Genomic DNA, 57671 nt, shown 5'->3' with positions numbered 1-57671 from the left:
TAGTCGTTTCAATAATGCTGGGCTACTAATTAAGGTCGTATTTGGTTGCGCGTGAGCGATCACTTGTTCCGGGAATTCTAAGTTGTAAATTGCGAATGCTCGACCAGAGCATAGGGGCCATAATAGGCGAAATAGTAAGCCGTAGATGTGTTGATGCGAAACGGTACTTTCTATCTTTGAATCTTGCAGCACAGCGCCCCAGAGCTTTTCTAAAATAGCAATTTCAACGTCAAGTTGATGCAGTGTTTTAACGATGGCTTTCGGTATGCCACTGCTTCCAGACGTAAACAGCGTGATGCTATGTTGGGTTAGATCGAGTGCTGGGAATTCAATCAATGAGCTGGGATGTTGTGAATGCTCTAGAAGCAAACTGTCGGTTAAATGGGTGTGATGAATAGTTTCATCACACAGCAGAAGTTCAAAATAAGGGCTGAGTTCGGCTAAAGCCGCTGGTTGATAGTTTCCCGGTAAAACCAAAGATTTATTGGCATGACACACCGCAAAAAATCCAACAGCAAAGAGATAACTATTATTAGAGCATAATGCAATATAGTGAGTATTATGCTGACACAATCGATCTCGCAGTTGAGCTATGTCAAACAGAAATTGTGACCAACGGATGTGCTTTCCCCGATCAAAAGCAACGACATGATCACGGTCTTTTGGCGATGACAATAAAGTGGAAAGTGAATAAAAATCGTTGTTGTCGATATTCATAGTTTGCCTAGCTTTGACGAATTTTTTGTCTTACAAGCCATTCCCCAGCAAAGATAGCACCTGCAAGGAGGTAGCTGATGAGGCCGTTGTATAAGGTCCAGATTTCGATAGATTGAAAACAAGTAAATAGGGCAATAACGCCGTTGAACATAAAATAAACACACCACACTTTGGTTACTGTGCGTGTGTAGGCAATGCCACTTTGCGGGAGGTTTGGTTCTTGTAAGCGAGCGAGTCGTTCAATGATGGTCTGCTTTTGTTTAAGGCTTAACGCAAAAACACTCAGCATGCATACATTGACGACAACGGGATAAAATAGTAACCAACCATGCTGTTTAAAGACTATGCCTAATAGGGCTAAAGTCAGGCCAATCAGCCCACTTATCCACGCTAATTGCTTCAATTCCTGAATTTTGGCCTGCTGCCCTGCTACTATTCTTAAGCCGAAAATACAGGCTAGTAGAATTCCAACAGTCTGTAGACCAAATTCATTGATCCCTAAATAGACAGCGAAAGGATAGGCAAGCAGGACAATTGCAGACAAAATTGTCAGCAATTGGCGCATTAGTTTTCCTTCACAAGTTCAATTACCGCTTCTACAACGTCATTAACAGTGCGAACGGCTTTAAACTCTTCAGGTTTAATTTTCTTTCCTGTTACTTTTTGTAGATGGACGACAAGATCGACAGCATCGATACTGTCGAGATCTAAATCTTGATACAGATGTGCGTCAGGTTGAATTTCAGATTCATCAATTTCAAATAATTCAACGAGAGCTTCTTTAACTTGATCAAATACTTGTTGGTTTACTTCTGTCATAACGCTATCTGTTTATTTGTGGTTAGTTTGAGATGAAATATAACGTGCTAAATTTGCCACTGATGCAAAGTGTTGGCGAGTATGGGAATCATCCGCGTCAATAACGATATTGTACTTCTTTTTAATCGCCAAACCGAGCTCTAAAGCGTCAATAGAATCTAAGCCTAAGCCATCACCAAATAATGGTGCATCGGAGTCAATCTCTTCAACAGTGATATCTTCGAGGTTAAGAGCTTCAATGATCAGTTGTTTGATTTCTTTATGTAGTGTTTCCACGTAAACCTGCTTGTTTGTATGCAAATGGTTGCTAAAAATATTATCGTTTTTTAGTGAATACTAATGTTGTTTTGAGGGGAAAAGCTTATCTGCAAGATGGCGGTTTAAATGCCTAGCTGCAGTGGTTGCATTCACAGCTTGATCGATAAAGGACTGCGTCTCGATTTTACCTTTAATTTCCACATGGAAAAAGGGTTTAGTTTTGGGTACCTGATACCATTTGCTTTCTTTAGTAAGAAAGTGAGGAGAAACAGTAATATGGATAAGTCGCAAATCACGTTGGGTTCTTATCGCAATTTGTGCTGCGCCACGTTGTAGTTTTGACTTAATCCCTGGGGTGGTGCGAGTCCCTTCAGGGAAAATTAACAGTACATTGCCTTGATCAAAGCGCTTTTCACACAAATTCAATAAATCATCTGGAGTTTCATTAGGTATGTAGCCCGCCGCTTTAACAATATGTTTCATAAATGGGTTCGCCCAAATTGCAGATTTGACTAAGCAATCGCATTGTTTTAACTGCGAAGCAATTAAAACATAGTCAATTAAGCTTGGGTGATTAGCGACAATAAGACAGTTTTTATCTTGTTTTAAAATATCTGCACCATCAATTTTATAATCAATTGCTCCGGTGAGTTTCATTAATTTGCAAAATAAATTGAATGTGAATTGGATGTTTTTTTGTACTCGATATTCACGCTTGATGCTTTGGCGAGAAAACAATGAAATAAGCGGGATGGCAATAAAACTGAGAAACAGGCCACCAAGGCCGAATATAGCGAAACAAAAACCAGTGGCGAAAACTCGCCAATATTGATTGATCTTTAACATGTACGTTGCCATTGCCAAGCATGCGTTGAGCCTTCAATTATCCAGCTAGATTGATGGGATAAATAGTGCTTAAGAAAAGTTAACGCTTGAGGCATTGTGAGTTTTTCGTTAGTTGAAGGGCAAGATGATATCGTTAAATTTGAACCTTGAGAAATAACGAGACCTAAGGCGTAACCCTGGTAATGATGAGTTTCAAATTGTTGATATTCATCTGGCAAAGGTTCGTCGAAATCAACTAACAGTACTTTGTTGTTTGGATGTTCTGCGAGATACAGCCAAGCTTCTAGCAGAGCACTTTGGAAGGTATTTTGTGAAGCGGCGATAGAGGTTAATGGTATTGGTTGTTTAGTCGCTATGGTCGCTAACCCTGCAGATGTATTATGAACCGATTGTGAAAATGCCATTGGTGATGCTTCTTCACCTTGCAATATAGCCTTGACGATATCGACACTGCGGTGTAATTCGCCATGGCGGCAAGAAAAAACCATGTAGTCAATTTTTTGATCTTGAATTATTTCCAGTGCGGTTTGAACGGCGATCTTACTTAAAGTACTCATACGACGACGCATCATCGCAGGAATATTGGCAACATTTAATGTCGCATCTTCTGGCCATATTTGAGTACTTGCCCATTCTTGCCAATCTTGATAGTTACTTAGGCCAGCCGAATTTGCTTTCCAAGTATCAATATTTAGTGTGATTAATTGCTGTTGATTTGACATAAGATATTGAATTGTTTTCGCTGGGGTTAAATACTATGGCACATGATGAATCCTTACAACTATAACTGTTTGTATCATTGACTTAAATAATGTTTTTAATGAATTGAGCGGAAGTTGGATTAAGTGTTGGGATATTGTTCGAAAATTTTAAATTAGGTTGTTACGTGTTAAATCAAAAAATAGATCCTTACAACGCTTTAGAAGCGAAAACGGAAGCACAAAAGCTTTCTTTTGCTCCCATTGTTTTTCATACAGCTCGCACACTGCGTGATCTCGGTATTTTAGCGGTTTTAGATGAGGCAGGAGCGGAAGGATTAGATGCAGAAAAAATAGCGCAGTGTACTGGTGTGTCTGAATACGGTGTGAAAGTGCTACTAGATATGGCCATTAGCGCTCATATCGTTTTATGGGATAAGCCTAATTATTCACTCGCTAACCTTGGTATCTTTTTACTTCATGATGGGATGACGCAAGCGAATATGGATTTTACTGCTGACGTTTGCTACGCGGCGATGATGCATCTAACGGAATCCATTATTGAGGGCAAACCTGCGGGTTTAAAAGAGTTGGGGGATTGGGAAACTATTTACCAAGGTTTATCGCGATTACCACAGAAAGCCAAAGAGAGCTGGTTTAAGTTTGACCATTTTTATTCTGATCGCTCATTTCCCGTATTGTTAGCCGAGGTTTTTGCTAACAAACCTAAGCGCTTGGTGGATATTGGTGGCAATACGGGTAAATGGGCGTTGCAATGCTGTGGCTATGATGCTGATGTTGAAGTGACCATTGTTGATTTACCTCAGCAACTTGAGATGGCAATGCGCAATGCAGACCAACAAGGTTTTGTGGATCGTATTCATCCGTTTCCAGCCAATATGCTTGATAAATCACAACCACTTCCTGAAAAGGCAGATGTGTGGTGGATGAGTCAATTTTTAGATTGTTTCTCACCGATGGAAATATTGAGTATTTTAAAGCGAGTACGCGCTAACCTTACACCTGACTCCACAGTGTATATTCTTGAACTGTTTTGGGACGCACAGAAATATGATGCTGCGTCTTTTAGTCTCAATGCTACCTCTCTTTATTTCACTTGCTTAGCTAACGGGAACAGTCGTTTTTACCGTAGTGAGGATTTCTTAGAAATTGTGGCTGAAGCGGGGCTGGGAATTGTAAAAAGAACGGACAACATTGGTCTTGGCCATACTTTATTACAACTAAAAGCCCAAGATTAACTCCAGAAATATGAGTCCTATTATGAATAAAGAGAATACACCAGTCGTCATTATTGGTGCGGGTCCTTCAGGTTCGACGGCAGCTGCGTTGCTCCATGCTCAGCAGATTGACGTTATTGTTCTAGAAAAAGCTCAGTTTCCTCGTTTTTCTATTGGCGAAAGCTTACTTCCGGCTTGTATGGAAGTGATTGAAGAAGCAGGGATGCTGCAATCGGTTGTCAACGCTGGCTTTCAATATAAAGATGGTGCTGCTTTTCGCAAAAATGGCGTCTATACCCAATTTGACTTCACCGATAAATTTTCATCGGGCCCAGGAACGACCTTCCAAGTGCAGCGAAGTCACTTTGATAAAGTCCTTGCCGATTCTGCGGTTGAGCAGGGAGTTGAAATTCGCTATCAGCATGAATTACTTGATATCCAGTTCCAAGACGGTCAATCACTGTTGCTTGTTAAGGATTCAGAGGGTGTTGAATATCAGATTGAAGCAGAATATGTACTTGATGCGAGTGGATTTGGTCGTGTGTTGCCAAAGCTACTTGAATTGGAAGAACCTTCTTGTTTACCACCGCGTAAGGCTATTTTTACTCATATTGTTGATAATATCGATTCACCTCAAGAGCAATATGATAGGAATAAAATATTAATTTCGGTTCACCCGGTTCACCCAGATGTGTGGTATTGGCTTATCCCATTTTCAAATGGTGTCTGCTCATTAGGTGTTGTCGGAGAGCCTGACTTTTTCGCTCAGTATCCGAGTGAAAAAATTGATACCATTCAGCAATTAGTGAGTGAAGTTCCAGAGCTTGCTGCAATTCTAAATAACGCACAATTCCCTAATCCTGCAGGAGAGTTGGGCGGGTATTCGGCGAACGTAAAGCAATTAGCGACTCGTCATTATGCTTTGTTAGGTAATGCTGGTGAATTTTTAGACCCCGTATTCTCTTCTGGTGTCACCATCGCGATGAAGTCCGCGCAATTGGCTACATCGTGTGTCGTTAATCAGTTAAAAGGTCAACGGGTTGACTGGCATCAAGATTATTCACAACCATTAATGGTCGGCGTTGATGTGTTTAGAACCTATGTGGAAGGGTGGTATAACGGCACATTGCAAGATGTGATCTTTTATGAAAATCCGAACTCACGCATTAAACAAATGATTTGTTCAATCCTTGCGGGATATGCTTGGGATGTGAGTAACCCTTATGTATCAGAGCATCAACGCCGTTTAATCAACCTTGCTGAATTTATCCACTCTTCTTAGTCGCGTCTTTCATCTCTGAGTGTCATTCTCGCTATTTTATAAAGTAGTGAGAATGGCGTTATTCAATCCTCATTGTCGTTTTAATGCGACAACCGGGCCGTTTACAGTTAGCTCTATACCCTTCCTACTTGAAGTTGCAGCGGTGTTGGCTACATTCGCTCACCCCAATCACATAGTTTATCTATGCTCATGGGGATGAACTCACTTGCCGCCTACCTGCAACTTCAAGTTGTTTGGGTATATCATTTATTATTCATTAATTTGTAAATATTACTTTACAGGTTGTCGTGGTGTTATTTTTCTGAAAGGGTAACTTTCTTCACAGAACATGTAATTAGGAAAGTTAATCGTTAGTTAACGCTAGATCTACGATACCGCTAGTGCTAGATTTTTCAGCAAATCTCTAGCATAAGATGTTGTAAAATCGTGTTGTGGTAGATGATTTGGTACCGTGATCACAATCAAAATGTATTATTTGCTTTAATGAACTGACTTTTGGTTATTAGACATTTTTTTCCACTGATTTAAGTGTCTGGTCGGAGGATTATGCGACTTTTTACGACGTTTTTATGGCAAATTATTTCAATGATTGATAATGTGTGCCGCACTCCTTGTAAGGTTTTAGATTTTTCTGCTTAGTTTTTGCGCTAAATAAATCTAAATATCTAGCCGTTCTAGATACCTTGTGAGGAAGTCATGGATGCAAAATAAAAACTTGGAGTTTATGCATGTATAAAAATAAAATCACCCAAGCCCTTCTTCTAGGTGCTGGTTTGGCAGTGGCTGCCACTTCCACTATTACTCTTGCAGCTGACGTTCCAGCTGGTACTCAATTGGCAAAAGTTCAGGAACTCGTTCGTGGTAACGGTACTGAGGTTGCTTCTCTTGATCCACACAAAACTGAAGGTGTGCCAGAGTCAAACGTAATTCGTGACCTGCTGGAAGGTTTGGTCAACCAAGATGCCGACGGCAACACTATCCCAGGTGCCGCGGAAAGTTGGGAAACGACAGACAACAAAACGTTCATTTTCCATCTGCGTAAAAATGCAAAATGGTCAAATGGCGATCCTGTAACGGCTGAAGACTTTGTTTATAGCTTCAAGCGTTCAGTAGATCCAGTGACCGCATCTCCATACTCTTGGTACTTAGAAATGACTACCATGGAAAATGCGGCAGATATTATCGCAGGGAAAAAAGACAAAGAAACTCTAGGTGTGAAAGCATTGGATGCTAACACGCTTGAAATTAAACTAGAGTCAGCACTGCCATATTTCGTAAAAATGATGGGGCACACAACAGTGAAGCCTGTTCATCGTGCGACGGTTGAACAATATGGTGATAAATGGACTAAGCCAGAACATTTTGTTGGTAATGGTGCATACGTTCTTGAAAACTGGGTAGTGAACGAGCGTTTAGAGCTAAAGCGTAACCCTAATTACTGGGATAACGAACACACGGTTATTGATAAGGTTACTTACCTACCAATTGAAAACCAAGTGGCGGAAATGAACCGCTTCCTTTCTGGTGAAATTGACATCACCAACGAACTGCCTATTGAGCACTTCAAACGCTTGAAAAAAGAATACCCAGAGTCTGTTCAAGTTCAAGGTAACTTGTGTTCATACTACTACGGTTTCAACAACCAAAAAGCGCCGTTTGATGACGTTCGTATCCGTAAAGCACTATCGTACGCGATTGACCGTGACATCATCTCTGATGCTATTCTTGGCCAAGGCCAAAAACCTGCTTATTTCTTGACGCCTGAAATTACAGCTGGATTCAACCCTGAAATGCCGGCTTATGGTAAGTTGAACCAAAAAGAGCGCATTGCTGAAGCTAAAAAGCTACTAGCAGAAGCGGGTTACGATAAGTCGAATCCACTCTCTTTTACGCTTCTATACAACACATCTGAAAACCACAAGAAAATTGCTACAGCAATTCAATCTATGTGGAAATCATCACTGGGTGTGCAAGTTGCACTAGAAAACCAAGAGTGGAAAACGTACTTAGATACGCGTCGCCAAGGTAACTTTGATGTGACTCGCGCTGGTTGGTGTGGTGACTACAATGAAGCATCGGCATTCCTTTCTTTAATGCAATCGAACAACAGCTCGAACGATCCTAAGTATCATAGCGCTGAATACGATGCAGTGATGGATAAAGCCATGGCCGCAACGTCAGATGCAGAAACATCGGCATTGTATGTTGAAGCTGAGAAATTGCTAGCGCGCGATATGCCTATAGCACCGATTTATCAATACGTTAAATCTCGTCTAGTCTCTCCACAAGTTGGTGGCTATCCATCAAACAACGCGGAAGATAAGATCTACTCAAAAGATCTTTACATTAAAGCTAAGTAATTCAACTTAAGCTTATAAAAATATAATGACTACAGACACTGCATGTATTTATCAACTGATAAGAATGTACATGCAGCGTCTTTTTAATTTTAATTGTCACAGACTGAAAGAGTGAGTTAATGCTTAAATTCATCGCAAAAAGGATATTTGAAGCGATCCCAACCCTGTTGGTATTGATCACGGTATCTTTCTTTCTCATGCGTTTTGCTCCGGGTAGCCCGTTTTCAAGCGAACGTACATTGCCACCTGAAGTTGTCGCTAACATCAACGCAAAATATGGCTTAGATAAGCCAGTGTCAGAACAGTACCTCACTTACTTGACCAATATATTGCAAGGTGATTTTGGACCTTCTTTTAAATATAAAGATTTTACAGTAAATGAACTGGTTGCTGATGCACTTCCTGTGTCAGCCAAGGTCGGTTTTGCTGCGTTTGTTTTTACCGTCATTATGGGGGTGTCGGTCGGTACGATTGCTGCGTTGAAGCAAAATACCTGGCTTGACTATTCGATCATGGCGACCGCTATGCTCGGGGTGGTTATGCCTTCCTTTGTGCTGGCGCCAGTCCTTATCTACATATTTTCGATTAATCTAGGTTGGTTCCCTGCAGGGGGATGGAAGGATGGCTCCTTTGCCTATATGGCACTGCCCGTCATTGGTATGTCGATGTTATACGTTGCGACTTTTGCACGTATTACTCGTGGCTCGATGATTGAAACACTCAACAGTAACTTTATCCGTACCGCGCGCGCTAAAGGTCTGAGTTACGGCTATATCATCATCAAACACGCCTTAAAGCCAGCCATGTTACCTGTGGTTTCTTATATGGGTCCTGCATTTGTCGGCATCATTACCGGTTCTGTTGTTATCGAAACGATTTTTGGCTTGCCTGGTATCGGTAAGTTATTCGTTAATGCTGCATTTAACCGTGACTATTCATTGGTCATGGGTGTCACTATTCTCATTGGTTTCTTATTTATCATATTCAATGCGATTGTGGATATTTTGCTCGCTTATATCGATCCTAAAATTCGCTACTAACAGGGACGTATAGTTATGTTAACGAAAAAAGAAAATTTAGAAGCGATCGAGAAATTTTCAGCAAGCCTGGAAATTGAGGGTCGCAGTTTATGGCAAGATGCTCGTATCCGTTTTATGCGTAATAAAGCGGCGATGGTGAGTTTGTTCATCTTATTATTAATTACCTTGGCGGTATTCTTCCTGCCAATGTTCTCAGCTTATACCTATGAAGATACAGACTGGTATTCAATGCATGCAGCGCCTTCTATGGAGCACTTATTTGGTACAGATGCGCTCGGACGTGACTTGTATGTGCGTACTTTGGTTGGTGGACGTATTTCGTTACTAGTTGGGGTAATGGGCGCATTGGTTGCGGTACTGATTGGCACTTTATATGGCGCCGCTTCCGGTTTTATTGGTGGCCGTGTTGACCGTATCATGATGCGTATTCTTGAAATTCTGTACGCGATCCCGTTCATGTTCTTGGTGATTGTCTTAGTAACTTTCTTCGGGCGCAATATTGTCCTGATCTTCGTCGCTATTGGTGCCATCGCTTGGCTCGATATGGCGCGTATTGTGCGTGGTCAAACGTTGAGCTTACGTAGTAAAGAGTTCATTGAAGCGGCACATGTCTGTGGTGTGAGTAAATGGAAAATCATTACTCGTCATATAGTGCCAAACGTTTTGGGTATTGTTGCGGTTTATTCAACACTACTGGTTCCAAGTATGATTTTGACTGAATCATTCTTATCTTTCCTTGGTCTTGGTGTGCAAGAGCCAATGACTAGCTGGGGGGCGTTGCTACAAGAAGGCGCAAATACGATGGAGGTTGCAATTTGGCAACTGTCGTTTCCAGCAGCATTCATGGTGGTCACCCTGTTCTGCTTTAACTATGTTGGTGATGGTCTGCGCGATGCGCTGGATCCTAAAGACAGATAATTAAAAGTATTAAGGAAAGCAATATGAGCTTATTAGATGTCAAAGATCTGCGTGTCGAATTTACCACTCAAGATGGTATTGTTACCGCAGTAAACGACTTAAACTTCTCGCTGAATCAAGGTGAAACCTTAGGTATCGTAGGTGAGTCAGGTTCCGGTAAATCGCAAACGGTATTTGCTATTATGGGACTGCTGGCGAAGAACGGTATTATTAGCGGTAGTGCAAAATTTGAAGGAAATGAGATTCTTAATTTGCCAGAAAAAGCACTGAACAAAGTTCGTGCTCAGCAAATTGCGATGATTTTCCAAGACCCAATGACGTCACTGAACCCTTATATGAAGGTGAGTGACCAATTGATGGAAGTACTCATGCTGCATAAAGGTATGGGTAAAGCTGAAGCGTTTGAAGAATCGGTTCGCATGCTAGAAGCAGTGAAGATCCCTGAAGCTCGCAAGCGTATTACTATGTATCCACATGAATTTTCAGGTGGTATGCGCCAACGTGTGATGATTGCGATGGCGTTGTTATGTCGTCCAAAACTGCTGATTGCTGATGAGCCTACAACAGCATTGGATGTAACAGTTCAAGCACAGATCATGGATCTGTTGAACGAACTTAAGAGTGAATTCAATACTGCCATTATTATGATCACTCATGATTTAGGCGTTGTTGCTGGCTCTTGTGACAAAGTGTTGGTGATGTATGCAGGACGTACGATGGAGTACGGTTCTGTTGATGAAATATTCTATAACCCAAGCCACCCTTACGCTGAAGGCCTATTAAAAGCCATTCCTCGTTTGGATACGGAAGGTGAAATCTTACCAACTATTCCAGGTAACCCACCAAACCTACTGCGCTTACCACCAGGTTGCCCTTACCAAGAACGTTGCCACCGTGTAACGGACCGTTGTAAGCGTGAAGCACCCGTGTTGCTGCCATTTGCAGATGGCCGTCAACGTGCTTGTTTTTCTGATTGGGAGGCTTGGACAAAATGAGCGTACAAAAACCATTATTACTCGATGTAAAGAATCTCAAAGTTCACTTTAATATTGCCTCAAAATCGGCTTGGCCTTGGTCTAAACCGTCAAACTTAAAAGCGGTGGATGGTGTTAATGTCCGACTATACGAAGGCGAAACATTAGGCGTAGTTGGTGAGTCAGGCTGTGGTAAATCCACGTTTGCTCGTGCCATTATCGGTTTAGTTGAAGCGACAGAAGGCGAAGTCGTTTGGTTGGGTGATGACCTGACTAAAATGAAAGAAGTTGAACGTCGTCAAACACGTAAGCAAATTCAGATGATTTTCCAAGATCCACTTGCCTCATTAAACCCGCGAATGACGGTTGGTGATATTATCGCTGAACCGCTACAAACGTTTTACCCAGAGCTTTCTAAGCAAGAGGTGAAAGATCGCGTTAAAGAGATGATGGCTAAAGTTGGTCTGTTACCTAATGTGATTAACCGTTATCCGCATGAATTTTCAGGTGGTCAATGCCAGCGTATTGGTATCGCGCGTGCACTTATCCTGAACCCGAAAATGATCATTTGTGATGAACCAGTCTCGGCGCTTGATGTATCGATTCAGGCGCAGGTGGTTAACTTGCTTAAAGAGCTACAAAAAGAGCTCGGCCTGAGTTTAGTTTTCATCGCTCATGATTTATCGGTAGTGAAACATATTTCAGACCGTGTATTGGTGATGTACTTAGGTAATGCAGTTGAACTTGGTACTTCAGAGGCGTTGTTTGCTAACCCATCACACCCTTACACCAAGGCGTTGATGTCGGCGGTACCGATTCCTGATCCAAAACTAGAGCGTTCGAAGAAAATCCAAATGTTGGAAGGCGATTTACCGTCGCCAATTAACCCACCATCTGGTTGTGTATTCAGAACTCGCTGTCCTCAAGCAACGGACCTTTGTGCGCAACAAAAGCCTCAGATTAAAGGCAGTGATGTCCATGCTGTTTCATGCTTGCATGTTGACATGTAAATTCAGCCTGTGACGGGCATAAGCGCGGCTCCTTGTTTGGGTCGCGCTTTTTTTATTCTAGTCGACCAAAGATCTGTTCGAATTTTTTGAATGACAAGCTCAATAGAGTCGGGTTTTACCCTGTACTGTGGTCTCTATAATGGGATGATAAAGCAGCGATATTAAGAGGGTGAGTCATGGGAAAGTTAGTGCAAGGTGTGTGGCATGATGTTTGGTACGATACCAAGGCGAGCAACGGTAAATTTATCCGTGAAGATGCAGGTTTTCGTAGCTGGATAGAAAATAAACCGGATGCGCTATATCAACCAGAATCAGGTCGCTATCATCTCTATGTTTCTCTTGCCTGTCCATGGGCACACCGCACGCTGATTCTTCGTAAGCTAAAAGGATTAACACAACATATCGATGTCACCATTGTATGCCCAGACATGCTTAGTGAGGGCTGGTGTTTTGGCATTCCAGAGCCGTTATATGGCCATACTCGTTTACACCAAATTTATACCCAAGCAAAAGCGGATTATACAGGTAGGGTAACCGTTCCCGTTTTATGGGATAAAAAAACCAACACGATTGTGAGTAATGAATCTTCTGAAATTATTCGTATGTTTAACAGTGCGTTTGATCAACTGACGGGGAATCAACAGGACTATTACCCTGACGCTTTGCGTGCGGCTATCGATGAATGGAATGATTATATTTATCCGAATATCAATAATGGGGTATATCGTTGTGGCTTTGCAACCACACAAGAGGCTTATGAAGAAGCGTATCAATCGCTTTTTGCTGCTCTTGATAAGGTGGATAGCCACCTAGCGACTCATCGTTATTTGGTGGGAGGTCAGATCACAGAAGCGGATTGGCGTTTATTCACTACATTGATACGCTTCGATGCAGTTTATGTTGGTCACTTTAAATGCAATAAAAAGCGCATTGCTGATTACAAGTACCTCAATGGTTACTTAAAAGAGCTGTACCAAGTTTCTGGAGTGAAAGAAAGTACCGATTTTTACCATATTAAACGTCACTATTATTTCAGTCATAGCGGGATAAACCCAACTCAAGTGGTGCCCGCAGGCCCTGAATTGGATTTAGAAAGTCCGCATGGTCGCGAGAGTATCGCGATATAAATATCATGTTATACCACTCACAGTAATTAAGTGATCAACTTGAAAAAAAGCCCTCAAGGTTAACCTTGAAGGCTTTTATCATTGGTTAAACCAAAATCTAAAGATTATTTAGTTTCTTGGCCAGCCTGGATAGCGGTTAGGGCGATAGTGTAAACAATATCGTCCACCAATGCGCCACGAGACAAATCATTGACAGGTTTGCGCATACCTTGCAGCATTGGACCAATAGAAACAAGGTCTGCTGAACGTTGTACTGCTTTGTAGGTTGTATTACCCGTGTTTAGGTCTGGGAATACGAATACCGTTGCTTTACCTGCTACTGGAGAATTTGGTGCTTTAGAAGCTGCCACGTTTTCCATGATTGCGGCGTCGTATTGTAGAGGACCGTCAATGATAAGATCAGGACGTTTCTCTTGAGCAATGCGAGTAGCTTCACGTACTTTATCAACATCTGCGCCTTTACCAGACTCACCAGTTGAGTATGAAATCATCGCAACACGTGGGTCGATACCGAATGCTGCTGCTGAATCTGCAGATTGAATCGCGATTTCAGCCAATTGCTCAGCATTTGGATCTGGGTTGATTGCACAGTCGCCGTAAACCAATACTTGATCAGGCAGTAGCATGAAGAAGATCGAAGATACGATCGATGCATTCGGTGCCGTCTTGATGATTTGGAATGGCGGTACAATGGTATTTGCAGTGGTATGTACTGCACCAGAAACTAGGCCATCAACTTCATTCGCTTCAAGCATCATTGTGCCAAGGAATACTGAATCTTGCAGTTTTTCACGAGCAACGACTTCAGTCATGCCTTTCGCGCCGCGAAGTTCAACTAAGCGTGCTACGTAATTTTCGCGTACTGAATCGGCATCGATAATCTCAACACCAGCGCCTAGCTCAACACCTTGCTGAGCCGCAACACGGCGGATTTCGTCTGGGTTACCAAGAAGTACACAAGTAGCAATACCGCGCTCAGCACAGATAGCTGCAGCTTTCACTGTACGTGGTTCATCACCTTCAGGAAGAACAATGCGCTTGCCTGCACGACGAGCATATTCTGTTAATTGGTAACGGAATGCAGGTGGGCTTAGGCGACGAATGCCTTGCGTACCTTCAGATAAAGAGTTAATCCAAGGGCCATCAATGTGGCTTGCAACGTGATCGTTGATGAACTCAATACGCTCTTTATCATCAGCTGGAACTTCTAGACTAAAGCTTTGTAGGTTTAGTGAAGTTTGCCATGTGTTGCCTTGTGCTTTGAAAATTGGTAAGCCACTTTCAAATGCAGGTTTGCACAGGTCAGCGATTTCTTTTGGAATATCATAGCCACCGGTTAGCAAGACCGCACCGATTTCTACGCCGTTCATAGCCGCTAGAGAGGCAGCAACGATAACATCAGGACGGTCAGCCGAAGTGACTAGCAGAGAGCCTGGTTTGAAGTGCTCAATCATGTGCGGTAGAGAGCGCGCACAGAATGTGATGCTCTTAATACGACGTGTTTTGATTTCACCTTCATTAATGATTTCTGCATTAAGGTGCTTGGCCATATCGATAGCGCGAGTCGCGATTAAGTCGATGCTCCAAGGCACGCAACCTAGTACACGAATTGGGCTAGAGTTGAAGATTTGCATCACTTCAAGGTTAGCTTGCTTGGCGCTGTCTGCATCATCAAAGATTTCTGATAGATCAGGACGAGTACGACCTGCATCATCAACAGGTGCATTGAGCTTGTTAATGATAACACCAGAAATGTTCTTATTCTTTGTTCCGCCAAAGTTTGAGCACGCCACTTCAATGCGTTCTTTCAACTGTGTTGGATTATTCGTACCTGGGGTGGCCACAAACACAATTTCAGCACCCAGAGTTTTCGCAATTTCAGCGTTTACTTGGTTAGCAAATGGGTGTTTACGAGTTGGTACTAGACCTTCAATTAGCGTTACTTCTGAAACTTTATTAATGTGGTTGTAACGTTCAACGACCGTTTCAAGCAACACATCCATCTTCTCGCTACCAATTAAGGCTTCAGCGGCTGACATCATCATTGGTTCAGCAATTTTGATATCGCTGTTACGGCCGATAATGGTAGAGGTAAGATCAGGTTGATCGCCACCAGAACGTGGTTGTGCAATTGGCTTATAAAAAGAAACGCTAACACCTTTACGCTCCATTGCGCGAAGGACACCCATGCTTACGCTAGTAAGACCAACACCAGCGCTAATAGGGATAAGCATAATAGTACGGGACATGAGTAGAGTACCTCAAACTATTGAAATCAATCTAATCGAGATTAGATTATAAAAGGAATAAAGCTCAATATTGCCAGTAGTAGGAATTATTTGTTGAGCCTCGGTAAAAAACTGGCTAACTCGAGGAGTTAGCCAGAAAGTCAGTTAAAGACCGGTTAGACGAGCGGTATCTTCAGCGATGACTAGCTCTTCATTAGTAGAGATAACCATTGCAGGGATGCGGCTGTTCTCGGTTGTGATAACACCTTCGCCGCCGAAACGAGCTTTAAGGTTAGCTTCACCATCCACTTCGATACCGAAGATAGCTAAACGGTTTAGAACCATTTCGCGAATTGGTGCAGAGTTTTCACCGATACCACCAGTGAAGACGATAGCGTCTAGACGACCTTCCATAGAAGCCGTGTAGCCAGCTACGTACTTAGCTAGGCGGTGACAGAATACGTCCATCGCACGTGTAGCTTCTTCTTTAGTACCATAATTATCTTCAACGAAACGGCAATCAGAAGTCACACCAGTAAGACCTAAAAGGCCTGACTCTTTAGTGAACATTGTGTTGATTTCAGCAACACTCATGCCTAGTTTGTCATGTAAATGGAACATTACCGCAGGGTCAAGATCACCACAACGAGTGCCCATTACAAGACCTTCTAGCGGAGTTAGACCCATAGACGTATCAACTGATTGACCATTTTTAATTGCACAAACAGATGCACCGTTACCTAGGTGGCAGTTAATGATGTTTACTTCATTAGTTGGTTTACCTAAACGCTCAGCGGCTTCACGAGCAATGAATAGATGAGAAGTACCGTGTGCGCCATAGCGACGAATACCGTGATCTTTGTATAGATTGTACGGTAACGCGTACAGGTATGCTTCTTCAGGCATTGTTGTGTGGAATGCTGTGTCAAAAACGGCAACATTTTTTAGATTTGGAAATGATTTTTGAGCCGCTTTAATGCCGATGATGTGGGCTGGGTTATGAAGTGGTGCGAAGTTTGCTGCATCTTCAATACCTTGTAGTACTTCATCAGAGATAAGTGCTGAAGCAGTAAATTGTTCACCACCGTGAACAACACGGTGACCAACGGCTGCAATATTGGTTGCAAGTTCAGGCTTAGAAGCAAGAATAGTTTCAACCATGAACGCTAGTGCTTCTTCGTGTGCTGCACCTTCGCCCAATTGAGCTTCATGTTTACCATCAAGTTTCCACTTGATGCGTGCTTCAGGAAGGTGAAGACATTCAGCAAGGCCTGATAGGTGCTCTGCACCTGATTCTGCATCAACAACAGCGAATTTAAGAGAAGAACTACCGCAGTTTAAAACTAAAACTAGCTTAGACATGTGTGACTACCTGTAATAATCGGTTAAGATAAAAATCATTCTCAAGAATAGTCCAACCTTTCCGGAGTGCTACTAATCTTGGTCAATAAAACTTGAATTTCCGTATAATGAGACGTGACTTTTTGAGTAAAATCAGTCGGTGCATTCCTTGCAGAATTCATCTCGGAGTTGCCTAAATGCTAAATAACAGCAACAATGAGATTGAGGGTCTGCAAAGGATAGCGATATTGGGCCAATATAACAAAAAAATTTTGAAAGAATATTAACTTTCATCAAGTTTTTACGCGATTAGTTGAATCATTAAACTATTTTTTAGTTAAATGAGCGGCATCTAGAGTGAGAGAGCGCTATGAATAATAAAGTTGGAATCGTTCACAGCTTGAAAGATGGCCAGAAGTACATGGATACTTGGCCTATCCGTAAAGAGTTGGGATTTATTTTCCCAGAGCAGCGTATTATTAAAGCAACGCGATTCGGCGTTAAAGTTATGCCGGCTATTGCAGCGATCAGCGTGCTGACTCAAATGGTTTTTCATAATGCACAAGCGATGCCACAGGCCATCGTGATTGCACTTTTTGCGATCAGTCTACCGCTACAAGGTATGTGGTGGTTAGGTAATCGTGCCAACACACAACTTCCTCCATCATTGGCGGGGTGGTATCGTGAACTGCACCAAAAAATTGTTGAAAATGGATTTGCCTTAGATCCGATGAAAGCAAAGCCGCGCTACAAAGAGTTAGCCGTGATTCTCAATCGTGCGTTTCGTCATTTAGACAAAGCAGCATTAGAGCGTTGGTTTTAAATAGTGCTAGCCAATTAGTTGTACTTTAAATTAACCGCTGTAGGACTTCCAAGTGGAGTCCTCTTGGATTTCCTCTTTAATACCGTAAGACCATATTCTCACCTCTCTTTTTGTTATTTTACTGTTAAATCTCACTTCCCTTTATTCTAAGTTACTGGTAATAATGTTGTTAGTTGCGCGTTAAGTGCACACTTATAAAAATATAAAACACAACATCCAATACCAAGTGCTTAAATCAAGGAGTTAAGATGAAAGCAGGCAAAGTCATTGTTACCGCCGTTCTCGCTGGAGCCGCATTACTATCTTCAACGAGTATCATGGCAAAAACTGCCAAAGTTGCAGTATCGCAAATTGTTGAACACCCGGCCTTAGACGCCACTCGTCAAGGTCTTCTTGATGGCCTCAAAGCAAAGGGCTATGAAGAGGGCAAAAACTTAGAGTTTGATTTTAAAACTGCTCAAGGTAACCCTGCCATTGCTGTACAGATCGCTCGTCAATTTGTCGGTGAAAATCCAGATGTATTAGTTGGTATTGCAACACCAACAGCGCAAGCGCTAGTGTCTGCGACTAAGAATATTCCTATTGTGTTTACCGCAGTTACTGACCCAGTAGGGGCAAAACTTGTTAAGAAGCTAGAGCAGCCAGGTAAAAATGTGACCGGTCTTTCTGACTTATCACCGGTAGAACAGCATGTTGAATTGATTAAAGAAATTATGCCGAATGTGAAAACGATCGGTGTGGTTTTCAACCCTGGTGAAGCTAATGCCGTTAGTTTGATGGAACTATTAAAATCAAGCACCAAAAAGCATGGTATCGACTTAGTAGAAGCGACGGCGTTAAAAAGCGCGGATGTTCAAACCGCCACTCAAGCTATCGCGGCCAAATCTGACATTATTTATGCCTTGATTGATAACACGGTTGCTAGTGCTATTGAAGGCATGATTGTGTCAGCCAACCAAGCTAAGACGCCAGTATTTGGTGCGGCGACTTCGTATGTTGAACGTGGCGCAATAGCAAGCCTTGGTTTTGATTATTATCAAATCGGTGTTCAAACGGCCGATTATGTTGCCGCTATTTTAGAAGGGCAAGATCCTGGGAAACTGGATGTTAAAGTGGCGAAAGGATCAGACCTTTTTGTCAATAAAACCGCTGCAGACAAACTCGGTTTGGCCATTCCTCAATCTGTTCTAGATCGTGCGACGAGCGTAAAATAAAGAAAATTCAGAGTTGGGGTCAGTACCCCAACTCTGTTTAAGCAGAGAAAGGAGTTGTTATGTCTGCTTTTGCTTTTTTTGGCGCTCTAGAAATAGGGTTGCTTTACGGGCTGGTGGCACTGGGTGTTTACCTGACTTTCCGTGTCCTTGATTTTCCCGATCTGAGTGTTGATGGTAGCTTCCCTATGGGAGCAGCTGTAGCTGCTACAGCTATTGTTGCTGGTATAAACCCTTGGGTGGCGACTGGTATGGCTATCTTAGCGGGGGCCTTCACTGGTTGGGTTACTGCCTTTCTAGCTGTCCGTTGCGGCATCTTACACTTGCTCGCCTCAATCTTAACAATGATTGCCGCCTTCTCTATTAATATCCGTATCATGGGGCGTCCTAACATTGCATTGTTGGGTGAAGACACGATCCTGACCCCATTTGAAGCTTTAGGTGACCCTGTTTACATCCGCCCAATTGTGGTCGGTGTGCTGGTGCTTATCTCTGCATGGGCAGTAGTACGTTTGCTTAATAGTGATTTTGGCCTTGGTTTGCGTGCCACTGGTGTTAACGCGCGTATGGTTTCAGCACAGGGTGGTAGCACCGCATTTTATACCTATTTTGGGCTGGCCTTATCTAATGGCTTTGTCGGTTTTGCTGGTGCCTTGTTTGCGCAAACGAACAGTTTTGCCGATGTAACTTCTGGTGTAGGAACTATCGTTGTTGGCCTTGCCGCTGTGATTTTAGGCCAGACATTAATTCCAGGACGCAAAATATGGGTAGCCGTGGTAGCGGTTATTGTTGGGTCTGTGCTTTATCGCTTAGCGGTAGCTTTTGCGCTGAGTTCTCGAATGTTTGGCTTGCAAGCGTCGGATCTCAACTTAGTAACGGCTGTACTGGTCGCGATTGCACTCATTGCTCCAAAACTTAAAAGGAATTTCAAGGCAAAAAAGGGGAGTAATCCTGCTCAGAAGTCCGTTGTTGCTAAGCAGGATAAAGCGTCAGGAGAAACATTATGATCCGTTTAGAAGATATTCAAGTTACTTTTAATCCTGGCACTATTTTAGAAAATCGAGCGTTAAGAAGAATCAATTTGGAAGTGCCAGAACATCAATTTTTGACTGTGATTGGGTCAAATGGAGCTGGTAAATCGACCTTATTAGGGGCCGTAACTGGTGAGACACCGATGGTGGGTGGAAAAGTATTGGTTGATGAGATTGATGTCACTCGTCAGACTGTTGATCAGCGAGCCAAAGTCTGTGCGCGCGTTTTTCAAGACCCATTAGCAGGTACATGTGGCGATTTAACGATTGAAGAAAATATGGCGCTAGCGTTTATGCGTGGTAAGCGAAGAGGGTGGGGGTTATCACTTTCTGCGTCTCGCCGAAAGCTATTCCAAGAGCGTATTTCGATTCTAGGGTTAGGTTTAGAAGATCGCCTCGGTGATAATATCGGTTTGCTGTCTGGTGGACAGCGTCAAGCCGTGAGTTTAGTGATGGCGACTTTGTCAGATAGCAAACTTCTACTGCTTGATGAGCACACTGCAGCTCTTGATCCCCGTATGGCGGCTTTCATTATCGATTTAACCAAAACTATCGTCAAAGAATTCAATTTGACGGTAATGATGGTAACGCACTCAATGAAAGATGCCCTAGCATGTGGTGATCGGACTGTCATGCTTCACCAAGGTGAAATTGTTCTTGATGTATCTGGTGAGCAGCGTGCCAATATGAAAGTGCCTGATCTACTAGAAATGTTTTCCAAGGTCCGTGGTGAGGAATTGGCTGATGATAGCCTATTACTCAATTAGTCTAGGCGTTGTATACCCTTACGACTTGAAGTTGCTGCGGTGTTGACTACGTTCGCTTACCCCAATCATATAGTTTATCTATACTTATGGGGATGAACTCACTGGCCGCCTACCTGCAACTTCAAGTGGTTTGGGTATATAACGCTATGATTTTATAATATACGCTGTTAAGGAACGTCTGCTGATTAGTTTGGTGTTGTTTTACCGAATTTATCTCGAAAGCCCATCAATTGTATTAAACTTTTGATGGGCTTTAATATCTCTATCTGGACTAGGATGCTGAATGAACAACAACGTAAGTCTAAAATCGATTATTTTGGGGCCTATTGTTTTTGCTCTGGTTATGGTGATGCTTGTTGTACACAATTATATGAATATCGTAAATGAGGATATTGATAACCAGTACGCGTATATTGATGCATCGCTTACACGCTCAGCAAAAGTTATAACCTCGCTAGATTATAGCTTTACCAGTTATTTCAAAAATAGGGATGTGGAGTTAGTTGATCTTAACCAAGAGGTATCGGAGGGGGTATGTCGCATGTGGCCTTTTGAATCATCAATTTTAGCTGATAATAAAAGTCATGACATTCCAACTGTTGAGATCAGTTATATGTTGGTGGGAAAGGAGTCGCTGTGTGATGAGAGTAGTGCATTATTTAAACGCGCAGCAAGAAAAATTGCACTAGCACCAATATTGTCATTTTTACATGATTTAGATGATTTTATTTACGGTATTCATTATGTCGATAATTTTGGTTATGTGATGTCATCGCCAGATACGGTTTCCAAAAATATTAATAAAGATACACTTGCTATTGTAAAATCACGTCCTTATTGGCAAAAAACAGTCGCAAATCATAACCAAGTTACAATGTCAGGCCCCGCAATTTTGGGGGAGTTCTCCTTAAGCGAACCGGTTTTATCCATGACATTACCGGTAATGTACAAAGACAAATTCCAAGGAGCTATCGCTTTAAATATCGAGGTCGATAAACTGCTCAATAAGCAGAGTAAACTGACCAATTTAATACATTTGATTGACAATAAAACCACCCCTGTTCCCGATAATGCTTACCGGGAAAAATTGCTTAATATTGATGGGCTCGACTTCCATCACTTACTTTACTATGAATTAAATTGGCATGATGAATTTAAAAATTTCCTCGAGGTGAAAAAATTCAACTTAACCGTCGTATTCATTGTTTATCTATTTTCTGTTGTCACATTGTTTTATTTTAATTCGCGTGTTGAACAAGCCCATTTAAAAGACTTAGCGGCTCGAGACCCAATGACAGGTCTACTTAATCGCCGAGGTTTAGAGACTTTCTTGAGTAAAATAAAGTACGGTGAATATGCCGTAATTGCGGTGTTGGATATAGATGACTTTAAAGTAATTAATGATACTTATGGGCATGACGTGGGGGATAACGTAATTTGTTACGTTGCTGATCAACTAGAAACGAATACACGTGATAGTGATGCAGTTGCAAGGTTTGGTGGCGAAGAGTTTGTGGTGTACCTGACGGGGCATAATGTGGAAAGAATGAAACAGATCATGCAACGGGTAAAAGATGCAATAGTGACTGATTCAAGTCGAGTTATTGACTCTGGATTTACTATTTCAGGTGGCGTAGAAGTGGTTAAAAAAAGCTCTGGCGACTTCGAAACTTGGTTTAAAGCCGCCGATGAGAAACTGTATCAAGCTAAAAAAACAGGCAAGAATAAACTCGTATTTTAGCCTTGAGCTCAAAGCTTAGGCATGTAAGCTAGCGCGGTATCGTTCTATGTGTTCAACGATAGGAGCTGCGGTATTGAAAGTACGTATTTCTCTGAATAGCTCGTTAGCTTGAGGATATTGTTGACGCAGGTAAGCGAACCATTGTTTGACGCGATTCGGGTAATAAAGCCCTTTGTCACCTTTTATTTCATACTGAGAATAGCGCAGCATCAGATCAACGACATCATACCAAGGCATCACTTTATGGTTATGTTTGACCACATTGCCTAAATTGGGGACATTAAATGCACCGCGACATACCATCAATGAATCAACGCCCGTAGTTTCAATACAAGCTTGTCCGTCTGCGTAATTCCATATTTCACCATTGGCGATTAAAGGAATCGACGTTTTTTGACGAATTTGATTAATGTAATCCCACTTGATTTCACTGGCTTTGTAGCCACCGGCTTTAGTTCTGGCGTGCACCGTTAACTCATTAGCACCGGCTTGTTCAATCGCATCTACAATTTCAAAGCAATCATTAGGGTCTTCCCACCCCAGACGAATTTTAGCTGAAACAGGAATATGGTCGGGCACGGCATCTCGACACGCCTTGACCACTTGGTAGATTAACTCGGGGTGTTGTAATAATGCTGCGCCGCCTTTACTGCGGTTTACAAGCCTTGCTGGGCAGCCAAAGTTGAGGTCAATTCCTCGAGCGCCTAAGCTTGCGGCTCGGACGGCATTTTCTGCCATCCAATTTGCTTCTTGACCGAGTAATTGCACATGAACAGGTACACCGGACTGGGTACAAGAATCATTTTCTAACTCAGGACAAAGGCGATAAAAAACATGATCAGGCAGCAGTTGGTCGATAACACGCACGAATTCGGTAACACACAGATCGTAATCATTGATTTGAGTGAGTAGCTCACGCATTAAATGATCTAACACACCCTCCATTGGGCCCAAAATTACTCGCATTATCATATCGCCTTAGAAATTTGAGGCGAGATTGTAGTGGTTGAGGAATCAAAAGTCACTAACCGCAAGAGTTAGTATATAATTAGCGGCCAAATGCACGTAAAGACTGAATTCAATGACCTACCATCTTATTAATATTTCTGAGGCTGAATGCCAACATTCCCCCCTGTTTCTAGAAGGTGCGATACTTGCTTCCAACTTCGCTACTCAACCGCTTGAACCGAGTGCATGGTTAGAACCTTTGGTTGGTGAAAAGGTCAATACTATTGAGCCTTTGGTTGTTGAGCAGATAAATCAGCAATATCATTTACTCAAGCGCAGTGAATATTCTGCCCTTGCTTTGTTAGATACTCGTGAGCAATGGGCAGATTACGCGCAAGGCTTCATGAATGTTTGGCCTGTAGTTGAAGATCATTGGGTCGAACACCAAATTGGGGATGGCAGTTTACGCATGCTTCAAGCGTTGCTTACCACTTTTATGCTTGCTATTGATGAAGAGCAAACCCAACAACAGATGAAAGAATCTGGATTTGAGATACCACCCAGTTTAAGTGATTTTGCCGAGCAACTAGATGTGATGATCACTGAAGTGGCTTTGATGGCTGATGAATTAATGCTCGGTGCCAAAACACAAAGTGTTAACCCATTCAAAAATGTGGGCCGCAATGATACTTGTCCATGTGATAGCGGCAAAAAATTTAAGCAATGCTGTGGAAAATAGCGGTCAATGCAGCGTTAAAATATCCACAAAACGCTGACAAATCAAGGTGAATAAACACCTATAAAGAACGTAATTATTGTCTAATCGGAGTGATATCCATGAATAAAGTATTGGCTTTATTGCTATGCGGCTTTTCTGTATCTGTTTTGGCTGCCCCAAAAGATGAGCTTAGCCATCGCCTTGCACTCAACGAAGGATTTAGTGCGACTTTTACACAACAAGTTGTTAGCCCTGATGGTGATATTGTAATGGAAGGCCAGGGTAAAGTTGATATTGCTCGTCCAAGCCTTTTCCGTTGGGAAACCACCGCGCCTGATGAAAACCTTTTGGTGTCAGATGGCAAAAGCCTTTGGTATTATAGTCCGTTTATTGAACAGGTCAGCATTTACAATCAAGATCAAGCTACCGAACAAACTCCTTTTGTATTACTCACACGTAACCGCGCGAGCGATTGGGATAACTACCAGGTTGACCAAGCGGATGATCGTTTCACATTAACGCCGACAGCTGCCGATTCCAATCAAGGCCAATTTCAAATTGATATTGGCAGTAAAGGTATCGTCAAAGGGTTTAACGTCATTGAGCAAGATGGCCAAAAAAGTATGTTTACGTTTAGCAATGTTAAATTAGATAAACCCAATGCAACTTCATTCACTTTTAAGATCCCACAAGGGGTTGAGGTCGACGACCAGCGTAATTAATTGATCAAGAAGGGTTAGAGTGAGTAACTACAGCTTAGATTTCTCAGGGGATGAAGATTTTCGTCCACTGGCAGCGCGAATGCGCCCACAAACTGTCGAACAATATATTGGTCAGCAACACATTCTCGGAGTGGGGAAACCATTACGCCGAGCATTAGAAGCGGGCCATATTCACTCGATGATTCTGTGGGGGCCTCCTGGCACAGGAAAAACTACACTAGCTGAAGTTGCGGCGAATTATGCCAATGCTGAGGTTGAGCGGGTTTCTGCGGTCACATCCGGTGTCAAAGAAATTCGTGCCGCGATAGAGAAAGCACGTGAAAACAAAATGGCTGGGCGTCGCACAATTTTATTTGTGGACGAAGTGCACCGTTTTAATAAATCTCAGCAAGATGCTTTTTTACCGCATATAGAGGATGGCACGGTTACTTTTATCGGTGCCACGACCGAAAACCCTTCATTTGAACTCAATAATGCACTGCTTTCTCGTGCTCGTGTCTATAAGCTTACTTCGCTTAATAAAGATGAAATCTTACTCGCACTCAATCAAGCCATTGCAGATCAAGATCGAGGTTTGGGCAAGATTGCCGCGCAGTTTATGGATAACGTGCTCGAACGCTTGGCTGAATTAGTCAATGGTGATGCGCGTATGTCACTGAATTACCTTGAAATTTTGTTCGATATGGCGGATGAAAATGCGCAAGGAGAAAAGTTAATTACGTTAAAGCTACTAGCGGAAGTAGCTGGTGAAAAAGTTTCTCGCTTTGATAATAAAGGGGACATTTGGTACGACTTGATTTCTGCCGTGCATAAATCGATTCGTGGTTCAAACCCTGACGCAGCGCTGTATTGGTCCGCGAGAATGATTGCCGCCGGGTGTGACCCGCTTTACATTGCTCGCCGTTTGCTAGCTATCGCTTCAGAAGATGTTGGTAATGCTGACCCGCGCGCGATGCAAGTGGCATTAGCGGCTTGGGATTGCTTTACCCGTGTTGGTCCTGCTGAAGGTGAGCGCGCTATTGCACAAGCAATAGTCTATCTAGCTTGCGCACCAAAAAGTAATGCAGTTTATACCGCGTGGAAGCAAGCTTTAGCTGACGCTCATAATTTACCAGAATACGAGGTGCCGCCTCATTTGCGTAATGCCCCGACCAGTTTGATGAAAGATCTTGGTTATGGTGCTGAATATCGTTATGCCCATGATGAACTCGGTGCTTATGCGGCGGGGGAGCGTTATCTGCCTCCTGAGATGATCGAAACTCGCTACTATTTGCCAACAAATCGAGGTTTAGAAACCAAAATTGGCGAAAAGTTAGATTACTTGGCTAGTTTAGACGCAAAAAGCCCACAAAAGCGCTATGAAAAATAGTGTCTTTTCGTTATCTTTGTCTGGTTCAATTTTCTATACGTGCTGCTCTTACTAAAAAGGGATGCAGGCGCGTTTTTTCATAACTAAAAGCATAGGATTAGCAATGCTGGATTCTAAATTACTTCGCACTGAGCTGGATGAAACAGCTGCAAAATTAGCGCGTCGCGGTTTCAAACTCGACGTTGAGACAATTCGTCAACTTGAAGAACAACGTAAATCCATTCAAGTAGAAGTTGAAAATTTACAATCCACGCGCAACTCCATCTCCAAAGAAATTGGCCAAAAAATGGCGGCTGGTGATAAAGCTGGCGCAGAAGAGATCAAAAAACAAATTGGTTCTCTAGGGAGTGATCTTGACGCGAAAAAAATTGAGTTGGCTGATGTCCAAGCAAAATTAGATATGGTGACTTTGTCGGTACCAAACCTGCCAGATGACTCTGTACCAGATGGTAAAGACGAAAATGACAACGTAGAAATTTCTCGTTGGGGTGAGCCAAAAAGTTACGATTTCGAACTGAAAGATCACGTTGATTTAGGCGAGATGGCTGATGGCCTAGATTTCGCAAGTGCTACTAAAATCACTGGTGCACGTTTTATCGTGATGAAGGGGCAATTTGCTCGTCTACACCGCGCTATTGCACAATTTATGTTGGATCTTCACACTCAAGAACATGGCTACACAGAAATGTATGTGCCTTACCTTGTGAACTCAGACAGCCTATTCGGTACTGGTCAGCTACCTAAATTTGGTCAAGACTTATTCCACACTGAGCCATTAACTGAAAAAGTGAATGATGAAGAGCCACGTAAACTGTCTCTTATCCCAACAGCCGAAGTACCGGTAACGAACTTGGTGCGTGACACCATTTCAGATGAAGCGGATCTGCCACTTAAAATGACGGCGCACACACCATGTTTCCGTTCTGAAGCGGGTTCTTATGGTCGTGATACTCGTGGTCTTATTCGTATGCACCAATTTGATAAAGTTGAGTTGGTACAAATCACGCGCCCAGAAGATTCAATGGCTGCACTAGAAGAGTTAACCGGTCACGCTGAAAAAGTACTGCAATTGCTTGAGCTTCCATACCGTAAAGTCGTACTTTGTACTGGCGATATGGGCTTTGGTGCACGCAAAACCTATGACTTGGAAGTGTGGGTTCCAGCACAGGGGACTTACCGTGAGATATCATCTTGTTCAAATATGTGGGATTTCCAAGCACGTCGTATGCAAGCTCGTTTTCGTCGTAAAGGCGCGAGCAAACCTGAGTTGGTGCACACCCTTAACGGTTCTGGTCTTGCGGTTGGTCGTACTATGGTTGCTATCTTGGAAAACAACCAACAAGCGGATGGTCGTATTGCTATCCCTACTGCACTGCAATCTTACATGGGTGGCGCAACACACATCGGCTAATGATGCTGTTGATTCAATGCAAAAACCGACTTTCGAGTCGGTTTTTTTATGCATAATCGTAACGTTTAAAGGTTATCAAATTGAAAGCATTGCCAATTTTTTAGCGCGGCTTCAACAGCTTTAACTAATTTTTCAATTTCATCAGGCTGAGATATAAACGGCGGCATCATGTAAATTAAGCGACCAAAGGGTCGAATCCAGACCCCGTGTTCAACAAACAGTTTTTGAATCACTTCCATATTGACAGGGTGGTGAGTTTCAACCACACCAATAGCGCCCAGCCAGCGTGTTTCTTTTACTAAGTCAAAGTCGTTCAGCTTTGGTAGCAAATTAGCAAATTGCGCTTCAATGCGTCGGGTTTGCTGTTGCCAATCTCCTCGTTCAATCAGCTCTAAACTGGCGGTTGCGACAGCACAAGCAAGTGGGTTGCCCATAAAAGTAGGGCCATGCATAAAGCAGCCTGCCTCACCGCCGCATACCGTGTCTGCAACTACTTGTGTGGTCAGCGTTGCGGAAAGCGTCATATATCCACCCGTTAAGGCTTTACCGACACATAAGATATCGGGCTTAATGGCGGCGTGTTCACAAGCAAACAATTTCCCCGTACGGCCAAAACCAGTAGCAATTTCATCGAGAATTAAAAGCACGCCCGTTTCATCGCACAATTGGCGAACTTGGCGTAGAAATTCAGGATGATAAATTCGCATTCCTCCGGCGCCTTGGACTATTGGTTCTAGGATCACAGCTGCAATTTGCTGATGATTATCCAAAAGCTTATGTTTAAAGTCGGCAATGTCATTCTCATCCCACTCTTGCCAATAACCAGAAGTGGGTGATTGAGCGAAAATATGTTCTGGCAAAAATCCTTTATAAAGGCTATGCATTGAATTATCAGGGTCGGTGACTGACATTGCCGCAAAAGTGTCACCGTGATAGCCATGACGTAGTGTGAGAAATTTTGGTCGCTGCTCTCCCTTAGCATGCCAATATTGTAGTGCCATTTTTAAACTCACTTCTACCGCCACAGAACCAGAATCAGCCAAAAAAACTTGCGTTAGGTTACTGGGTGCCAATGCGAGCAATTTTTTACACACATCAATGGCGGGTTGATGAGTAATACCGCCAAACATCACATGCGACATCTTATCAATTTGTTGATGTGCAGCTTGATTAAGGTATGGGTGGTTGTAACCATGAATCGTTGACCACCAAGACGACATGCCATCAATTAAGCATCTGCCATCTTCCAAATAGAGGTTTACACCTTGGGCATGGGTCACCGGGTAGCAGGTCAGAGGTGTTAGGGTCGAAGTGTACGGATGCCAGATATGCTGGCGGTCGAAGGCTAAATCCATTGCAAATCCATATGATATTGATGATTATAAAATAACCAGATGTAAATCATCGTATTTTCTTATTGTTGACAGTCTATCGCTTGTAGCTAAACTAGCCAAGCATCAAAATAATAAAACTGATTAAGGAATACACGTGGAAGCTCGTCATAACTGGACAGTTGCTGAAGTCAACGAACTGCTCAAAAAACCTTTTATGGATTTGCTGTTTGAAGCGCAGCTCGTTCATCGTCAATACCACCCACATAATTATGTTCAAGTCAGTACGCTGCTTTCGATTAAAACTGGCGCATGCCCTGAAGACTGCAAGTATTGTCCGCAAAGTGCCCACTACCGTACGGATGTCGACAAAGAACGTTTGATGGAAGTTGATCGCGTGTTAGATGCCGCACAAAAAGCAAAGAATTCTGGCTCTACCCGTTTTTGCATGGGAGCGGCGTGGAAAAACCCGAAAGCACGTGATATGCCTTTGCTAAAAGAGATGATTGGTGGCGTAAAAGAGATGGGTTTAGAGACGTGTATGACTTTGGGAATGTTAACGCCAGATCAAGCACAAGAATTGGCAAGTGCAGGGCTTGACTACTACAACCACAATCTTGATACCTCGCCAGAATATTACGGCAACATTATTACCACGCGTACCTACCAAGATCGTTTAGATACCTTGTCACACGTTCGTGACGCAGGCATGAAAATTTGCTCTGGCGGCATTATTGGCATGGGTGAAAGTGCTAATGATCGCGCTGGATTATTGGTGGAATTAGCGAACTTACCGACTCAACCTGAAAGTGTGCCGATCAATATGTTGGTGAAAGTTAAAGGCACACCGCTTGAACAAGCCGAAGATGTGGAAGCGTTTGATTTTATCCGTTTGATCGCTGTGGCTCGCATTATGATGCCTCAATCGGCAGTGCGCCTTTCTGCTGGTCGAGAAAATATGAATGAACAGATGCAAGCTCTGTGTTTTATGGCCGGCGCTAACTCTATTTTCTATGGTTGTAAGCTGCTAACTACGCCAAATCCGGATGAAGACAGTGATATGCAGTTGTTCAAAAAGCTCGGTATCAATAGCCAACAAGTCAGTCAAAAACCGGATGAAATCGAAGCAAGTGAATTACTTGATCGCGTGGTAGAGCGTGTTGCTTCTCGTCCAAGCAAAGATGACCTTTTTTACGATGCTAGCGTTTAACTCTCGCGTTTCAGCCGCTCTTAGTCAGCGTCGTGAAATGGGACTTTCTCGAAGTCTCGTTATTGTTGAGGCGGGTAACCAAGCGCAATTAATCAAGGATGGAGTGAATTTTCTCAATTTTTCCAGTAATGATTATCTTGGTCTTGCGAGCGATGCTGAGCTGATTCAAGCCTGGCAGCATGGGCTGACTTTATATGGCTGCGGAAGTGCAGCTTCTCCGCTGGTGACGGGGTTTAGCCCTGCCCATCAAAATCTTGAAGCCAAACTGTGTGAATGGCTTGGTTATGAACGCGCCATTTTATTTGGTTCTGGTTTTAGTGCCAACCAAGCCATGTTATTCAGCTTACTCGAAAAAGGCGATTTGCTGTTGCAAGATAAGCTTAACCATGCGTCCTTAATGGAAGCGGGTATGCTTTGTGATGCCACGATGAAGCGCTTCAAACACAATGATGCTAATCATCTATGCCAATTACTTGATAACGATAGCAACACTTTAGTTGTTACTGAGGGGGTGTTTAGTATGGATGGTGATTGCGCACCGCTTGGTGACATCGATAGAGCTTTGCAAGGCAAAGCTTGGTTGGCAGTCGATGATGCACATGGAATAGGGGTACTTGGTGATGGCGGGTCGGGCAGTTGTAATGCGGCTGGCATTAAGCCACAGTTATTAGTGATCACTTTTGGTAAAGCATTTGGTTTGTCGGGGGCGGCTGTTTTGTGTAGCCATGCGGTGGGAGATTTTCTTACCCAGTTTGCTCGTCATCATGTTTATTCTACCGCGATGCCACCTGCACAAGCTTATGCTCTTTCCTATGCTATTTCGATGGTTAGGCAACAGCAGTGGCGCCGAGAAAAATTATCAGAGCTGCAAGCGCATTATGCGAACCGTATGAAGAGTTTTAGTGGTTATGTTGATACACCGACACCGATTAAGCCGTTTGTGATTGGCGATGCGCTTAAGGCGATTAATGTCGCAGAACAATTGCGCCATGCAGGGTGTTGGTTAACTGCCATTCGCCCACCGACAGTGCCGCAAGGAAGTGCAAGGCTACGGATTACATTAACCGCTAACCACTCAATACAACAGGTTGAACAATTAACGACTCAGCTTCAGCGCTCGTTAGAGGAACATCGGTAATGTCACAAGTCAATTACCTAGCAAACGATGTACAACTGGAAAGCTATCTACAATTGGAAGCCGGCTCAAAACCAGAAACTAATCAGACAACAGACAAAATGGCAGTCGCTCAGGCGTTTGGTAAAGCCGCTAAACGCTACGATGTGCATGCCGCGTTTCAACGTGATGTTGGGCAGCGCTTATTGGATAAAATGCCTCAAGACTTAACAGGCAAAACGGTCTTAGACTTGGGCTGTGGTACCGGCTATTTTTCTGAGCTATTACGCCAAAGAGGGGCAAACCTTCTTTGCGTTGATCTTTCGGTAGAGATGTTGGTTCAAGCCAAAAAACGATGTGGTGATGACGGGGTGGTATATTTTCAAGCTGACGCTGAATGCTTGCCGTTTAAAGCCCATAGTATTGATTATGTTTTCTCAAGTTTAGCCTTGCAGTGGTGTGATGACTTATCAAAGCCGTTAGATGAAATACGCCGTGTGCTTAAGACGTCAGGCGTGGCGTATTTTTCTACGTTGCTTGATGGCTCACTGTTTGAGCTTAAACAAGCGTGGATGAAAATTGATACATATCAACACGTCAATGATTTCATTACCTTCAATCAGGTAAAAATTGCGTTAGCGCAATCTCACTGTCATCAGTATCAATTAGACTTACCCTTGATCACAGTTTGGTATGACAAAGCATTTTCTTTAATGAAAGATCTCAAAGGTATTGGTGCGAATCACGTAAGTGGACGCTCACCAGGCCTAAAGAGTCGATACATTTTGCTCCAAGTGGAACAGGCATACCAAGCATTTCAAAACCATCAAGGTCTTCTACCTGCAACTTATCAGGTTTGTTTAGGGGTTATACATCGATGATTGATGCATTTTTTATTGCGGGTACGGACACCGACGTTGGAAAAACAGTCGCTTCAAAAGCGGTATTACAAGCATTAGCCGCCAAGGACTTAGCGACTATTGGTTACAAACCGGTTGCCGCAGGCAGCGATAAAACAGAATTTGGTTTTCGTAATTCAGATGCATTGCATTTGATGAAAGTGGCGACTAAAGAAATGGCATATGGGGATGTGAACCCATATGCTCTTGAGTTACCTGCATCACCACATATTGCGGCAAAGCACGAAAACATCGAGATTGACTATGCGCTTCTGAGTGAAAAATTAGCCAAGCATAAAGCAAATTCGGATATTGTTTTAGTTGAAGGTGCGGGGGGCTGGCGAGTGCCAGTGTCAGACACTGACTGCCTCTCGACATGGGTTAAGCAAGAACAATTACCTGTCGTGTTGGTGGTAGGTATTAAACTTGGTTGCTTGAGTCACGCATTGCTCACGGTTGAAAGTATCAAAGCTGACGGTTTGAATTTAGTCGGATGGATAGCAAACCGAGTCAACCCAGGGACAGAGCATTACGCTGATATTATTGAGATGTTGCAAGAGCGTATCGACGCTCCTAAGCTGGGTGAAATTCCTTATGTACCAAGTGCTAAACGTCAAGATCTTGGTAAGTACATTAATGTCGAACCGTTGCTATCTAAATAAACAGGTAATACAAAAGGGCTGCAGATTCGCAGCCCTTTGTTTTTAATCTTCCTATTATTTTTCTTGCGACAATCCCATCAAAGCCTGGTAAGTGTCGGTAATGTGTTGCTGCACAGTTGAAGCACTGCCAAGTCCCAATTGTTGCTTAGCTTCTTCTTCTGAAATACCTAGGTGGCAGCACAGTAAATCAATCGCCATTTGATAGTTGTTAGTTTCAGCCATGATGAATTCCTTATGCATGGGGGAAATCAATATTCTGCCAGCAATGTAGTCGTTTTAATCTCTGCGCTCAATACGACCAAAGTCTTAATGAACACAAAATCTTTGTCGTAACTTGCTCACTCTTATTTCTATACTTGATATCAATAGGGTTGGTAGTATTTATCTAGTGGATGGGTTAGACATTAAATGTTTCAATTTATCACTTAACCTTGTTTTCCAAATCCTAGACTATATATGTATGAAAAACGGCTGAGGTGAATGTTAGCGTCGCTGACTGTCTGAGCCACATAATAAGCGTTCCATTCGGAGAAAAGTAATGAAGCGAGTCATGTTATTTCTAGCGACCAACCTTGCGGTGGTGCTGGTTCTTAGCGTTGTGCTAAATATTGTTTATGCTGTCACAGGTATGCAGGCTGGAAGTCTATCTGGCTTACTCATCATGGCGGCCGTGTTTGGTTTCGGTGGGTCATTCATTTCATTATTGATGTCAAAGAGCATGGCATTACGTTCTGTTGGCGGAATGGTGATTGAGAGCCCACGTAATGAAACAGAACATTGGTTGCTTGCAACCGTAAGTCGCCAAGCCTCACAAGCGGGTATTGGTATACCGACAGTTGCGATTTATGACTCACCAGATATTAACGCTTTTGCAACGGGGGCAAAGCGTAATGACTCGCTGGTGGCGGTTTCAACAGGCTTATTGCATAGCATGACGCGAGATGAAGCTGAAGCGGTACTGGCCCATGAAGTTAGCCACATTGCTAATGGTGACATGGTAACCATGACGCTAATGCAAGGTGTCGTGAATACCTTTGTGATTTTCTTGTCACGTTTTATCGCTAATATTGTTGCTTCTCGTGATTCGGAGGAAGGCGAAGGTGGCAGCAATATGATTATTTATTTCGGGGTATCGATGGTTTTAGAGCTAGTCTTTGGTTTCCTAGCAAGCTTTATTACCATGTGGTACAGCCGTCATCGTGAGTTTCATGCTGATGCCGGTGCTGCAAGCCTCGTGGGTAAGCACAAAATGATCGCGGCGTTGGAGCGTTTGAAAATGGGTCAGGAGTCGCAGTTAGAAGGCTCAATGATGGCATTTGGAATTAACGGTAAGCGTTCAATGACCGAGTTGTTGATGAGCCACCCACCGCTTGATAAGCGTATTGCAGCGCTACGAAACTCTTAATAGTTAGTGTAATCAACGAATAATGATAAAGGCCAATGTTTCGACGTTGGCCTTTTTTATGCCTATCCCAAAGCATTACCGATAAGTAACAGTTTGGTTTTTAAATGATATTTTTGATCTAATTCGCAACTGTTTACGTATTTACCGAACAGAAGCTCAGTTATACAAAGTATTTTTTGTATAACTTTGCGGGTTGTACTATTTTGTACATGTTATCTTTTTGTATAACTTTTGAGGTGTAAGACAAATGGATGTTCAGTCGGTCAGTGAGGTTTATCAGAAACTCAATAAAGCGAATCTTCATTTACTTGATGAGGTCTATCACAATGATGTTGTGTTTGAAGATGCTGCTCATCGCCTTGAAGGTAAGGTTTCGCTTTCCGAATATTTCCATAACCTTTACCAAAATGTGACTCGTTGTGATTTTACCATTCATGAGCAGCAGCAAATGGGAAATTCAGGTTTCCTCACATGGACTATGGCCTTGCAGCACCCCAAGTTAGGAAAAGGCTCTCTTATTCATGTTCAAGGAATGAGTCACCTAAAATTTCAAGATGGCAAAGTAATTTACCATCGAGACTATTTTGATCTTGGAGAAATGCTTTACGAAAACTTACCACTACTCGGAAGTGTTATTCGTGCGGTAAAACAGAGGCTAGGGCAATGAACGCGGTATTGATTACAGGGGCGACGTCAGGAATTGGTTATCAACTTGCCGTTGATTATGCCAAAGATGGGTGGCAGGTCATTGCTTGTGGACGCAACCACCAAACATTACAAGCGCTACAACATGCTCATCCGCAACAAATTTTCCCATTAGCGTTTGATATTACCGATGCAGCTCAGACCAAAACAGTATTGGATGACTTACCCTTTGTACCTTCGCTATGGGTGTTAAACGCCGGAGACTGTGAGTATATAGACGATGGCAAGATGGATGCAGCATTGTTTGCTAGGGTCATTAACATCAATGTTATTGGTTTAGCTAACTGTATTGAAGGTCTTCAGCATCACTTAGTCCAAGGTCACCGCCTTGCCATTGTCAGTTCTATCGCGAGTGAAATCGCGCTACCGAGAGCAGAGGCGTATGGTGCTTCCAAAGCCGCTGTGAGTTATTTAGCTCGAACTTTAGCACTAGATTGGCAGGCTAAAGGTATCGCTGTCAGCACAATATTTCCCGGTTTCGTTTCAACCCCATTGACCGATAAAAACACATTTTCTATGCCGATGATGGTTTCCACTGAATATGCGTCTCAGGCGATTCGCCAAGGTTTAGCGAAAGACAAATCCAACATCTATTTTCCGGCGCGTTTTACGTCAATTTTGCGCGTCATCGGTTCATTGCCATATGCGTGGCAAGGTAAGTTAGTCTCGGCATTATTGAATCGTTCTTAATGGGCCGTAACAAAGGAGTTTAGTTATGAAAATAGCCATTATTGGTACAGGAATTTCAGGATTAACCTGCGGCTACCATTTATATCAACAACACGATGTCACCCTGTTTGAGGCAAATCACTATATTGGTGGCCATACCGCAACGGTTGACGTTGAGGTAGAAGGTCAGCATTACGCGATAGACACTGGTTTTATTGTTTACAATGACAGAACCTACCCTAATTTTATTCAGATGATGAACGACATTGGAGTGCAAGGCCTACCGACTCAAATGAGTTTTAGTGTGCGCAATGATGATAATGGTCTGGAATATAATGGGCACACGGCAACAAGCTTATTCGCGCAAAAGCGTAATTGGGTTAATCCTAAGTTCTATCGCTTTATTTTTGAGATAATCCGCTTCAATGGTCTGGCTAAAGAGCAAGCTGAAAATGCACACCAATCGATGCAGACCTTGGGCGATTTTCTTAATCAATATCAGTTTTCTGACTATTTTTGTGAGAACTATATCCTGCCTATGGGCGCGGCAATTTGGTCGTCGTCATTAGCGGATATGCGTGCATTTCCATTGAGCTTCTTCTTACGTTTCTTCCTTAATCATGGTTTATTGGACATCACTAATCGCCCACAGTGGTATGTGATTGCAGGCGGATCTCGTGCTTATATTGATCCGCTTACCCAAGGTTTTAAAGATAAAATTCGCCTTGATAGTCCAGTCACTTTGGTAAATCGCACGCCATCAGGTGTTGAGATTACGGTTAATGGCAGCGTTGAACTGTTCGACCACGTTATTTTTGCTTGTCACAGTGATCAAGCATTGCGTCTGTTGGCGCAGCCATCTGAAGCCGAACTGTCAGTGCTAGGGGCAATGCAGTACCAAGCTAATGAGGTTGTTTTACATACCGATGCAAACCTATTGCCGAAGCGCAAGGCCGCATGGGCTTCTTGGAATTACTGGTTGGATGGCAGTGAAGTTGAAGAATCCCGTTTGCCGGCACTGACGTACAACATGAACATCTTACAACATATTGATAGTAAACATACTTTTTGTGTTTCATTAAATAGCACCAATCGGATTGAGCCGAGCAAAATACTGCGCCAATTTACGTATCATCACCCCGTTTTCACTACCGAGTCGATAGCAGCACAACAGAGAAAAGCCGAAGTAAGCGGTGTCAATAACACGTGGTACTGTGGGGCCTATTGGCATAACGGATTCCATGAAGATGGCGTGAAAAGTGCGTTAGATGTTGTTACTAAGCTTGAATCGCAAATCGCTCAAATCAAGGGTGCCGCATAACGATGGTGATGGAAGATGAAGCTATGCAAAGTCGCTTAATGGTGGGAACGGTTCGCCATCGACGCTTTACCCCTGTGGAGCATGCGCTCAATTACCCGTTATTTATGGCTTGTATTGATCTCGATGAGTTGCCACAACTGACTAAAAACGTCTGGGGCTTTGGTGATAAGTGGTGGCATTGGGCACGATTTCATCGTCAAGACTATTTGGGAAGCGGTGAGTTAAAGCAAAGCGTGCAAGATAAAGTCTTTGAGCTCACCGGTGAAAGAGTCTGCGGTAAAGTGCTGGCGGTTTGTCATCTTCGTTACCTAGGCATTTATTTCAGTCCGGTCAATTTCTACTATCTTTATGATAATGACGGCCAGTGGCGCTACTTATTGGCCGAAGTGAGTAATACCCCATGGAATGAACGTCATTACTACGCAATTCAAGCAGAAGCCGGTGAGCAAGGTTGCAATTGGCAGCATGACAAAGCCTTCCATGTCTCTCCATTTAACCCGATTGAGCAACAATACGTATGGAAACTGAAGCCGTTAACTTCTTCATTAATGGTGCATTTGGAGTGTCATCGTAATGATAAAGAATTCGATGCAACGCTGGCGATGAAAGAGCAAAGTTTTAATTCAAAAAATTTACTTAAGTTATTGATCAAAACACCGGTAATGGCAGTAAAAGTGACTATAGGTATTTATTGGCATGCTTTAAAACTTTGGCTGAAAGGTGCACCTTTTTATTCTCACCCACCGTCAGTTGAAGCGAATCAATCATCAGCATCTGAATCGTCGTCAAAACAGAAAGAACAATAAGGAGAACGCTCAATGCAGAATTCAGAATCTTTAGAGTTGCCCAAGCAACTAACGAGTTTGCAAAAGAGTGCACGCAGCATCACTTTAAAATGTCTGCAACGTTTAGAAGTTGGAACACTGACCATCATTGAATCGTTTACTGATGGTTCTGCGACAGCAAGAGAAACATTCGGCACGCCAAGAGAGGGTGAACCTAATGCTAGTATTGAAGTCCGAGATCCTCATTTTTATGCCCGTCTTCTAAAGGGGGGCAGCATTGCTGCTGGTGAAGCGTATATGGATGGTTGGTGGGAAAGTCCAAACTTGACCACGTTGATGGAATTAATGGCGCGAAACCTTTCCGCGTTAGATGGCATTGAAGCGAAAAGCAGCATCTTCACAAAGTTGCTTTATAAAATAACCCATTGGTTTAACCGCAACTCGATTGATAAAGCGAGGGAAAATATCCACGCCCACTACGACTTGGGAAATTCGCTTTATCACACCTTTCTTGATGAAAAGATGCTTTATTCAAGCGCGTTATTTTTATCTAAGGATGAGAGCTTAGAGCAAGCTCAGGTCAATAAAATGGAACGACTTTGCCAGCAATTGCAACTCACTAGCCGTGATCATGTAATTGAAATTGGCACCGGATGGGGTGCTATGGCTATTTACATGGCTAAGACCTACGGTTGCCGCGTGACAACGACGACTATTTCCGAAGAACAATACCAATATGCTGCACAGCAGGTTGCTTTGAATGGTTTAGAGAATCAAATTACTTTACTCAAACAAGACTACCGCCTACTAGAAGGTCAATACGATAAGTTGGTCTCTATCGAAATGATTGAAGCGGTCGGTAAAGAGTATTTACCGTCTTATATTAAAAAATGTCAGTCGCTACTCAAACCGCAAGGCTTAATGGCAATTCAAGCGATAACCATCACTGATCAGCGTTATGACTATTACAGCAACAACGTCGACTTTATTCAAAAATACATTTTCCCCGGTGGGTTCTTGCCATCGGTAACCGTGCTTGCTCAAGCGGCGACCAAACATAGTGACTTGGTGATGCGTGATCTGTTCGATATTGGTTTAGATTATGCAAGAACCTTAAAAGAGTGGCGTAAGCAATTTGACGCAGAGGAGCAACAAGTTCGACAACTGGGTTACGATGAAAAATTTATTCGTATGTGGCGCTACTATTTTTGCTACTGCGAAGGTGGTTTTCTGGCTAAGAGTATTAGTACGGTGCATATGACACTACAAAGGCCGCTATGATGAAAAAACTGTGGTTAGTATCGGTTTGGTTTCAAATTATTTGGCTGGTCGCTGTGCTAGGAACTGACGCATGGCAATGGGTCACGGTTTGTCTGGTATTAACCACTTTGATCTACACCGTCATTAAGCAGCGTATCGCGTTAGAAAGAGTGATTATTTTAGCTTTTATGGGTGTCGCTATCGATTTTTTGAATATGAAGTTCAACGTTATCGTATTCCCAAGCTCTCAGTTTCCTATATGGCTAATGGCACTATGGTTCGCGTTCTCTTGGTACGCTTATTATATCGTTCAATATGTGAACCGTTTCCCTTCTGCTCTCGTATCAATGATTGGAGGTATTTCTGGGTGCCTCTGTTACTGGGCTGCGCAAAGGCTTGGAGCGGCTCAATTTGGATTGCCGACATTGCCAGTTTTGCTGATTCTGTGGCTCGAGTGGACCATGATTTGCACATTGATGCTAAGGATATTCAGAGATGTTCAGCTTAAAAACAAAGCGTTATCTAGTCGCCATCACTCTGCAATGCATAATCACAAGCGCTAGTGCAGCGACTTCGCAAGCATCCACACCTAGTTGGAATTCGTGGCCAGTGGTTGGCCAAGCGACCCTCTCTTGGTTGTGGCTGGATATCTATTCTTCACAACTACGTTCTCCGCTCGGTGTTTATCAGCAGTCTGATGATGTATCGCCACACCCCATTGCGCTTGAAATCCGTTATCAAAGAGATATTAGTCAACCGCAATTGCTGAAAGCAACCGCTGAGCAATGGACAAAGCTAGGGTACTCAGATAGTCAGGTACAAAGCTGGATAACGCAGTTACAAACTATTTTTCCCGATATTTCGGATGGCCAACGCTTGGTCTATATATCGGATGGGCGGTTAGGACAATTTGTTTTCATCCCCGTTACAGGTGCAGAGCAGCAGATTGGTGAAATTGATGATGAAGCGCTCAATGATGCATTTTTATCTATTTGGTTATCTCCTAATAGTGAATATCCGAAGCTTCGAAATCAGTTGATAGGAATGAATCGATGAAACAACTAAAGCACACTTTGTGTTTAATACTGTTTTTGCTGACTGGCTGTTCTGCGGATTTAGACGATTACCGCAATCAGACACCAACATTTAATCTATTTGAGTATTTCTCGGGGACTATTTTAGCTTGGGGAATGGTGCAAGATTACACTGGTCAGCAAACTCGGCGTTTTGAGGTCAAAATCCAAGGTCAAGTTGAGGGAGATACTTTAACCTTGATAGAGGATTTTGTGTTTGATGATGGTGAAAATAGCCAGCGAATCTGGACGATACAGCGTACTGATACTAATCAATACGTTGGCAATGCCGATGATGTGATTGGTCAGGCCAAAGGCAAAGAACAAGGTAACGCATTGCAATGGAAATATGATTTTGCGCTGCCATATGGTGATTCAACGGTGACAGTGAGCTTTGATGATTGGTTATACCGCCAAGATGAAAAGCGAGTGTTTAATTTAACCAAGATTAAAAAGCTTGGCATCGAAGTGGGTACGTTAACGCTGTTTTTTGAAAAGCAATAAGGCTCCAGTCGGAGCCTTATTGTTAGCTTAGCCTGATAATATTACCTAGCCTCTTTGCGGCTTGCTCTTAGAGCCCGGGCGCGAAATCTGGCTATTCCCACCTCGTTTCCCTGCACTGTTCTTGTTGTTTGCTGTGCTACTAGAGCGTGGTTTATTCGGTGAAGTTCCTGCTTCTTTACGCGGATTTAGTGCATCAAAGCCAGGCTGAGTTTTAGTGTGTTTGGTGGCAAAACGGTTTGCACCATGACGACCTGATTTACGACGTTGTGCTGGTGTACGAGCATCCAGATCTTCAGCAGGTACTAGGCAGTTAGGTCGGTCACCAATCAAATGTTTTTTACCCATATTGATCAAAGCTTCACGAATGATTGGCCAGTTTAGTGGGTCATGGTAGCGTAATAATGCTTTATGCAAGCGGCGCTGACGTTCACCTTTCGCCACTGGCACTTCTTCGCGCTTTTTATACTTCACACGTTTCAGCGGGTTGGTTTCTGAATAATACATCGCCGTCGCGTTACACATAGGTGACGGGTAGAAGTTTTGAACTTGGTCACATTCGAAGTCATTAGATTTCAGCCATAACGCTAAGTTCAGCATATCTTCATCTTCAGTGCCCGGGTGAGCCGAGATAAAGTAAGGGATCAGATACTGCTTCTTACCTGCTTCAGCGCTGTATTTTTCAAACATCTCTTTAAAGCGATCGTAAGTGCCCATGCCTGGTTTCATCATTAGATCAAGTGGGTTCTTTTCGGTGTGCTCTGGAGCGATTTTTAGATAGCCCCCCACGTGATGCGTCACTAGCTCACGGACATATTCTGGTGATTCAATTGCCAAGTCATAGCGTACGCCAGAAGCAATCATCACTTTTTTGATACCTTTTACTTTACGCGCTTCGCGATATAAATCGATAGTGTGTTTGTGGTCGGTATTAAGTTTGTTACAGATCCCCGGGAATACACAAGACGGACGGCGACAGTTCATCTCGGCTTTTGGGTCACTACAACCTAAACGATACATGTTAGCCGTTGGTCCACCCAAATCAGAAATGGTTCCAGTAAAGCCAGGCACTTTATCGCGTATCTCTTCCATTTCATTCAAAATTGATTCTTTAGAACGGTTTTGAATAATACGCCCTTCATGTTCGGTGATAGAACAGAATGAACAACCGCCAAAACAACCACGCATGATATTGACCGAGGTTTTGATCATATCGTAAGCCGGAATTTTCGCCTTTCCATACATAGGGTGAGGTACGCGGGCATAGGTTAAACCAAATACGTAATCCATCTCTTCAGTGGTGAGTGGAATAGGCGCTTGGTTAACCCACAGTTCCCGGTTTCCATGGCGCTGTATTAATGCGCGGCCTGAATATGGATTGGTTTCTAAATGCAGTACACGGCTGGCGTGGGCATAAAGAATACGGTCATTGTTGAGTTTTTCAAATGCAGGTATACGTACTGCTGTCGTGGCTGCATCATGACGAGAAGGACGAATCGTGATTGGTTTTGCTTCGGCTTCTTTTTCTTGATTGGTTTCGCATTGTGTTTCCACCGCGTATGGGTTTATCGGTACAAATGCTTTGCCCGGTTTTTCAATACGAGATGAATCAATAATGGTGTAATTTTCTGGCTCGGAGGCAAGGTTAACCGCCGTGCCGCGAATATTAGTCATGCTCGCGATGTTCTCGCCATCGGCCAGGCGGTGTGCCACTTCAACTAACGCACGTTCTGCATTACCAAACAGTAGAATATCAGCTTTGGCGTCAAACAAGACGGAACGGCGCACTTTATCCGACCAGTAATCGTAATGCGCAACGCGTCGTAAGCTCGCTTCAATTCCACCAAGCACAATCGGTACTTCTTTGTAAGCTTCGCGGCAGCGCTGCGAATAGACAAGCGTTGCTCGGTCTGGACGTTTACCACCCTCGTTATTCGGTGTGTACGCATCATCATGACGTAATTTTTTGTCAGAGGTATAGCGGTTGATCATCGAGTCCATATTGCCGGCGGTAATACCAAAAAATAGGTTTGGTTTCCCCAGAGCCATAAAGGCGTCTTTGTTGTGCCATTGTGGCTGCGCGATGATACCGACACGGAAGCCTTGCGCTTCCAATAGACGGCCAATGATCGCCATGCCAAAACTTGGATGATCAACGTATGCGTCACCAGTGACGATTACGATGTCACAACTGTCCCATCCTAGCGCATCCATCTCTTTTCTACTGGTTGGCAAGAATGGCGCAATTCCAAAACACTCTGCCCAGTATTTTTTATATTGATGAATAGGAGTGATGTTGCTGTGCATATTTTGACCTCTGATTTATTAGCCGGGCATTATAGCGATTAAGATCAAGACTAGCCAGTTCTAGCTACTTCACAATTCGAAACACTAAAATTATGAGATCATATGAATAATAACGTTCTATACTTGTCATTAACTCACGGAGTTTATTATAGAAAATAGCAAATGCAGAAAGGATACAGACCATGGTAGACGTTAGTTTGCAGAATAGACAAATGTGGTGGTCTTTCAACATTAATAACTCAGATTTTGATTGTGATAAACACATGTTTGCCACTCTTTTCCCTGATGATTCAGTACCGCAAAAGATCAACGATATTTTGAACTATATGACGCAAGATATTGCCGCCCATGCTAAAGCAATCTTTACTAACGTATTGAAAACAGGAAAAAGTAACCAGTTTTCTTGTTGCCTAGTTACCCAGTCCTATGCATTTTGTTTTGTCAGTTTTTCTGTATCCCTTGAGCAACGCGGTATATTAAGTGGACTTGTGGCTATCTTGCTGTGTGAAAAAACGCGAGTCAGCGTGGCGGGGTTATTCCAAAGTATTATCAATAACCAACACCATGGTATTGTGATCTCTGACAGCCAAACACGTATTTTGGCTTGTAACACTTTATTTGAAAAACAAACTGGTTATTTGCAGCAAGAGTTACTCGGTTGTAAAACCAATATTTTTAATGCTGGAAAACACTCGCCAAGTTTTTTTAAACAAATGTGGAGTGATATTGAAACCAAAGGTTATTGGAATGGTGTGGTTTTAAACCGCCATAAAAAAGGTTACGCTTCGCCACGAGATCTAACGGTTCAGAAAATACAACTAGAAAGTGAGGATAGTTATTATCTTGGTTTAACGTTGGATGTTTCCCAAAAAAGAGAAGTAACGGCGCAAGTCGAAATTGATGAGGTCGATGTCCACACTCAGTTACCTACTAAGAGCAAGCTTATCTCTCTACTCGATCAAATCTGCGAAGTGGGTAATCACAATCGTTTAATTATTTTGATGGCCTTAAACCCTATATTTGAAGGGGATTTCGCCTATTCTGATCGTAAACTATTTTCAGATATGCTGCTCAGAAGTGCGACCGCGCGTATTTCAGGCTACTTAGGCGCTGATATTTTTGGTGTCTGCTTAGCAACAACCTGTGAAGCGAATACCAATCAAAGTGCTCTGATTTCGTCAGAAATTAAGGCGTTTATCTATGAAATTAAAAATGAAATGCCACCGCAAATATTTAAAATGATTTCTAAGTGCCGGATTGGGGTTTCAGTGTTTGGACAAGATGCAAATAGCCCTAAACACATGGTCTCACATGCGATACAAGCGATGTTAGAGATGCATGGCGGCCAAGGTAAATCGGTTAATTTCTATCAAAGTAGTATTCATGAACAGCTTCAACGACGAAAAGCGTTGGAGGATTTAGTGACCAAAAAAATAGCTACTGGTGATATTACTGTCTATTACCAAGCGATTGTCGACGCGAAAACACTCAAGATCGCTAAGTTTGAAGCATTGTGCCGTTTTACTAATGAAGCCGGAGAACTGCTCGATACGCAAGAAATGATCACCATTGCTGAAGATCTCAATATCATTCCTCAATTGGATAAAGAAGTGGCTTTGATCTCTCTGCGAAGTTTAGCTACTTTGCAAAAGGCATTCGGTTCAGAGACAGGAATAACGATCAACCGGTCTTTGAATACATCACTAAGCTCAGATGCAATACTAAACAACACCGCAGCCATTATTAAAAGTAGCGGTTGTAACCCCAAACACATCACGGTGGAATTGACGGAAAGTGCCTATTTTTCGAGCCAAGAAGCCGGGGGGAAGTCCTATGACGCAATGAATGAATTGCGCAAGTTAGGTGTATCTATAGCGATTGATGACTTTGGCACGGGTTACTCTTCCTTTACTTATTTGAGTGATCGCCAATTCGATTTATTAAAAATTGATAAGGAATTTGTGACGGATATTGCAGTTGGTACTCGTAAGTACAGTATTGTCAAAATGGTTACAGACCTTTCTCATACTCTAGGTGTTAAGGTGGTTGCCGAGGGGGTGGAAACCGAACAAGAAATGAAAGTGTTAAGAATGCTCGGTGTTGACTACTTGCAAGGGTATTTATTTTCTAAACCGTTACCATTAGAAAATATTGCTCATGCGAATCGTTACAAAGCACATTTGAATGTGGTTAATACAACTGAAGATGAAAGCGATAGGGCCAATACATTATTGCTCTTGGTTCGCTCAAACGTGCCTAGGCTAGACCCTGGTGATTCCATTTTCTTAGCTAATCAGTACGTTCAAGCAACGGCTCTCGACTCACTGCCTGTTATCAACAATGGGCAGTGTGTGGGCTTAGTCGATAAAGCCGCATTGAATTTACACTTGAGTCCATCAATGGGCACGGAACTTGAAAATGCAAAAGAAAGCGTTATTTGGAAGCGCCCTGTCAATCAGCTAATGAGCACAACCTTCACTCAATTAGATGTTATGACGGAACTATCAACGGTTACTCACCTAATTAAGAAAAAAATCCCTTTTCCTTGGGTGCTTGTACGAGAGGGAAGATATGTAGGGATAATAACGGCAGATGATGTTTTGATGCATCTGAGTACGAACTGACTTCTAGTCAGCTGAATAAATTTGCTATCATCGCGCCCAGACACATTTTAATGGCCATATAGCATGATTCAATCGTTACTTTCTGTTTTTGCTCCGATGTTACTGGGCGCACAAATTATCTTGACTCTCGTATTAGTTAGAGGGGAGATTTGTCCGGGGCAACGTGGGCGTATTCACCGCTTATTGCCAGCGATTGGCGTTTTGTGGCTCGCGGTGGCTTCTCTTAAAATTGAAGCGTTCATGGTCGTATTTGCCATTTTCTATTTTTACTCTCAAGTACAAACCAAGAAAACACGTGATGAAGGCCCATTATGGGTACTTTATCTAGCTAACGGGTTGTCATTAGCTTATGTTGCCATTCTGGTGTCTGAGCAGGCGAATTGGCCAGCATCCGTTGCCAATGTGATATTAGTGGGTTTACTTGGAGCATGTTTTTCTCATCTACTGTTGACGATTGCACGTACGCGTCTGCAAGCATTTCATCGACTACTTCCTATCATCGGCATTTTATGTGCGATGGGGGTTGCACTTTGTGTTGTACCGAAAGCATATGGCTTAGATGATCAAGCGTTAACACAAGCGACATTGGCTTTGCTAACCAGTTTTGGTTTGATGATCGCAGGAATTATCGCCTGGTGTTGGCATATTTTATTTTCAAAAAGTGCAGAAAAAATCCAGTTAGGTATTGCCCTACTGTTTATGTTAGCGGCAAGCACAAGTTTCCAAGGTTTATTTATTCTCTAGATATTGGTCACTTTTTGCAGATGATTTTGCGACTAGGCTTTCATTATCTCTTTGGTAAAGGAGCTTGTGATGGACCTAAGTAACGTCAGCCGCTTTGATAGTGTTATTTTACTGGGCATTGTGAATGAAAAACTGCGCTTAGAGTGCGATAGCTTTGAAGAACTTGCCAGTATGTACGAAATGGATGTGGAAGGTGTTATTGGTAAACTAGATGTCTTAGGTTACCAATACGATCCACTGACTAACCAATTCAAATCCTATCCACGTTAATATTTTTGTTTAACTATCAAGCCATCTTGATGCCATCAAGGTGGCTTTTGCATTGTTGTCGAGCAGTGACGAAAAAAGCTTGCAGATAATGTTTATCCTTTTCGCTATGACGGGTGGCTGCAAATAACCGCCGCCATAAACCGTTACCTAATGGCTTACTGGTGATCAGTCCTTGCCTAGAAAATTCACTGATTGCCCAATTAGGCAGTGCGGATACCCCTAAACCTGCAGATACCATTTGTACCAACATCAATGTGTTATCAGCTTGTTTCCATTTTGCCGGCTCAATGCCTGCGGGTTGCAGAAAGTGTTTTACGACGTCCAAGCGGTTTTTTTGGACCGGATAAGTCAACATGGTTTGCGAGGCTAAATCGCTAGGTTCGATGATCGTTTTTTCTGCAAGAGGGTGGGCGGTTGAGGTGATAAGACGCATTTCGAAGTCGAATAGGGGCTCGTAGTGGACTTCGGAACGAGGCAAAATATCGGAAGTTATGACAAGATCAAGTTCTCCAGCTAGCAAAGCGGGTAAGGGTTCAAAACCGAAGCCGGATGAAAAGTCTAACGTGACACTTGGCCAAGCCAATTGATATTCCTTTAATGCTGGCATTAACCACTGGAAGCAAGAGTGACACTCAATTGCCATGTGCAAACGCCCATTTACGTCTTCTTTCAGACTCGCTAATTCGTTTTCAGCTCTTGCCATTCTGGGTAAAATTTCATCAGCAAGCTTGAGTAAAATTTTTCCCTCCGAGGTGAATTTTACGGGACGAGTTTTGCGTAAAAACAACTGCCCGCCAATTCTTGCCTCTAAATCTTTAATCTGATGTGAAAGCGCTGATTGTGTTAAGTGGAGAGACGTTGCGGTCGAGGTCAATGAACCCGAATCTCTTAGCGAAGCTAACGTTCGCAAGTGCTTAAGTTCGATCATTGTGACTATTTCCTCATTATCTCTTGGAATAGATGGCTTTAATTGCACTAACTTACGCTGTATGTAGGGAGCTGTAAACATCTAGATGGCTATTTATTTTGAGGTAACCTAACGTTGTCGAAAACAACATGAATTTATTTAATGAACATGTTGAATAATTGGATGTTGTTCGCTGGCCCATTCAAGTGGATAGTTTAGCCATCTGGACTTCTTAATTATCAAGATAGAAGTTCAACACTACCAAAAGAATAAGGGCTAGGAAGATGACGACAACCACACACATTTTAGGCTATCCGCGTATTGGTGAAAAACGTGAACTCAAGTTTGCGCTTGAAAAATATTGGCGTGGAGAAAGCACGCAAGATCAATTAAAACAAGTGGGTAGCACCATTCGTCAGCACAATTGGGCTCTACAGCAGCAAGCTGGGCTTAGTTTTACAACAGTAGGGGATTTTGCTTGGTATGATCATGTGCTTACCACCACATTGCTACTCGGACATGTTCCTAAGCGCCACAATAATGGTTTTCCTGATTTAGACACTTTGTTTCGCGTTGGCCGTGGTCAATCGCAAGCAAGCTGTGACTGTGCTGGTAGTGCAGCGTCAGATATGACCAAGTGGTTTAATACGAATTACCACTACATTGTGCCCGAATTTAGCCAAGATGATACGTTTAGTGTCAGTTGGCCACAGTTATTTGAAGAAACCAATCAAGCGTTGAAGGCCGGGCATCAAGTGAAACCGGTGTTGCTTGGTCCACTTAGTTATCTTTATCTAGGTAAAGAAATAGAAGAAGGGTTTGATCGCCTCACTTTATTACCTCGTTTGTTAACTGCATACCAAACCATTCTTACCAAGTTAGCTAAACAAGGCGTTGAATGGGTGCAAATCGACGAACCGATTTTATCGTTAGAGTTAGAAAAAGAGTGGCAAGATGCACTAAAACTGGCTTACCAAGTGATCAATGGTGATGTGAAATTGTTATTAACTACCTATTTTGATTCGGTGGTTGATACGCTTGATAAGATTGTTGAGCTGCCGGTTCACGGCTTACATATCGACCTTTCCGCCGCTCCAGAACAGCTTGAAGCTGTAGTCGAAAAGTTGCCAAGTGATTGGGTACTCTCGCTGGGGGTTGTAAATGGGCGAAATGTTTGGCGAGCCAATCTTGCTGCGCTATTAGCTCGTCTACAGCCAGTGAAAAAACAGTTGGGTGAGCGATTATGGATTGCGAGTTCATGCTCACTATTACATAGTCCGATAGATTTAGATCTTGAGCAAAGCTTACCAACGGAGGTTCAAAGTTGGTTCGCATTTGCTAAGCAAAAAGTGACGGAAGTGGCTTTATTGGGCAAGGCATTAGATGGCGATCCAGCCGCTATTTTATCTTGTGATACCTATAGCTTGCCGATTGTAGCGCGTCAGAGTGCAACTCATGTGAACAAACCTCAGGTCCAAGCTCGCGTAAATAGTATTACTTCTGCATTGTCGGAGCGAAGCGCACCTTATGCAGAGCGTGCGCATCACCAAGCAGAAGTTCTTGGTTTGCCATTTTTGCCAACAACAACGATAGGTTCTTTTCCTCAAACAGCGGAAATTCGCACCCAACGTAGTGCTTATCGGCAAGGTCAACTTTCTGAAAGCGAATATGTAGCGGCATTAAAAGGCCACATTGCCGATGCTGTAAAACGCCAAGAGGCATTAGATTTAGACGTATTGGTGCACGGTGAAGCTGAACGTAACGATATGGTGGAATATTTTGCTGAAAATCTTGCGGGCTTTCAAACCACTCAGTTTGGGTGGGTTCAAAGTTATGGTTCTCGTTGTGTTAAACCAGCCATCGTGGTGACAGATATAGAGCGAGAGAAGCCAATAACCGTTAAGTGGTCAACTTATGCTCAGTCGCTAACGTCTAAACAGATGAAAGGCATGCTAACAGGGCCAGTAACGATCTTGTGCTGGACATTCCCTCGTGAAGATATTTCTCGTAAGGAAATTACTCAACAGTTAGCGTTTGCGTTGCGTGATGAAGTCGCAGATTTACAACAGGCGGGCATTAATATAATCCAAATTGATGAACCTGCTATTCGAGAAGGTTTGCCATTGAAAAAGCGTGACCATGAGGCGTATTTACAATGGGCGGTGGAGGCCTTTAAAATCTCAGCCGCCAGTGCGAAACCAGAGACACAGATCCACACTCATATGTGCTACAGCGAATTTAATGAAATTATTGACTCTGTAGCAGCATTGGATGCCGATGTAATTACTATTGAAACATCGCGTTCTAATATGGAACTGCTGAAAGCGTTTGAAGAATTCAATTACCCGAATGAAATAGGACCAGGAGTGTACGATATTCACTCTCCGAATATCCCATCACAGCAATGGATTGAGGGTTTAGTCCGAAAAGCGGCCGAGAAGATCCCAGCGGAGCGTCTGTGGGTTAATCCAGATTGTGGTTTGAAGACACGTAACTGGCCTGAGACTGAAGCAGCGTTGACCAATTTAGTTCTGGCAGCCAAAGCACTACGTAAAGAGCTAACCTTCGACTGATAAGTTCTTTGATCTAATAAAGGCCTCAGATGAGGCCTTATGCAATAAGAGTGCAGTTAAATGATCTCTATTGGACAGTACAGCTTTCTTTAGTTATAGGCTGGTCGATCATCAACTGACCACGATTATTACGGATTTTAATACGGTAAATTAAACCGATATCAAGGTTTGACTTTGTTAAAGAGTCAGAGCAGTAGGTATTAATACTCGTTTCCAATACTTGATCAATAGGTTTAGCACCTTGGTGATCAGCATTATAAATCATCATAATTTCTACAGTGCTGCCTTTTGAATTTGCTCTCATAACCGAAAGAGGACCGAATTCTAAAGGTAATTCACTACTGATGGCACTGGCTCGGTTACTTGCTAACAATTCTAGGTGTTCTTGTTGGTCAGCATTTGAGCTACAGCCAGCCATTAACGTAATAATAGCGGCGACAAAGGCGAATTTTTTCATTTTAAAACACTTTCTTAAACGGCTTAACGATAACGTGTTGATAAACTCCAGCCTCAACATAGGGATCTGCGTCAGCCCATGCTTGCGCTTGCTGTAAAGACGTAAAATCAGCGATAACGGTTGAGCCAGTAAACCCTGCTTCTCCGGGATTATCAGAATCAATGGCAGGCATAGGTCCAGCTGTAAGCAACCGGCCTTCATTTTGCAGTTTTTGTAAGCGCTCCAAATGTTGCGGTCGGACACTCATGCGTTTTTCCAAAGAGTTTTCCACGTCTTGTGAGAAGATGACGTACCACATATTGATGTCCTTATTGATTGATTTTTCAGTCGAAGCCTTAATGTACTCAAACCGATAGAGATTGAAAGTAATCAAACTCAATTTTTTGATCAGCTACCCGGGTTAATAGCTCGTGGACGTCCATTTGCATCGATGGCGACATAGTTAAAAGTGGCTTCGCACACTTGGAATCGATCGCCGACACTATCTTGCTTGATAGGTTTCACCCATACTTCAAGGTTTACTGACATCGACGTTCGTCCAATTTTCGTGCATTCACCGTAGCAGCAGACAACATCACCGACTTTTACTGGCTTTTTAAAAGTAATGCTGGATACAGAAACTGTGACTACTCGTCCACTCGATATTTCTTTAGCTAGAATGGCGCCAGCCAAATCAAGCTGAGACATGATCCATCCGCCAAAAATATCACCATTGGCATTTGTATCTGCTGGCATTGCAAGGGTGCGCAGCAATAGTTGACCTCTAGGAGCGTTATTTTCCTGATTCATTTTTAGACATCCGCAACAAACGAAACAGCGACCAAATGGTCGCTGTGAAATAACTGTCGATTATAGCGAAACAAGACATGATTTACACCCTCAGAGTCCTCGGATGAGTAGTTAGCTGTCCTTAGATTGATTGGTTTCTGTCGCTTTATCTTCTTTAGGTAAATGTTTATAAATAAACACCCCAGTGAGTAGAGTGTAGGCGAAGGTTGCGGCAAGTAATCCGAACACCTTGAAGTTTACCCATACATCTAAAGGTAATCGGTATGCGATATAGATATTTAAAACAGCGCAGATGCTGAAAAACAATACCCAAGCCCAATTAATTTTCGCCCAAACATGGTTAGGTAAAGATAATTCTTTGCCAAGCATCCCTTTGATTGCTGATTTACCCATAATGTGGGTGATAGTGAGACCCAGAGCAAAGACAACGTAGACAATGGTAACTTTCCATTTGATGAAATTATCATCATGTAGGAAAATCGTCATTCCACCAAATACAGCCACCATCAAAAAGGTGATGAGTTGCATTTTTTCTACTTTCTTGTAGAGCGCATAGGTGAGAGCAATTTGTACGGCACTAGCAACAATTAATGCGCCTGTTGCTACGTAAATGTCGTACATTTTAAATAGAGCAAAAAAGATAATAAGTGGTATAAAATCAATCAGTTGTTTCATCAGTATTAACACTTTGGGTTGGGACGTTGGTGACAGTCTAACGAAAAGTACATCATAGCTAAATAGAAAGAGACAATTCGAAACAAATTACCTTTCCCAGCCGCTAGGTCCGAGTTGTGGGATGTCATGTTTGATATTTTCTAAATAACCTTCACTTTTAAGGTTAGCGACCGTCATGAGAAGTTCCTCATTTGTCATTGAAAAACAAGAATCTTTACCTGTAATGAAACCAAGATATTGATGGTACTCGACTTCATTAAAATGACCAATACGGTCAATCATAAGTTCTTTGATTCCATAGTGAATTAAACTGTAATAAGCATTTCTATGTATATCCATGACTGAGACTCCAAGCTCATCCTTCACTCTATGTTAAAAAATCACATATTTGCATTTTTGAAACTGTAGCTGTGTTGGCTATGGCCGATTACCCCAATCACACCGTTTATCTATGCTCATTGGAATGAGCTTACTTGCCGCCGACCTGAAACTTCAAGTTATTTAGGTATAAACACATGAAGGGGAAAATCTGTTCTTCAGCAATATTAATGCCAATGATGTACTCGTCCATTACATGAATCTACAACTTAACTTTAGGCGTACATGATGTGATTTTGCAAATTGCAATGCAAAATAATCGGTCGTGACTCTAACATGGAGAATTTGATTGTCATCCCTAAACCACCGCCTTGGGCAGTGGTGATTGAACCTTGGGGCGATTGCCCGAATGAGTGCCCATGCTAGAAGTAAGCCTCTTATTCACTATAAATAAGAGGAAACTGAAAACATGGGCGATGATAGAAGTTCGTCACATGTATATTGGCGTTGCAAATACCACATAGTTTGGACACCGAAATACAGATTTAAGATCTTGAAAGGGAATGTAGGTAAAGAGCTTTATCGCTCAATCTATATTTTGTGCAATATGAAAGATTGTGAAGTCTTGGAATTAAATGTTCAGCCGGATCACGTTCACTTGGTTGTGATAGTTCCACCAAAAGTTTCGATATCAACGTTGATGGGAGTATTGAAAGGGCGTTCAGCAATCCGCTTGTTTAACAAGTTCCCACATATAAGAAAGAAACTGTGGGGTAATTATTTTTGGGCAAGGGGATACTTTGTTGACACAGTTGGTGTGAATGAAGAAATCATCAGGCGTTACGTAAGGCACCAAGACAAGAAAGATCAATAATATGAGGCGCAGTTAGAGTTGAAGATAAACTAGCAGCGCAGGGATGCCCCCTTATAGGGGGCTTTTTACTTTCAGGGTAGTCTTCTAACATAAACTGTATCAGACTACCTGATTACGCTTAGCTATATACAAAATCACACAAGATTGTCAACGGCCGCTTGTTCGATAACCAACCCACGTTTATAGCGCTGCATAAACTGTTCAGCACCATTCACATCGGCTTCAGTTGGAACAATGACACTCTCATTACCATGAGCAAACACTTTATCATTCAAAAATTCAGCAAGTGTTTCCCCTAGAACATTGTTGACCCGATAAGATGCCAACAATGCAATGCCCCACGCCCCACCTTCTCCAGCGGTATCCATCACCGCAACGGGAGCATTTAGTGTACCGGCCAACAATGCTTGCGCAACTCCTGGTGTTTTGAACAAACCACCGTGGGCCATTATTTTTTCTAATTTTAAACCTTCTTGCTTAACCAGCATATCAATACCAATTTTCATCGCGCCAAATGATGACTGAAGATTGACTCGCATAAAGTTCGCCAGATTAAAACGACTATTGGTCGAGCAAACAAACAACGGACGCCCTTGCTCAAACCCTGTAATATGCTCACCGGATGTATAACCATAAGCAAGGAGCCCACCACAATCTTTATCGCCCAAAAGCGCTTGATTATATAACGAGCTGTACAGTTTATTGATGTCAACTTCTATTCCCATCGCCACCATCGACTCTCTAAATAGAGAGACCCACGCATCAATATTCGAGGTGCAATTATTGGAGTGTGCCATAGCAACGAGTTTACCATCTGGTGTCGTCACCAAGTCCAACTCCGGATAAACCTGTGATAACGTTCCTTCAAGAACTAACATGGCAAATATAGAGGTTCCCGCCGACACATTCCCTGTATTGGCGGCAACACTATTTGTTGCTACCATACCAGTTCCTGCATCGCCTTCTGGCGGACATAAAGAACAGCCTGCTTGTAATCGCCCCGAAGGATCAATTTTCAATGCGCCCGCTTTCGTTAGCTGACCAGCCTCTTGTCCAGCTTTTAGCGGTTTAGGTAAAATGTCAAAAATCTTCCAAGAATATTGTTTCTCTGCTACCAATTGGTCAAATTTATTGAGCATATTGCCATAATAATTTCCCGTCGTTATATCTATTGGGAACATGCCAGATGCGTCCCCAATACCAAGTACTTTCTTTCCGGTCAATTGCCAGTGAACATAGCCAGCTAAGGTGGTTATGAAGTCAAGATCCGTCACATGAGGTTCTGTATTTAATATCGCCTGATAAAGATGAGAGATACTCCAACGTTGTGGCGTCGGGTGGTTAAACAATTCCATTAATACGTTAGAAGCCTGAGAAGTATAATTATTCCGCCAAGTGCGAAATGGAGTAAGCAAATTCTCTTGCTCATCAAAGGCCAAGTAACCGTGCATCATACCACTGACGCCAATCGCTGCCACTTTGGTTAATCGGACTGAGTGCTCTCCATAGACACGGTTTACTAAGTCTTCATAAGCTTGTTGAATTCCATTCCAGACATCGTCGAGATCATAAGTCCAATTGTCATCTTGATAACGGTTTTCCCAACCATACTCACCACTGACAATTGGTTGATTTTTCTGATTTATCAGAACCGCTTTAATTCGTGTTGACCCTAACTCAATGCCTAGAATGGCATTACCAGAAATAATTGTTTCAATATCATTCTTTTGTGACATATCAAACTCCCAACGAAAGAGTAATTTACACAAGTCCCAGTGCATCATTGCTTCATATCATTCACTAGCACGAATAGACGTTTATTGTTATTATAATATCGTTTTGTTAACGAAAGTTCTGCGTCCACATGTCAATCGCGTCGACGCTGAGTTATTGAATTGAAGGTAAAAATGGAGGATGACAATAACAGCCTCCATTGATAACCCAAAATTATCAAAAACAATGAATATCCAACTAAGGTATAAGAAGAACTTTTACCGAATTCGGACTAGCAGCAACTTCATAAGCATTTTCCCAATCTGTCAGCGGATATTGGTTAGTTACGATTCCCTTTGATGTAATAAGTCCACGCTCAAACAGATTAATAACAGTTTCGTAGCAATATGGTCCTAAGTGAGCACCACGAATATCTAGTTCTTTACGATCACCAATAATTGACCAATCCGCCATAGTTTCTTTTCCAAATACGCTAAACTCAACAAAACGTCCTAGTTTGCGTATCATTTCTAACCCCTGAGTAACACCAACCGGTGAGCCTGTTGCCTCAATATAGATATCACAGCCATAACCACCAGTGAGCTCTTTCACCATCGCAATTGCATCTTGCTTCAGTGGATTAATCACAACATCAGCACCATAGGTTTTAGAAAGTTCTAAACGATCATCCAATGAATCAATTACAACAAGTATTTTTGGTGTTCTAAGCTTTGCTGCCTGGACCATTCCCAACCCTAAAGGGCCAGCTCCGGCAATAACCACCACATCATTAAAACCAATATCGGCACGGTTTACAGTATGAATAGAACAAGCCATTGGTTCAATGATTGCGGCATCCGCCAGCGAAAGTGAGTCAGGGATCTTGTGAACTCGTGAATTAGGCTTAAACACCATGTATTCAGCCATCCCACCATCAGCAATCTGAGACTGAAAGCCGTACATATCATGGGGTTCACACATCCAGTAATTGCCAGACTTACAGAACATACACTCACCACATGGAATAATTTGCTCAGCAATAACGCGATCACCAATGCTAACATTCCACTTTTTGTCGGCCCCATCTCCGACGTCAACCACGCTACCAAAAAACTCATGACCAGGCACCACCGGGGGCTTAACCCAAGGGTTTTCTCCCCAAAACATATGAGCGCCAGAATGGCATTTCACATCACTGGCACAAATACCACACGCACCAACTTTAACCAATAATTCGCCGGGCCCTGCTTTCGGTGTAGGCACAGTTTCCAAACGATAATCGTTAGGGCCATGATTGATGATGGCCATCATCATTTCAGGAACAGTATTATTCATAACTCAACCTTTTGTTGACGTTAACATTTTGATTTAAACAAGAAATATCAATATCGACACATTGATACCAATTTATAAATCAACGGTGTTAGGTAGGATAACCAGATCACGCACAGTTACTTTCGGATTACGCGTCACCATAAATAGCACAGCTTCAGCCACTTCTATTGGTTGCATTAAACTGCCGTTTGCCAAAGCTTCTTCCATTTTGGCTTTAGGCCAATCATCTAATAGTGAAGTAACCACGGGTCCTGGTAGTACAGCACCAACGCGCACACCATGGGGAGCTACCTGACGTCGAGTAGTATGAACAAATGCTTGAACTGCAAATTTTGATGCGGTGTAAATAGGTTCCCAGATAACCGGAACAACTCCTGCTATTGAACTTGTAAACAAGACATCACCCGACTTTTGTTCAATAAAATAGGGAAGCACGGCACGAACAGAACGAAAAGCAGCATTAATATTAAGATTTAGTACTTGATCCCAAGCATCAGGGTCACCTTCTGCAGCGGCACCTCCAACGTAAGCCCCTGCGTTAGCATGAAAAATATCGAGTCCACCAGCAAGTTCGAGGACTTTATCCAATAAGCCATTTACCGCAGACCCATCCATCAAATCAAGGGGAAGAGCGTAAGCTCCCTCACCCATATCTGAAACATGTCGTTCTAGCTTTTCAATATCTCGGTCTATCAAAACCACTTTTGCACCAGCATTATGTAGTGTTTTTGCGCATTCAAGACCAATACCAGCAGCTGATCCCGTAATGGCCGCGACTTTCCCTTTAAGAGGCATATTTATTGTGTCTACTGAGTGTTCCATTGCATAATCCTTATATTTCAGTCAACATAATCACAGCATCACTTTCTAACAAATATGCAAGTGACCACATGATTAGTTATAGAATTAGTTAAGAGTTACTTTTATGACTCATAGTCAATATATTCAAATCTATCAGTTTTAAATAAAACACCCTAAAAATGTTAACGTCAACATTATCGGGAGTTATAATTTGATATCGTGATCAAACTAACAGTAATGATATGGATTTGACGATACTACCGAGCCAGCAAATAAATGAAAACAGATTCATATGTTCGTGATCATTGAAGATGCTTGATTGCAGGTATAGAGCTTCATTACTTACCCCCATACAGTCCGGTCGAGACTCAAATCGGTGGATATGTGTTAATATAGCCACCTGATTTTTGATTGTTTTTAACTCATGGCTACCATTCAAGTTCAATGTCGCTTCTGCAATAAAACTGAGCCCGTCCGTAAGCATGGAAAGGGGCATTCTGGCTTTCCTCGTTTCAGGTGTCTCGACTGTCGAAAGAGCTTTCAACTCGATTACGTTTATGAAGCCCGTAAGCCAGATGTAAAAGAAAAAATTGTAGATATGGCAATGAATAGCTCTGGTGTTAGGGAGACCGCCCGAGTATTGAATGTCGCATACAACACAGTATTGAGCACTTTAAAAAACTCTCGCCAAGGCAAGTAACCTCAATACCTTTCGATAGAGCAAACATCACTCTAATTTGTGAAGTTGATGA

The 57671-nt window shown here is 42.7% G+C and carries 56 protein-coding genes and 1 pseudogene (1 of these 57 running past the window's edge); 36 read left to right on the top strand and 21 right to left on the bottom strand.

The window, feature by feature from the left end; genetic code table 11:
• The 6 genes in view from AACW06_RS08430 to AACW06_RS08405 are tightly spaced (at most 60 nt apart) and all read right to left on the bottom strand, a layout consistent with a single transcriptional unit that may run on beyond the window.
• Positions 1–717: the 5' portion of an AMP-binding protein gene (locus AACW06_RS08430; RefSeq protein WP_192074729.1), read on the bottom strand. 660 nt of this gene lie to the left of the window's left edge; only the first 717 of its 1377 coding nucleotides appear in the window; the start codon lies at positions 715–717; its stop codon lies beyond the left edge, outside the window.
• A 7-nt stretch (positions 718–724) separates the two neighbouring features.
• Positions 725–1282, bottom strand: coding sequence for a hypothetical protein (locus AACW06_RS08425; RefSeq protein WP_192074728.1), 558 nt, complete (start codon positions 1280–1282; stop codon positions 725–727).
• On the bottom strand, positions 1282–1536 hold the full coding sequence (locus AACW06_RS08420) for an acyl carrier protein (protein WP_053309266.1): 255 nt from the start codon (positions 1534–1536) through the stop codon (positions 1282–1284). The genes AACW06_RS08425 and AACW06_RS08420 overlap by 1 nt, the downstream gene beginning before the upstream one ends.
• A 12-nt stretch (positions 1537–1548) precedes the next feature.
• Positions 1549–1812, bottom strand: coding sequence for a phosphopantetheine-binding protein (locus AACW06_RS08415; protein ID WP_053309267.1), 264 nt, complete (start codon positions 1810–1812; stop codon positions 1549–1551).
• 60 nt (positions 1813–1872) lie between these two features.
• Positions 1873–2640 (bottom strand): lysophospholipid acyltransferase family protein, encoded by a 768-nt coding sequence (locus AACW06_RS08410; RefSeq protein ID WP_192074727.1) that lies wholly within the window; start codon positions 2638–2640, stop codon positions 1873–1875.
• Positions 2634–3362, bottom strand: a complete 729-nt coding sequence (locus tag AACW06_RS08405; RefSeq protein ID WP_192074726.1) for a beta-ketoacyl synthase chain length factor — start codon at positions 3360–3362, stop codon at positions 2634–2636. Before AACW06_RS08405 ends, AACW06_RS08410 begins: the two co-directional genes overlap by 7 nt.
• 164 nt (positions 3363–3526) lie before the next feature.
• On the opposite strand from AACW06_RS08405, the gene AACW06_RS08400 reads away from it, so the two are divergent.
• From AACW06_RS08400 to AACW06_RS08365, 8 genes are all read left to right on the top strand, one after another.
• Positions 3527–4597: a methyltransferase gene (locus AACW06_RS08400; RefSeq protein WP_192074725.1), complete on the top strand. Its 1071-nt coding sequence runs from the start codon at positions 3527–3529 to the stop codon at positions 4595–4597.
• A gap of 22 nt (positions 4598–4619) precedes the next feature.
• Positions 4620–5858 carry an NAD(P)/FAD-dependent oxidoreductase gene (locus AACW06_RS08395; RefSeq protein WP_192074724.1) on the top strand — a complete coding sequence of 413 codons (1239 nt, stop codon included), beginning with the start codon at positions 4620–4622 and terminating at the stop codon, positions 5856–5858.
• Between the two features lie 728 nt (positions 5859–6586).
• Complete coding sequence (locus AACW06_RS08390; protein WP_053309271.1) at positions 6587–8218, top strand: ABC transporter substrate-binding protein; 1632 nt, start codon at positions 6587–6589, stop codon at positions 8216–8218.
• A 119-nt stretch (positions 8219–8337) separates the two neighbouring features.
• Entirely contained in the window at positions 8338–9258 is a 921-nt protein-coding gene (gene oppB, locus AACW06_RS08385; protein ID WP_192074723.1) for an oligopeptide ABC transporter permease OppB, read from the top strand.
• 15 nt (positions 9259–9273) lie between these two features.
• Positions 9274–10176 carry an oligopeptide ABC transporter permease OppC gene (oppC, locus tag AACW06_RS08380; protein ID WP_053309273.1) on the top strand — a complete coding sequence of 301 codons (903 nt, stop codon included), beginning with the start codon at positions 9274–9276 and terminating at the stop codon, positions 10174–10176.
• A gap of 23 nt (positions 10177–10199) precedes the next feature.
• Positions 10200–11171, top strand: coding sequence for an ABC transporter ATP-binding protein (locus AACW06_RS08375; RefSeq protein ID WP_172533094.1), 972 nt, complete (start codon positions 10200–10202; stop codon positions 11169–11171).
• Complete coding sequence (gene oppF / locus AACW06_RS08370; RefSeq protein ID WP_053309275.1) at positions 11168–12160, top strand: murein tripeptide/oligopeptide ABC transporter ATP binding protein OppF; 993 nt, start codon at positions 11168–11170, stop codon at positions 12158–12160. Before AACW06_RS08375 ends, oppF begins: the two co-directional genes overlap by 4 nt.
• 176 nt (positions 12161–12336) lie before the next feature.
• On the top strand, positions 12337–13287 hold the full coding sequence (locus AACW06_RS08365; protein ID WP_192074722.1) for a glutathione S-transferase family protein: 951 nt from the start codon (positions 12337–12339) through the stop codon (positions 13285–13287).
• A gap of 104 nt (positions 13288–13391) precedes the next feature.
• On the opposite strand, the gene pta is transcribed toward AACW06_RS08365, so the two are convergent.
• Positions 13392–15536: a phosphate acetyltransferase gene (gene pta, locus AACW06_RS08360; RefSeq protein WP_192074721.1), complete on the bottom strand. Its 2145-nt coding sequence runs from the start codon at positions 15534–15536 to the stop codon at positions 13392–13394.
• 144 nt (positions 15537–15680) lie between these two features.
• The gene (locus AACW06_RS08355; protein WP_192074720.1) at positions 15681–16877 is read right to left on the bottom strand and encodes an acetate kinase; all 1197 of its coding nucleotides are present in this window, start codon (positions 16875–16877) and stop codon (positions 15681–15683) included.
• Between the two features lie 349 nt (positions 16878–17226).
• Between AACW06_RS08355 and yfbV the strand changes: the two genes are divergently transcribed.
• The 5 genes from yfbV to AACW06_RS08330 all read left to right on the top strand — a co-directional run bounded on the left by yfbV (position 17227) and on the right by AACW06_RS08330 (position 22429).
• Positions 17227–17679 carry a terminus macrodomain insulation protein YfbV gene (gene yfbV, locus AACW06_RS08350; protein WP_053309279.1) on the top strand — a complete coding sequence of 151 codons (453 nt, stop codon included), beginning with the start codon at positions 17227–17229 and terminating at the stop codon, positions 17677–17679.
• Between the two features lie 248 nt (positions 17680–17927).
• Complete coding sequence (locus tag AACW06_RS08345) at positions 17928–18893, top strand: ABC transporter substrate-binding protein (RefSeq protein ID WP_192074719.1); 966 nt, start codon at positions 17928–17930, stop codon at positions 18891–18893.
• Positions 18894–18952: 59 nt separating this feature from the next.
• On the top strand, positions 18953–19897 hold the full coding sequence (locus AACW06_RS08340; RefSeq protein WP_192074718.1) for an ABC transporter permease: 945 nt from the start codon (positions 18953–18955) through the stop codon (positions 19895–19897).
• On the top strand, positions 19894–20688 hold the full coding sequence (locus tag AACW06_RS08335; protein ID WP_192074717.1) for an ABC transporter ATP-binding protein: 795 nt from the start codon (positions 19894–19896) through the stop codon (positions 20686–20688). Before AACW06_RS08340 ends, AACW06_RS08335 begins: the two co-directional genes overlap by 4 nt.
• A 283-nt stretch (positions 20689–20971) precedes the next feature.
• Positions 20972–22429 carry a GGDEF domain-containing protein gene (locus AACW06_RS08330; protein WP_192074716.1) on the top strand — a complete coding sequence of 486 codons (1458 nt, stop codon included), beginning with the start codon at positions 20972–20974 and terminating at the stop codon, positions 22427–22429.
• Positions 22430–22444: 15 nt separating this feature from the next.
• On the opposite strand, the gene dusC is transcribed toward AACW06_RS08330, so the two are convergent.
• Positions 22445–23395: a tRNA dihydrouridine(16) synthase DusC gene (gene dusC / locus AACW06_RS08325; protein WP_053309284.1), complete on the bottom strand. Its 951-nt coding sequence runs from the start codon at positions 23393–23395 to the stop codon at positions 22445–22447.
• Between the two features lie 115 nt (positions 23396–23510).
• Between dusC and AACW06_RS08320 the strand changes: the two genes are divergently transcribed.
• The 4 genes from AACW06_RS08320 (at position 23511) to serS (ending at position 27597) form a co-directional block, all read left to right on the top strand.
• Positions 23511–24116, top strand: coding sequence for a YecA family protein (locus tag AACW06_RS08320; RefSeq protein ID WP_192074715.1), 606 nt, complete (start codon positions 23511–23513; stop codon positions 24114–24116).
• Positions 24117–24214: 98 nt separating this feature from the next.
• Positions 24215–24817 carry an outer membrane lipoprotein chaperone LolA gene (gene lolA, locus AACW06_RS08315; RefSeq protein ID WP_192074714.1) on the top strand — a complete coding sequence of 201 codons (603 nt, stop codon included), beginning with the start codon at positions 24215–24217 and terminating at the stop codon, positions 24815–24817.
• 19 nt (positions 24818–24836) lie between these two features.
• On the top strand, positions 24837–26186 hold the full coding sequence (locus AACW06_RS08310) for an AAA family ATPase (RefSeq protein WP_192074713.1): 1350 nt from the start codon (positions 24837–24839) through the stop codon (positions 26184–26186).
• Positions 26187–26289: 103 nt separating this feature from the next.
• Complete coding sequence (gene serS, locus AACW06_RS08305) at positions 26290–27597, top strand: serine--tRNA ligase (RefSeq protein ID WP_168786648.1); 1308 nt, start codon at positions 26290–26292, stop codon at positions 27595–27597.
• 65 nt (positions 27598–27662) lie between these two features.
• Here serS and bioA read toward each other — a convergent pair whose 3' ends face one another.
• Entirely contained in the window at positions 27663–28952 is a 1290-nt protein-coding gene (gene bioA, locus AACW06_RS08300; RefSeq protein WP_192074712.1) for an adenosylmethionine--8-amino-7-oxononanoate transaminase, read from the bottom strand.
• A gap of 133 nt (positions 28953–29085) precedes the next feature.
• On the opposite strand from bioA, the gene bioB reads away from it, so the two are divergent.
• The 4 genes from bioB (at position 29086) to bioD (ending at position 32813) form a co-directional block, all read left to right on the top strand.
• Positions 29086–30138: a biotin synthase BioB gene (bioB, locus tag AACW06_RS08295; protein WP_192074711.1), complete on the top strand. Its 1053-nt coding sequence runs from the start codon at positions 29086–29088 to the stop codon at positions 30136–30138.
• Positions 30110–31276 carry an 8-amino-7-oxononanoate synthase gene (gene bioF, locus AACW06_RS08290; protein WP_192074710.1) on the top strand — a complete coding sequence of 389 codons (1167 nt, stop codon included), beginning with the start codon at positions 30110–30112 and terminating at the stop codon, positions 31274–31276. The genes bioB and bioF overlap by 29 nt, the downstream gene beginning before the upstream one ends.
• Before the next feature lie 98 nt (positions 31277–31374).
• Positions 31375–32133: a malonyl-ACP O-methyltransferase BioC gene (gene bioC / locus AACW06_RS08285; protein WP_238336662.1), complete on the top strand. Its 759-nt coding sequence runs from the start codon at positions 31375–31377 to the stop codon at positions 32131–32133.
• The gene (gene bioD, locus AACW06_RS08280; RefSeq protein ID WP_192074708.1) at positions 32130–32813 is read left to right on the top strand and encodes a dethiobiotin synthase; all 684 of its coding nucleotides are present in this window, start codon (positions 32130–32132) and stop codon (positions 32811–32813) included. The genes bioC and bioD overlap by 4 nt, the downstream gene beginning before the upstream one ends.
• Positions 32814–32867: 54 nt before the next feature.
• Here bioD and AACW06_RS08275 read toward each other — a convergent pair whose 3' ends face one another.
• Complete coding sequence (locus AACW06_RS08275) at positions 32868–33035, bottom strand: hypothetical protein (RefSeq protein WP_168521717.1); 168 nt, start codon at positions 33033–33035, stop codon at positions 32868–32870.
• A gap of 316 nt (positions 33036–33351) precedes the next feature.
• On the opposite strand from AACW06_RS08275, the gene htpX reads away from it, so the two are divergent.
• From htpX to AACW06_RS08230, 9 genes are all read left to right on the top strand, one after another.
• A complete protein-coding gene (gene htpX, locus AACW06_RS08270) occupies positions 33352–34218 on the top strand; it encodes a protease HtpX (RefSeq protein WP_192074707.1) in 867 nt (288 codons plus the stop codon).
• 247 nt (positions 34219–34465) lie between these two features.
• A complete protein-coding gene (locus AACW06_RS08265) occupies positions 34466–34885 on the top strand; it encodes a nuclear transport factor 2 family protein (RefSeq protein ID WP_192074706.1) in 420 nt (139 codons plus the stop codon).
• Positions 34882–35613 carry an SDR family oxidoreductase gene (locus tag AACW06_RS08260; protein ID WP_192074705.1) on the top strand — a complete coding sequence of 244 codons (732 nt, stop codon included), beginning with the start codon at positions 34882–34884 and terminating at the stop codon, positions 35611–35613. Before AACW06_RS08265 ends, AACW06_RS08260 begins: the two co-directional genes overlap by 4 nt.
• A 25-nt stretch (positions 35614–35638) precedes the next feature.
• The gene (locus AACW06_RS08255) at positions 35639–36913 is read left to right on the top strand and encodes an NAD(P)/FAD-dependent oxidoreductase (RefSeq protein ID WP_192074704.1); all 1275 of its coding nucleotides are present in this window, start codon (positions 35639–35641) and stop codon (positions 36911–36913) included.
• A 23-nt stretch (positions 36914–36936) separates the two neighbouring features.
• On the top strand, positions 36937–37719 hold the full coding sequence (locus tag AACW06_RS08250; RefSeq protein ID WP_053309428.1) for a DUF1365 domain-containing protein: 783 nt from the start codon (positions 36937–36939) through the stop codon (positions 37717–37719).
• Between the two features lie 12 nt (positions 37720–37731).
• Complete coding sequence (locus AACW06_RS08245; RefSeq protein WP_192074703.1) at positions 37732–38979, top strand: SAM-dependent methyltransferase; 1248 nt, start codon at positions 37732–37734, stop codon at positions 38977–38979.
• On the top strand, positions 38976–39521 hold the full coding sequence (locus AACW06_RS08240; protein WP_192074702.1) for a DUF2878 domain-containing protein: 546 nt from the start codon (positions 38976–38978) through the stop codon (positions 39519–39521). Before AACW06_RS08245 ends, AACW06_RS08240 begins: the two co-directional genes overlap by 4 nt.
• Positions 39454–40014, top strand: a complete 561-nt coding sequence (locus tag AACW06_RS08235; RefSeq protein WP_192074701.1) for a chalcone isomerase family protein — start codon at positions 39454–39456, stop codon at positions 40012–40014. The genes AACW06_RS08240 and AACW06_RS08235 overlap by 68 nt, the downstream gene beginning before the upstream one ends.
• Complete coding sequence (locus tag AACW06_RS08230; RefSeq protein ID WP_192074700.1) at positions 40011–40535, top strand: DUF3833 domain-containing protein; 525 nt, start codon at positions 40011–40013, stop codon at positions 40533–40535. The genes AACW06_RS08235 and AACW06_RS08230 overlap by 4 nt, the downstream gene beginning before the upstream one ends.
• A 45-nt stretch (positions 40536–40580) precedes the next feature.
• On the opposite strand, the gene AACW06_RS08225 is transcribed toward AACW06_RS08230, so the two are convergent.
• Positions 40581–42839: a YgiQ family radical SAM protein gene (locus AACW06_RS08225; protein ID WP_192074699.1), complete on the bottom strand. Its 2259-nt coding sequence runs from the start codon at positions 42837–42839 to the stop codon at positions 40581–40583.
• A gap of 182 nt (positions 42840–43021) precedes the next feature.
• Here AACW06_RS08225 and AACW06_RS08220 point away from each other — a divergent pair, with 182 nt between their 5' ends.
• From AACW06_RS08220 to AACW06_RS08210, 3 genes are all read left to right on the top strand, one after another.
• A complete protein-coding gene (locus AACW06_RS08220; RefSeq protein ID WP_192074698.1) occupies positions 43022–45463 on the top strand; it encodes an EAL domain-containing protein in 2442 nt (813 codons plus the stop codon).
• 63 nt (positions 45464–45526) lie between these two features.
• Positions 45527–46207, top strand: coding sequence for a hypothetical protein (locus AACW06_RS08215; protein ID WP_192074697.1), 681 nt, complete (start codon positions 45527–45529; stop codon positions 46205–46207).
• 69 nt (positions 46208–46276) lie between these two features.
• A complete protein-coding gene (locus tag AACW06_RS08210; protein WP_053309304.1) occupies positions 46277–46477 on the top strand; it encodes a DUF4250 domain-containing protein in 201 nt (66 codons plus the stop codon).
• Positions 46478–46493: 16 nt separating this feature from the next.
• Here the strand turns inward: AACW06_RS08210 and metR are convergent, their stop codons facing one another.
• Entirely contained in the window at positions 46494–47405 is a 912-nt protein-coding gene (gene metR / locus AACW06_RS08205) for an HTH-type transcriptional regulator MetR (RefSeq protein ID WP_192074696.1), read from the bottom strand.
• A 263-nt stretch (positions 47406–47668) separates the two neighbouring features.
• Here metR and metE point away from each other — a divergent pair, with 263 nt between their 5' ends.
• Positions 47669–49957, top strand: coding sequence for a 5-methyltetrahydropteroyltriglutamate--homocysteine S-methyltransferase (gene metE / locus AACW06_RS08200; RefSeq protein WP_192074695.1), 2289 nt, complete (start codon positions 47669–47671; stop codon positions 49955–49957).
• 67 nt (positions 49958–50024) lie between these two features.
• Here metE and AACW06_RS08195 read toward each other — a convergent pair whose 3' ends face one another.
• From AACW06_RS08195 to AACW06_RS08175, 5 genes are all read right to left on the bottom strand, one after another.
• Complete coding sequence (locus AACW06_RS08195; protein ID WP_192074694.1) at positions 50025–50414, bottom strand: GspS/AspS pilotin family protein; 390 nt, start codon at positions 50412–50414, stop codon at positions 50025–50027.
• 1 nt (position 50415) lies between these two features.
• Positions 50416–50712 carry a YciI family protein gene (locus AACW06_RS08190; protein ID WP_053309308.1) on the bottom strand — a complete coding sequence of 99 codons (297 nt, stop codon included), beginning with the start codon at positions 50710–50712 and terminating at the stop codon, positions 50416–50418.
• An 89-nt stretch (positions 50713–50801) separates the two neighbouring features.
• On the bottom strand, positions 50802–51203 hold the full coding sequence (gene yciA, locus AACW06_RS08185; RefSeq protein WP_053309309.1) for an acyl-CoA thioester hydrolase YciA: 402 nt from the start codon (positions 51201–51203) through the stop codon (positions 50802–50804).
• A gap of 111 nt (positions 51204–51314) precedes the next feature.
• Positions 51315–51878, bottom strand: a complete 564-nt coding sequence (locus tag AACW06_RS08180; protein WP_192074693.1) for a septation protein A — start codon at positions 51876–51878, stop codon at positions 51315–51317.
• An 87-nt stretch (positions 51879–51965) separates the two neighbouring features.
• Entirely contained in the window at positions 51966–52217 is a 252-nt protein-coding gene (locus tag AACW06_RS08175) for a hypothetical protein (protein WP_192074692.1), read from the bottom strand.
• A gap of 448 nt (positions 52218–52665) precedes the next feature.
• On the opposite strand from AACW06_RS08175, the gene tnpA reads away from it, so the two are divergent.
• Positions 52666–53070: an IS200/IS605 family transposase gene (gene tnpA / locus AACW06_RS08170; protein ID WP_192074691.1), complete on the top strand. Its 405-nt coding sequence runs from the start codon at positions 52666–52668 to the stop codon at positions 53068–53070.
• Between the two features lie 134 nt (positions 53071–53204).
• Here tnpA and AACW06_RS08165 read toward each other — a convergent pair whose 3' ends face one another.
• The 3 genes from AACW06_RS08165 to AACW06_RS08155 all read right to left on the bottom strand — a co-directional run bounded on the left by AACW06_RS08165 (position 53205) and on the right by AACW06_RS08155 (position 56940).
• Positions 53205–54806, bottom strand: coding sequence for a xylulokinase (locus AACW06_RS08165; protein WP_192074690.1), 1602 nt, complete (start codon positions 54804–54806; stop codon positions 53205–53207).
• Between the two features lie 235 nt (positions 54807–55041).
• Complete coding sequence (locus AACW06_RS08160; protein ID WP_192074689.1) at positions 55042–56118, bottom strand: alcohol dehydrogenase catalytic domain-containing protein; 1077 nt, start codon at positions 56116–56118, stop codon at positions 55042–55044.
• Positions 56119–56190: 72 nt separating this feature from the next.
• Entirely contained in the window at positions 56191–56940 is a 750-nt protein-coding gene (locus tag AACW06_RS08155; protein WP_192074688.1) for an SDR family oxidoreductase, read from the bottom strand.
• 403 nt (positions 56941–57343) lie between these two features.
• On the opposite strand from AACW06_RS08155, the pseudogene AACW06_RS08150 reads away from it, so the two are divergent.
• A pseudogene (locus AACW06_RS08150) lies at positions 57344–57671 on the top strand (IS1 family transposase); the annotation flags it as partial.

Origin of the sequence: Vibrio sp. S12_S33, from assembly GCF_963889785.1 — a bacterium.
Lineage (GTDB): Bacteria > Pseudomonadota > Gammaproteobacteria > Enterobacterales > Vibrionaceae > Vibrio > Vibrio aestuarianus.
The sequence above is the reverse complement of the archived record's forward strand: the minus strand, read 5'-3'. Positions and strand labels throughout refer to the sequence as shown.

Coding starts and splice junctions, on each gene's coding strand:
- AACW06_RS08425 (WP_192074728.1), bottom strand. CDS start 1,282: ATGCGCCAATTGCTGACAATTTTGTCTGCAATTGTCCTGCTTGCCTAT.
- AACW06_RS08420 (WP_053309266.1), bottom strand. CDS start 1,536: ATGACAGAAGTAAACCAACAAGTATTTGATCAAGTTAAAGAAGCTCTC.
- AACW06_RS08410 (WP_192074727.1), bottom strand. CDS start 2,640: ATGTTAAAGATCAATCAATATTGGCGAGTTTTCGCCACTGGTTTTTGT.
- AACW06_RS08405 (WP_192074726.1), bottom strand. CDS start 3,362: ATGTCAAATCAACAGCAATTAATCACACTAAATATTGATACTTGGAAA.
- AACW06_RS08395 (WP_192074724.1), top strand. CDS start 4,620: ATGAATAAAGAGAATACACCAGTCGTCATTATTGGTGCGGGTCCTTCA.
- AACW06_RS08390 (WP_053309271.1), top strand. CDS start 6,587: ATGTATAAAAATAAAATCACCCAAGCCCTTCTTCTAGGTGCTGGTTTG.
- oppB (WP_192074723.1), top strand. CDS start 8,338: ATGCTTAAATTCATCGCAAAAAGGATATTTGAAGCGATCCCAACCCTG.
- oppC (WP_053309273.1), top strand. CDS start 9,274: ATGTTAACGAAAAAAGAAAATTTAGAAGCGATCGAGAAATTTTCAGCA.
- AACW06_RS08375 (WP_172533094.1), top strand. CDS start 10,200: ATGAGCTTATTAGATGTCAAAGATCTGCGTGTCGAATTTACCACTCAA.
- oppF (WP_053309275.1), top strand. CDS start 11,168: ATGAGCGTACAAAAACCATTATTACTCGATGTAAAGAATCTCAAAGTT.
- AACW06_RS08365 (WP_192074722.1), top strand. CDS start 12,337: ATGGGAAAGTTAGTGCAAGGTGTGTGGCATGATGTTTGGTACGATACC.
- pta (WP_192074721.1), bottom strand. CDS start 15,536: ATGTCCCGTACTATTATGCTTATCCCTATTAGCGCTGGTGTTGGTCTT.
- AACW06_RS08355 (WP_192074720.1), bottom strand. CDS start 16,877: ATGTCTAAGCTAGTTTTAGTTTTAAACTGCGGTAGTTCTTCTCTTAAA.
- yfbV (WP_053309279.1), top strand. CDS start 17,227: ATGAATAATAAAGTTGGAATCGTTCACAGCTTGAAAGATGGCCAGAAG.
- AACW06_RS08345 (WP_192074719.1), top strand. CDS start 17,928: ATGAAAGCAGGCAAAGTCATTGTTACCGCCGTTCTCGCTGGAGCCGCA.
- AACW06_RS08340 (WP_192074718.1), top strand. CDS start 18,953: ATGTCTGCTTTTGCTTTTTTTGGCGCTCTAGAAATAGGGTTGCTTTAC.
- AACW06_RS08335 (WP_192074717.1), top strand. CDS start 19,894: ATGATCCGTTTAGAAGATATTCAAGTTACTTTTAATCCTGGCACTATT.
- AACW06_RS08330 (WP_192074716.1), top strand. CDS start 20,972: ATGAACAACAACGTAAGTCTAAAATCGATTATTTTGGGGCCTATTGTT.
- dusC (WP_053309284.1), bottom strand. CDS start 23,395: ATGCGAGTAATTTTGGGCCCAATGGAGGGTGTGTTAGATCATTTAATG.
- AACW06_RS08320 (WP_192074715.1), top strand. CDS start 23,511: ATGACCTACCATCTTATTAATATTTCTGAGGCTGAATGCCAACATTCC.
- lolA (WP_192074714.1), top strand. CDS start 24,215: ATGAATAAAGTATTGGCTTTATTGCTATGCGGCTTTTCTGTATCTGTT.
- serS (WP_168786648.1), top strand. CDS start 26,290: ATGCTGGATTCTAAATTACTTCGCACTGAGCTGGATGAAACAGCTGCA.
- bioA (WP_192074712.1), bottom strand. CDS start 28,952: ATGGATTTAGCCTTCGACCGCCAGCATATCTGGCATCCGTACACTTCG.
- bioF (WP_192074710.1), top strand. CDS start 30,110: ATGACCTTTTTTACGATGCTAGCGTTTAACTCTCGCGTTTCAGCCGCT.
- bioC (WP_238336662.1), top strand. CDS start 31,375: ATGGCAGTCGCTCAGGCGTTTGGTAAAGCCGCTAAACGCTACGATGTG.
- bioD (WP_192074708.1), top strand. CDS start 32,130: ATGATTGATGCATTTTTTATTGCGGGTACGGACACCGACGTTGGAAAA.
- AACW06_RS08275 (WP_168521717.1), bottom strand. CDS start 33,035: ATGGCTGAAACTAACAACTATCAAATGGCGATTGATTTACTGTGCTGC.
- htpX (WP_192074707.1), top strand. CDS start 33,352: ATGAAGCGAGTCATGTTATTTCTAGCGACCAACCTTGCGGTGGTGCTG.
- AACW06_RS08265 (WP_192074706.1), top strand. CDS start 34,466: ATGGATGTTCAGTCGGTCAGTGAGGTTTATCAGAAACTCAATAAAGCG.
- AACW06_RS08260 (WP_192074705.1), top strand. CDS start 34,882: ATGAACGCGGTATTGATTACAGGGGCGACGTCAGGAATTGGTTATCAA.
- AACW06_RS08255 (WP_192074704.1), top strand. CDS start 35,639: ATGAAAATAGCCATTATTGGTACAGGAATTTCAGGATTAACCTGCGGC.
- AACW06_RS08250 (WP_053309428.1), top strand. CDS start 36,937: ATGCAAAGTCGCTTAATGGTGGGAACGGTTCGCCATCGACGCTTTACC.
- AACW06_RS08245 (WP_192074703.1), top strand. CDS start 37,732: ATGCAGAATTCAGAATCTTTAGAGTTGCCCAAGCAACTAACGAGTTTG.
- AACW06_RS08240 (WP_192074702.1), top strand. CDS start 38,976: ATGATGAAAAAACTGTGGTTAGTATCGGTTTGGTTTCAAATTATTTGG.
- AACW06_RS08235 (WP_192074701.1), top strand. CDS start 39,454: ATGTTCAGCTTAAAAACAAAGCGTTATCTAGTCGCCATCACTCTGCAA.
- AACW06_RS08230 (WP_192074700.1), top strand. CDS start 40,011: ATGAAACAACTAAAGCACACTTTGTGTTTAATACTGTTTTTGCTGACT.
- AACW06_RS08225 (WP_192074699.1), bottom strand. CDS start 42,839: ATGCACAGCAACATCACTCCTATTCATCAATATAAAAAATACTGGGCA.
- AACW06_RS08220 (WP_192074698.1), top strand. CDS start 43,022: ATGGTAGACGTTAGTTTGCAGAATAGACAAATGTGGTGGTCTTTCAAC.
- AACW06_RS08215 (WP_192074697.1), top strand. CDS start 45,527: ATGATTCAATCGTTACTTTCTGTTTTTGCTCCGATGTTACTGGGCGCA.
- AACW06_RS08210 (WP_053309304.1), top strand. CDS start 46,277: ATGGACCTAAGTAACGTCAGCCGCTTTGATAGTGTTATTTTACTGGGC.
- metR (WP_192074696.1), bottom strand. CDS start 47,405: ATGATCGAACTTAAGCACTTGCGAACGTTAGCTTCGCTAAGAGATTCG.
- metE (WP_192074695.1), top strand. CDS start 47,669: ATGACGACAACCACACACATTTTAGGCTATCCGCGTATTGGTGAAAAA.
- AACW06_RS08195 (WP_192074694.1), bottom strand. CDS start 50,414: ATGAAAAAATTCGCCTTTGTCGCCGCTATTATTACGTTAATGGCTGGC.
- AACW06_RS08190 (WP_053309308.1), bottom strand. CDS start 50,712: ATGTGGTACGTCATCTTCTCACAAGACGTGGAAAACTCTTTGGAAAAA.
- yciA (WP_053309309.1), bottom strand. CDS start 51,203: ATGAATCAGGAAAATAACGCTCCTAGAGGTCAACTATTGCTGCGCACC.
- AACW06_RS08180 (WP_192074693.1), bottom strand. CDS start 51,878: ATGAAACAACTGATTGATTTTATACCACTTATTATCTTTTTTGCTCTA.
- AACW06_RS08175 (WP_192074692.1), bottom strand. CDS start 52,217: ATGGATATACATAGAAATGCTTATTACAGTTTAATTCACTATGGAATC.
- tnpA (WP_192074691.1), top strand. CDS start 52,666: ATGGGCGATGATAGAAGTTCGTCACATGTATATTGGCGTTGCAAATAC.
- AACW06_RS08165 (WP_192074690.1), bottom strand. CDS start 54,806: ATGTCACAAAAGAATGATATTGAAACAATTATTTCTGGTAATGCCATT.
- AACW06_RS08160 (WP_192074689.1), bottom strand. CDS start 56,118: ATGAATAATACTGTTCCTGAAATGATGATGGCCATCATCAATCATGGC.
- AACW06_RS08155 (WP_192074688.1), bottom strand. CDS start 56,940: ATGGAACACTCAGTAGACACAATAAATATGCCTCTTAAAGGGAAAGTC.